Origin of the sequence: Eubacterium pyruvativorans (assembly GCF_900102225.1) — a bacterium.
Classification (GTDB): Bacteria; Bacillota; Clostridia; order Peptostreptococcales; family Anaerovoracaceae; genus Aminicella; species Aminicella pyruvativorans.
In genome coordinates this window covers 1-57,112 of record NZ_FNBF01000011.1, presented here as the reverse complement: position 1 = coordinate 57,112, position 57,112 = coordinate 1, and the positions used below count along the sequence as shown (strand labels likewise).

The 57,112-nt window shown below is 55.1% G+C and carries 52 protein-coding genes, 8 tRNA genes and 1 riboswitch; of the genes, 54 read left to right on the top strand and 6 right to left on the bottom strand.

The window, feature by feature from the left end:
* Window positions 1–5: 5 nt before the first annotated feature.
* The 4 genes from BLQ24_RS05510 (at window position 6) to BLQ24_RS05495 (ending at window position 1,855) form a co-directional block, all read left to right on the top strand.
* Window positions 6–90 (top strand) — tRNA-Leu (locus BLQ24_RS05510).
* Between the two features lie 237 nt (window positions 91–327).
* Window positions 328–546 (top strand): hypothetical protein, encoded by a 219-nt coding sequence (locus BLQ24_RS05505; protein WP_090163504.1) that lies wholly within the window; start codon window positions 328–330, stop codon window positions 544–546.
* Window positions 547–584: 38 nt separating this feature from the next.
* Complete coding sequence (locus BLQ24_RS05500; RefSeq protein ID WP_336433261.1) at window positions 585–935, top strand: arsenate reductase family protein; 351 nt, start codon at window positions 585–587, stop codon at window positions 933–935.
* Complete coding sequence (locus BLQ24_RS05495; protein ID WP_090163500.1) at window positions 914–1,855, top strand: GNAT family N-acetyltransferase; 942 nt, start codon at window positions 914–916, stop codon at window positions 1,853–1,855. Before BLQ24_RS05500 ends, BLQ24_RS05495 begins: the two co-directional genes overlap by 22 nt.
* A gap of 697 nt (window positions 1,856–2,552) precedes the next feature.
* On the opposite strand, the gene BLQ24_RS05485 is transcribed toward BLQ24_RS05495, so the two are convergent.
* Both BLQ24_RS05485 and BLQ24_RS05480 read right to left on the bottom strand, forming a co-directional pair.
* A tRNA-Pro gene (locus BLQ24_RS05485) sits at window positions 2,553–2,628 on the bottom strand.
* A 77-nt stretch (window positions 2,629–2,705) separates the two neighbouring features.
* Window positions 2,706–3,251: a nitroreductase family protein gene (locus BLQ24_RS05480; protein ID WP_090163496.1), complete on the bottom strand. Its 546-nt coding sequence runs from the start codon at window positions 3,249–3,251 to the stop codon at window positions 2,706–2,708.
* 313 nt (window positions 3,252–3,564) lie between these two features.
* On the opposite strand from BLQ24_RS05480, the gene BLQ24_RS05475 reads away from it, so the two are divergent.
* The 42 genes from BLQ24_RS05475 (at window position 3,565) to BLQ24_RS05290 (ending at window position 40,706) form a co-directional block, all read left to right on the top strand.
* On the top strand, window positions 3,565–4,038 hold the full coding sequence (locus BLQ24_RS05475; protein ID WP_143004258.1) for a hypothetical protein: 474 nt from the start codon (window positions 3,565–3,567) through the stop codon (window positions 4,036–4,038).
* Between the two features lie 35 nt (window positions 4,039–4,073).
* Window positions 4,074–4,784 (top strand): CYTH domain-containing protein, encoded by a 711-nt coding sequence (locus BLQ24_RS05470; protein WP_090163492.1) that lies wholly within the window; start codon window positions 4,074–4,076, stop codon window positions 4,782–4,784.
* A gap of 123 nt (window positions 4,785–4,907) precedes the next feature.
* Entirely contained in the window at window positions 4,908–6,257 is a 1,350-nt protein-coding gene (gene tig / locus BLQ24_RS05465) for a trigger factor (protein WP_090163490.1), read from the top strand.
* A gap of 92 nt (window positions 6,258–6,349) precedes the next feature.
* Window positions 6,350–6,955 (top strand): ATP-dependent Clp endopeptidase proteolytic subunit ClpP, encoded by a 606-nt coding sequence (clpP, locus tag BLQ24_RS05460; protein ID WP_090163488.1) that lies wholly within the window; start codon window positions 6,350–6,352, stop codon window positions 6,953–6,955.
* On the top strand, window positions 6,956–8,278 hold the full coding sequence (gene clpX, locus BLQ24_RS05455) for an ATP-dependent Clp protease ATP-binding subunit ClpX (protein WP_090163486.1): 1,323 nt from the start codon (window positions 6,956–6,958) through the stop codon (window positions 8,276–8,278).
* A gap of 92 nt (window positions 8,279–8,370) precedes the next feature.
* The gene (lon, locus tag BLQ24_RS05450; RefSeq protein ID WP_242869598.1) at window positions 8,371–10,800 is read left to right on the top strand and encodes an endopeptidase La; all 2,430 of its coding nucleotides are present in this window, start codon (window positions 8,371–8,373) and stop codon (window positions 10,798–10,800) included.
* 202 nt (window positions 10,801–11,002) lie between these two features.
* A complete protein-coding gene (yihA, locus tag BLQ24_RS05445; RefSeq protein WP_419185494.1) occupies window positions 11,003–11,653 on the top strand; it encodes a ribosome biogenesis GTP-binding protein YihA/YsxC in 651 nt (216 codons plus the stop codon).
* Window positions 11,654–11,767: 114 nt separating this feature from the next.
* Window positions 11,768–12,310, top strand: a complete 543-nt coding sequence (gene hpt / locus BLQ24_RS05440) for a hypoxanthine phosphoribosyltransferase (RefSeq protein ID WP_090163484.1) — start codon at window positions 11,768–11,770, stop codon at window positions 12,308–12,310.
* A gap of 31 nt (window positions 12,311–12,341) precedes the next feature.
* Complete coding sequence (locus tag BLQ24_RS05435) at window positions 12,342–13,007, top strand: hypothetical protein (protein ID WP_090163482.1); 666 nt, start codon at window positions 12,342–12,344, stop codon at window positions 13,005–13,007.
* A gap of 61 nt (window positions 13,008–13,068) precedes the next feature.
* Window positions 13,069–13,947 carry a PHP domain-containing protein gene (locus BLQ24_RS05430; protein ID WP_090163480.1) on the top strand — a complete coding sequence of 293 codons (879 nt, stop codon included), beginning with the start codon at window positions 13,069–13,071 and terminating at the stop codon, window positions 13,945–13,947.
* A 19-nt stretch (window positions 13,948–13,966) separates the two neighbouring features.
* Entirely contained in the window at window positions 13,967–15,652 is a 1,686-nt protein-coding gene (locus tag BLQ24_RS05425; RefSeq protein WP_090163477.1) for an MBL fold metallo-hydrolase RNA specificity domain-containing protein, read from the top strand.
* A complete protein-coding gene (locus BLQ24_RS05420) occupies window positions 15,649–16,005 on the top strand; it encodes a hypothetical protein (RefSeq protein ID WP_090163475.1) in 357 nt (118 codons plus the stop codon). Before BLQ24_RS05425 ends, BLQ24_RS05420 begins: the two co-directional genes overlap by 4 nt.
* A 181-nt stretch (window positions 16,006–16,186) precedes the next feature.
* A complete protein-coding gene (locus BLQ24_RS05415; protein ID WP_090163473.1) occupies window positions 16,187–16,594 on the top strand; it encodes a hypothetical protein in 408 nt (135 codons plus the stop codon).
* Window positions 16,595–16,780: 186 nt separating this feature from the next.
* On the top strand, window positions 16,781–17,332 hold the full coding sequence (locus BLQ24_RS05410) for a hypothetical protein (RefSeq protein WP_090163471.1): 552 nt from the start codon (window positions 16,781–16,783) through the stop codon (window positions 17,330–17,332).
* Between the two features lie 10 nt (window positions 17,333–17,342).
* Window positions 17,343–18,116, top strand: a complete 774-nt coding sequence (locus BLQ24_RS10100) for a CpaE/TadZ family protein (RefSeq protein WP_163427147.1) — start codon at window positions 17,343–17,345, stop codon at window positions 18,114–18,116.
* Window positions 18,083–19,516, top strand: a complete 1,434-nt coding sequence (locus tag BLQ24_RS05405; protein ID WP_163427148.1) for an ATPase, T2SS/T4P/T4SS family — start codon at window positions 18,083–18,085, stop codon at window positions 19,514–19,516. Before BLQ24_RS10100 ends, BLQ24_RS05405 begins: the two co-directional genes overlap by 34 nt.
* On the top strand, window positions 19,513–20,463 hold the full coding sequence (locus BLQ24_RS05400) for a hypothetical protein (protein WP_090163467.1): 951 nt from the start codon (window positions 19,513–19,515) through the stop codon (window positions 20,461–20,463). Before BLQ24_RS05405 ends, BLQ24_RS05400 begins: the two co-directional genes overlap by 4 nt.
* Before the next feature lie 15 nt (window positions 20,464–20,478).
* Entirely contained in the window at window positions 20,479–21,069 is a 591-nt protein-coding gene (locus BLQ24_RS05395; protein WP_090163465.1) for a hypothetical protein, read from the top strand.
* Between the two features lie 47 nt (window positions 21,070–21,116).
* Window positions 21,117–21,278: a hypothetical protein gene (locus BLQ24_RS10095; protein ID WP_163427149.1), complete on the top strand. Its 162-nt coding sequence runs from the start codon at window positions 21,117–21,119 to the stop codon at window positions 21,276–21,278.
* 27 nt (window positions 21,279–21,305) lie between these two features.
* The gene (locus BLQ24_RS10090; protein ID WP_163427150.1) at window positions 21,306–21,452 is read left to right on the top strand and encodes a hypothetical protein; all 147 of its coding nucleotides are present in this window, start codon (window positions 21,306–21,308) and stop codon (window positions 21,450–21,452) included.
* Window positions 21,449–21,997, top strand: a complete 549-nt coding sequence (locus BLQ24_RS05390) for a hypothetical protein (protein ID WP_090163463.1) — start codon at window positions 21,449–21,451, stop codon at window positions 21,995–21,997. The genes BLQ24_RS10090 and BLQ24_RS05390 overlap by 4 nt, the downstream gene beginning before the upstream one ends.
* The gene (locus BLQ24_RS05385; protein WP_163427151.1) at window positions 21,948–22,265 is read left to right on the top strand and encodes a hypothetical protein; all 318 of its coding nucleotides are present in this window, start codon (window positions 21,948–21,950) and stop codon (window positions 22,263–22,265) included. The genes BLQ24_RS05390 and BLQ24_RS05385 overlap by 50 nt, the downstream gene beginning before the upstream one ends.
* Window positions 22,266–22,356: 91 nt before the next feature.
* Window positions 22,357–23,115, top strand: coding sequence for a prolipoprotein diacylglyceryl transferase (lgt, locus tag BLQ24_RS05380; protein ID WP_090163459.1), 759 nt, complete (start codon window positions 22,357–22,359; stop codon window positions 23,113–23,115).
* Window positions 23,112–24,212: a redox-regulated ATPase YchF gene (gene ychF, locus BLQ24_RS05375; protein ID WP_090163456.1), complete on the top strand. Its 1,101-nt coding sequence runs from the start codon at window positions 23,112–23,114 to the stop codon at window positions 24,210–24,212. Before lgt ends, ychF begins: the two co-directional genes overlap by 4 nt.
* A gap of 89 nt (window positions 24,213–24,301) precedes the next feature.
* Window positions 24,302–25,096, top strand: coding sequence for a class B sortase (locus BLQ24_RS05370; RefSeq protein WP_090163454.1), 795 nt, complete (start codon window positions 24,302–24,304; stop codon window positions 25,094–25,096).
* Between the two features lie 3 nt (window positions 25,097–25,099).
* The gene (locus BLQ24_RS05365) at window positions 25,100–28,384 is read left to right on the top strand and encodes a DUF11 domain-containing protein (protein ID WP_090163452.1); all 3,285 of its coding nucleotides are present in this window, start codon (window positions 25,100–25,102) and stop codon (window positions 28,382–28,384) included.
* 363 nt (window positions 28,385–28,747) lie between these two features.
* Window positions 28,748–28,821 (top strand) — tRNA-Met (locus BLQ24_RS05360).
* 6 nt (window positions 28,822–28,827) lie between these two features.
* Window positions 28,828–28,903, top strand: a tRNA-Val gene (locus BLQ24_RS05355).
* 5 nt (window positions 28,904–28,908) lie between these two features.
* Window positions 28,909–28,985: transfer RNA gene (locus BLQ24_RS05350), tRNA-Asp, on the top strand.
* A gap of 58 nt (window positions 28,986–29,043) precedes the next feature.
* Window positions 29,044–29,116: transfer RNA gene (locus tag BLQ24_RS05345), tRNA-His, on the top strand.
* Window positions 29,117–29,140: 24 nt separating this feature from the next.
* Window positions 29,141–29,215, top strand: a tRNA-Gln gene (locus BLQ24_RS05340).
* Between the two features lie 40 nt (window positions 29,216–29,255).
* Window positions 29,256–29,330 (top strand) — tRNA-Cys (locus BLQ24_RS05335).
* Window positions 29,331–29,453: 123 nt separating this feature from the next.
* Window positions 29,454–29,867 carry a hypothetical protein gene (locus tag BLQ24_RS05330; RefSeq protein WP_143004256.1) on the top strand — a complete coding sequence of 138 codons (414 nt, stop codon included), beginning with the start codon at window positions 29,454–29,456 and terminating at the stop codon, window positions 29,865–29,867.
* 162 nt (window positions 29,868–30,029) lie between these two features.
* On the top strand, window positions 30,030–30,206 hold the full coding sequence (locus tag BLQ24_RS10085; RefSeq protein ID WP_163427153.1) for a P-loop NTPase family protein: 177 nt from the start codon (window positions 30,030–30,032) through the stop codon (window positions 30,204–30,206).
* Window positions 30,207–30,330: 124 nt separating this feature from the next.
* Window positions 30,331–31,176, top strand: coding sequence for a DNA-3-methyladenine glycosylase family protein (locus tag BLQ24_RS05325; protein ID WP_176755865.1), 846 nt, complete (start codon window positions 30,331–30,333; stop codon window positions 31,174–31,176).
* Window positions 31,177–31,203: 27 nt separating this feature from the next.
* Window positions 31,204–33,135 carry a DNA topoisomerase (ATP-hydrolyzing) subunit B gene (gyrB, locus tag BLQ24_RS05320; RefSeq protein WP_090163446.1) on the top strand — a complete coding sequence of 644 codons (1,932 nt, stop codon included), beginning with the start codon at window positions 31,204–31,206 and terminating at the stop codon, window positions 33,133–33,135.
* 79 nt (window positions 33,136–33,214) lie between these two features.
* Entirely contained in the window at window positions 33,215–35,746 is a 2,532-nt protein-coding gene (gene gyrA / locus BLQ24_RS05315; protein WP_090163506.1) for a DNA gyrase subunit A, read from the top strand.
* 17 nt (window positions 35,747–35,763) lie between these two features.
* Window positions 35,764–36,441 carry a sigma factor gene (locus tag BLQ24_RS05310; RefSeq protein ID WP_090163444.1) on the top strand — a complete coding sequence of 226 codons (678 nt, stop codon included), beginning with the start codon at window positions 35,764–35,766 and terminating at the stop codon, window positions 36,439–36,441.
* Window positions 36,438–37,451 carry a hypothetical protein gene (locus BLQ24_RS05305; RefSeq protein WP_090163442.1) on the top strand — a complete coding sequence of 338 codons (1,014 nt, stop codon included), beginning with the start codon at window positions 36,438–36,440 and terminating at the stop codon, window positions 37,449–37,451. Before BLQ24_RS05310 ends, BLQ24_RS05305 begins: the two co-directional genes overlap by 4 nt.
* A gap of 504 nt (window positions 37,452–37,955) precedes the next feature.
* The gene (locus tag BLQ24_RS05300) at window positions 37,956–39,389 is read left to right on the top strand and encodes an SLC13 family permease (protein WP_090163439.1); all 1,434 of its coding nucleotides are present in this window, start codon (window positions 37,956–37,958) and stop codon (window positions 39,387–39,389) included.
* A 105-nt stretch (window positions 39,390–39,494) separates the two neighbouring features.
* Window positions 39,495–40,103, top strand: a complete 609-nt coding sequence (locus BLQ24_RS05295) for an NUDIX hydrolase (RefSeq protein ID WP_090163436.1) — start codon at window positions 39,495–39,497, stop codon at window positions 40,101–40,103.
* A gap of 3 nt (window positions 40,104–40,106) precedes the next feature.
* Complete coding sequence (locus BLQ24_RS05290; protein WP_090163434.1) at window positions 40,107–40,706, top strand: hypothetical protein; 600 nt, start codon at window positions 40,107–40,109, stop codon at window positions 40,704–40,706.
* Window positions 40,707–40,786: 80 nt separating this feature from the next.
* On the opposite strand, the gene lysA is transcribed toward BLQ24_RS05290, so the two are convergent.
* The 3 genes from lysA to dapA form a co-directional block, all read right to left on the bottom strand.
* Window positions 40,787–42,088 (bottom strand): diaminopimelate decarboxylase, encoded by a 1,302-nt coding sequence (gene lysA / locus BLQ24_RS05285; RefSeq protein WP_090163432.1) that lies wholly within the window; start codon window positions 42,086–42,088, stop codon window positions 40,787–40,789.
* Between the two features lie 163 nt (window positions 42,089–42,251).
* Window positions 42,252–42,986 (bottom strand): 4-hydroxy-tetrahydrodipicolinate reductase, encoded by a 735-nt coding sequence (gene dapB / locus BLQ24_RS05280; RefSeq protein WP_173328072.1) that lies wholly within the window; start codon window positions 42,984–42,986, stop codon window positions 42,252–42,254.
* The gene (gene dapA, locus BLQ24_RS05275) at window positions 42,986–43,879 is read right to left on the bottom strand and encodes a 4-hydroxy-tetrahydrodipicolinate synthase (RefSeq protein WP_090163428.1); all 894 of its coding nucleotides are present in this window, start codon (window positions 43,877–43,879) and stop codon (window positions 42,986–42,988) included. The genes dapB and dapA overlap by 1 nt, the downstream gene beginning before the upstream one ends.
* Before the next feature lie 162 nt (window positions 43,880–44,041).
* A riboswitch (Lysine riboswitch) is annotated at window positions 44,042–44,233 on the bottom strand.
* A gap of 312 nt (window positions 44,234–44,545) precedes the next feature.
* Between dapA and pyk the strand changes: the two genes are divergently transcribed.
* The gene (gene pyk / locus BLQ24_RS05270; RefSeq protein WP_090163426.1) at window positions 44,546–45,964 is read left to right on the top strand and encodes a pyruvate kinase; all 1,419 of its coding nucleotides are present in this window, start codon (window positions 44,546–44,548) and stop codon (window positions 45,962–45,964) included.
* A 127-nt stretch (window positions 45,965–46,091) separates the two neighbouring features.
* On the opposite strand, the gene spoVG is transcribed toward pyk, so the two are convergent.
* Window positions 46,092–46,376 carry a septation regulator SpoVG gene (gene spoVG / locus BLQ24_RS05265; RefSeq protein WP_090163424.1) on the bottom strand — a complete coding sequence of 95 codons (285 nt, stop codon included), beginning with the start codon at window positions 46,374–46,376 and terminating at the stop codon, window positions 46,092–46,094.
* 440 nt (window positions 46,377–46,816) lie between these two features.
* Here spoVG and murC point away from each other — a divergent pair, with 440 nt between their 5' ends.
* The 7 genes from murC to BLQ24_RS05230 all read left to right on the top strand — a co-directional run bounded on the left by murC (window position 46,817) and on the right by BLQ24_RS05230 (window position 56,983).
* Window positions 46,817–48,196, top strand: coding sequence for a UDP-N-acetylmuramate--L-alanine ligase (gene murC / locus BLQ24_RS05260; RefSeq protein ID WP_090163422.1), 1,380 nt, complete (start codon window positions 46,817–46,819; stop codon window positions 48,194–48,196).
* A gap of 18 nt (window positions 48,197–48,214) precedes the next feature.
* Window positions 48,215–48,910, top strand: coding sequence for a DapH/DapD/GlmU-related protein (locus tag BLQ24_RS05255; RefSeq protein ID WP_090163420.1), 696 nt, complete (start codon window positions 48,215–48,217; stop codon window positions 48,908–48,910).
* A 20-nt stretch (window positions 48,911–48,930) separates the two neighbouring features.
* Window positions 48,931–49,881, top strand: a complete 951-nt coding sequence (locus tag BLQ24_RS05250) for a ribose-phosphate diphosphokinase (RefSeq protein WP_090163418.1) — start codon at window positions 48,931–48,933, stop codon at window positions 49,879–49,881.
* Between the two features lie 84 nt (window positions 49,882–49,965).
* Window positions 49,966–50,616: an aminoacyl-tRNA hydrolase gene (gene pth / locus BLQ24_RS05245; protein WP_090163415.1), complete on the top strand. Its 651-nt coding sequence runs from the start codon at window positions 49,966–49,968 to the stop codon at window positions 50,614–50,616.
* Entirely contained in the window at window positions 50,609–54,049 is a 3,441-nt protein-coding gene (gene mfd, locus BLQ24_RS05240; RefSeq protein ID WP_090163414.1) for a transcription-repair coupling factor, read from the top strand. Before pth ends, mfd begins: the two co-directional genes overlap by 8 nt.
* Window positions 54,049–55,338, top strand: a complete 1,290-nt coding sequence (locus tag BLQ24_RS05235) for an amidohydrolase family protein (protein ID WP_090163412.1) — start codon at window positions 54,049–54,051, stop codon at window positions 55,336–55,338. The genes mfd and BLQ24_RS05235 overlap by 1 nt, the downstream gene beginning before the upstream one ends.
* A 13-nt stretch (window positions 55,339–55,351) precedes the next feature.
* A complete protein-coding gene (locus tag BLQ24_RS05230; RefSeq protein WP_090163410.1) occupies window positions 55,352–56,983 on the top strand; it encodes a putative polysaccharide biosynthesis protein in 1,632 nt (543 codons plus the stop codon).
* The last annotated feature ends 129 nt before the right edge of the window (window positions 56,984–57,112 follow it).

Genomic DNA, 57,112 nt, shown 5'->3' with positions numbered 1-57,112 from the left:
GATATGCGGTTGTGGCGGAATTGGCAGACGCGCACGGTTCAGGTCCGTGTGATGCGAGTCATGAGGGTTCGAATCCCTCCAACCGCACCAAGGATGAGCCGGTAATTGACAGTTGTCGATTACCGGTTTTTTTCATTCGGAAACGATGGACATATCGACGCCGGGAGGATCATCAGTCTTACGATGTCGGCTATTGTAGGTCCATCGCAGCGATCGATCCTCCTCCGGTTGTGGAAGTTGTGTGAAGTAAGAGGAGTATATAGCGTTCGTTTTTCCAAACTGATATAATAACCGATAATACGATTATGAAGAAAGGAGCGGAAGAAAATGTTGAGTTTGCTATTACTCATCCTGTTTGTGGGAATTCTTTTTAAGATCACGGGATTCGTATTTCGCATTATTGGGGTGCTTCTGGGCTGTATATTCGGGATCTTTCTGTGGCTGCTTCTTGCGGGACTTGCGGCGACGGTATTCGGTCTGGGTCTGATTGCTGTTCCGGTTATATTGGCGGTCGGCGGTGCTGCGCTCGTCAATGCGGCATCTTGAGGATATATGATATTGAGAACGATGGGGAGAATCATATGATGAAGATATATTGTTACAGCAGGTGCACGACCTGCAGAAAGGCCCTGAAGTGGCTGGATGACCACAGCGTGAAATACGAGTTGATCGACATCAAAGAAAATCATCCGGACAAGGAAACCCTCCGGGAGTACTATGCCCGGAGCGGGATGCCGTTGAAACGTTTCTGGAACACGAGCGGCATCCCTTACCGTGAAATGGGACTGTCCAGGAAGCTGCCGGAGATGTCTGAAGAGGAGCAGCTGGCCCTCCTTGCCACCAACGGCATGCTGGTCAAGCGTCCGCTGCTGGTCGGGGATGACTTCGTGTTAACCGGATTTAAGGAAAACGAATGGACAGAGAAGCTGCTTTAGAGGAACGGGAAAGATCGGATCAGATGGATATTCATGAGAGAAAACCGGAGGAACGGGACGCATTTCTCGCACTGTGGCAGAAATGCTTCGGTGACGATCCGGATACGGTGCAGGAGTTTCTGGACAGTTTTCCGGGATGCCGGCAGTATGTGCTGGCGGAAGAGGGCCGCATTATGGCGGAGCTGACCCAGTTTCCGATGGGAGACTTCATTTCGCCGGGGGCGGACGGGGGCACTGTCCGGGGGCCGTCCTGCTGGTGCAGCTACGCCATCTGCACGGACCCGGCCGCCCGGGGCCGGGGATTCGGCACCATGATCACAGAACACGCAGGAAACCGGGCCCGGGCGGCCGGTGCGCTGTCCGTGCTCTGCCCGGCGGATGCGGGTCTGGTGGATTTCTACAAACCCATGGGATTCGCTCCGGATTTCCCTGCCTGTGAGGTGCAGCTGAACTTGACCCTCCCGGACGGGAAAAACGGCGCCGCAGATCCAAGGCCGTTCCGCCTTCGGAAGGCCGGGATCCGGCGCTACGCACTGCTCCGGGAGGAACTTCTGGAGCACACCCCGCATATTGATCTGACGGACAATGTCCTCCGATACGCAGATCTCTCCGGCCCGGCAGGGCAGGGTCTCTGGGAAATTGTGCGGGAAGATGGAGAAACCGCCGGAATCCTTGCCCTGGAAGAAACCGGAGACCCGGCCGCTCTGATGGCGGTGGAATTACTGGCCGGTCCGGGGGTGGATTCCGGCCAGCTGGCCCGCAGTGCAGGTGCTTCCTGCGGGGCACATTCCATTACCTTCCGGACACCGGTGCCGGAGCAGGGAAAACTTCCGACCGGTTCCGCCGGAAAATGCTATGTGCAGGGAATGACCTGGGGCGGCAGCGGATTCACCGGATGGTACGGCTTCCCCTTCGAGTAGTAGAGGGGCATGGCTGGGCGGATGGGGCATGATCGGGGCTGTTCGCCGGCCTGGTCGGGCAGATTGGGGCGTGATTGGGGCTGTATACTGTATAGAAAGTGTGCGGATTCATTCAAATGTGCCTGAATCGCACCTGAAACATCGAAGTGCAGGGTGCGATTTTGACAGAAAAACTTGATTAATCTATTCCGGATGATTCCGGGGGTGCGCTACCGAAAAAAAGTTGATTTCCGCACCTGCTCCGGCGGGCGGATTGGATACGTTCTGCGTGTGCTGGACAAAAAATACCCCGGCTGCCGGTCGATCAATCCGGAGAAAGCGGCAGATGGGTTGGGGAACGGGCGTGAATGCCTGAGAATGTATACGATATGTGAACCTTGAGTAAAATAATTCCAATGCAAAAAATGGGCGGCCAGACAGTATGGTGTGAAAATGAAAAATTTTCCGGATCCGCACCCCGCTGTATCGTGCCGTCTAAGTTTTTGGGCAGAATTGACCGGGATCGGGTGCGAAATCAGGAAAAAAGGGATTTTCGCACCTGCTGGGCCGGCCGCGCTATGTCGGCCGATCGCAATATACCGGGCCAACCGCGCCATGTCAGCCGACCGGACAGGCCGGTTGTTTTTTTGTCTAATGCGCCCCCGTTCTGCAGGAACGCACGAAAAAACCGGAGTCGGGAACTCCGGTTTGAAAAGTGTGGTCGGAGTACTGGGACTTGAACCCAGGGCCTCTGCGTCCCGAACGCAGCGCGCTACCAACTGCGCTATACCCCGTCGACTCATTTATTATAACATAATGAGTCGTTGACGCAAGGGATTTCTTTGTTTTTATTCACAAACAAAGAAACGGGCTATTCGATCACGGTCAGCAGGTCGTCCACGGACTTCCGAGGAGGCATTTCCGGAGCAATATCCGGGTAGCCGATGCCCACCAGGGCGGAGATCCGCTGTCCCTCCGGAAGATCGATGGCTTCCGCAACGAGATCCGCATCGAAAATTCCCATGATGACAGTGCCCAGCCCCAGTTCGTTGGCTGCCAGGCAGAGGGTCTGGGTTGCGATGCCCGCATCGAAGGATTCCCAGTGTTCTCCCTTGGAAGTGGAGAAGCTGCCGTCCCGCTCGAACCCGGAGCGTCCGTGTTTCGTGGCGACAGCGATCACCATCGGTGCGCCGTCGATGATCTTCTTGTTTCCCGGGAAGTTCATAACGCACTCGTTCGCCAGTTTGTCCATGACCTTCCGGTCTGTAACGGCATAGTAGCGGACAGTCTGTGTGTTCTTCCAGGAAGGGGAGAAGGAGGCAAGGCGGATCAGTTCCTGCAGCACTTCCGCCGGGATTTTCTGATCCGTGAATTTCCGGATGCTTCTGCGGGTTTCGATACAATTCTTCGTTTCCATGGGGCAATCTTCCTTTCTGCCGCAGGCGGGCCTGCGTGGCGCGGTTTTGTTACATTATATATACGGATATAATGTGTACGTTCACTTTCGCAGCGGAGGTGCCAGAAACAGCATACCGCTGCGCTTCTATTATAACACGGGAATTGCCGGATGTCGCAACTTCGGAAGCCGGGGCGGGAACTGCAAAATAATATTTTTGACATGCACCACCATAGCGGATATAATGAAACACGTGATTTCTGGGGGGAAAACCGCAGTTTTCACGGGTAACCGGCGTTTTTTTGCCGGAATTTACACAGAAACAGGGGATGAAATGGAGAAAACGATACGGTTCTTGCGAATCCTCCGGTGGTTCGTTCCGGTTCCCGGCGTGTTCCTGTGCTGGTGGACTCTTCCGGCGTTCGGAAGGGTTCCGGCAGTCCTCATGGGGATCATCGCCTCTGTCTGGCTGTGGATCATTCTGCGGGATGGCGTTTCCATGCTGATCGGACAGGGCATCGTGAGAGAGATCGGAAGAACGATTCGCCGTTACGGGAATGTGGACCATCTGATTGAGATTCGGAGAATCCGCAGCGGCGTCATCGCCCGGGTCTATCTGATCGGGCAGAGCGTCAGCATCGAGCCCGTGCGGCAGTCGCTGACGGAATGTCTGGATCACAGCGGGCTGCGGGAATATCTGTGGGTCATGCAGGTCACACAGATGAGAAGCCGGTCTGATCTGAAGAAGACCCGGATGCTGCTGAACCGGGAACTGCTGAATGCGCTCAGGGAGCGGGATACGAAGTGATGGTGTGAAAGCCGGATCATACGTGGGGAGCATATATGGAGATAGAATTGAAGTATCTCCTCCGGGATCCGGAGGAAATCGACAGGATCTTCGGTGATCCTGCCATACAGAGAATGAAGGATGAGACGGAAGTGCTTCCGATGCATGCGGTGTACTTCGATACGGAGGACCGGAAGCTGGCCCGGGAACGCATTGCGTTCCGGGTCCGGAAGGAAGGGGACCGGTACATTGCAACACTGAAGTGGAGTCAGGAACAGCGGGAAGCGGGCGAACTGTACCGTCGGGAGGAACTGAATGTTCCGGTATCCGATGAGGAGATGATCCGGGCGCCTAAGGTGTCGCTTTTTGACACCAGCCCCATGGAAGACCGGCTGAAGCAGCTGGTCGGGGATGCACCGCTGACACCGCTGATGGAGATGACCTTCGTCCGGCGGCAGACCCGGGTGGACACCGGAGATTCCATCAGCGAACTGTCCATCGACCGGGGGGACATTCTGGCCGGCGGGAAAACAGCCCCGATTCTGGAGCTGGAACTGGAACTGCTTTCCGGCAGCGAGGAGGACGTGATGAATCTGGGCAGCCGGCTGGCGGAGAAGTACGATCTGATTCCGGGGGTGAAGAGCAAGTTCGAGCGGGGCATGGATCTGTACGGCCCGGACCAGGACGGCCCGGATCGGGACGGAGCGAGCCCGGAGAACACGGAAGGACGGGCTTCGGAACCCGGCTATCTGGTATTTCATCGATGAGAATGGTTACCATTCATTTACTTCGGGTAAGAAAGAGTATATAATTATTAAGATATGCGGTCTCTTCCGCATGTTAATACTTATATAAATTGGGAAGTCAAATTTTAGGAGGATACATACGAAATGAATACAACGATTATTTCCAATGAGAACAATGAAGCGAAATTCACAATCGAGTATACAGCGGAAGAGTTTGACAAGGCTGTGAATGCGGCGTATCAGAAGAACAAGGGCCGTTTCCAGATCAACGGTTTCCGTAAGGGCAAGGCACCGCGGAAGATCATCGAGTCCCATTACGGTGAGGGAATCTTCTTCGAGGACGCCATCAATGATCTGTTCGGCCAGGGTTATCCGAAGGCAGTCGACGAGCTGGATCTGGAAGTCATCGATCAGCCGGAAGTGGACTTCAGCGAAGTCGGCCACGGCAAGCCGCTGACCATGACTATGACGGTGGCTCTGTACCCGACCGTAGAAGTGAAGGACTACAACGGTCTGGACATCGAGCAGGTTCAGTACACCATCACAGATGAGGACGTGGAGAAGGAAATCGAAAACCTGCAGAAGAGAAATGCCCGTACGGTTTCTGTTGAGAGACCGGTTCAGAACGGGGATACCGTTGTTCTGGATTATGCCGGATTCGTCGGCGAGGACCAGTTCGAAGGCGGCACGGCAGAGAACCAGGAACTGAAGATTGGTTCCGGCATGTTCATTCCGGGCTTCGAAGATCAGCTGGTCGGTGCTGAGAAGGATGCCAAGGTGGACGTGAACGTCACATTCCCGGAGAATTACCAGGCGAAGGAACTGGCAGGCAAGGATGCGACTTTCCACTGTACGATTCACGAAATCAAGGAAGAACAGCTGCCGGAGCTGAATGATGAGTTCGCTCAGGACGTCAGCGAGTTCGATACACTGGATGAACTGAAGGAAGACACGAAGAAGAACCTGCAGAGAAGTCTGGATGACCAGTCTGTGGAAGATGCGAAGACGAAGCTGATCGACGCACTGCGGGAGAAGAACGAGATCGAAGTGCCGCATGCGATGGTGGAAGATGAGCTGAACAACATGATGAATGAGTTCGATCAGCAGCTGCGTTACCAGGGTATGAGCCTGGATCTGTATCTGCAGTACACCGGCGGCAGCATGGATGACTTCCGCAGCCAGGCGAAGGAAGATGCGGAGAAGAGAGTGGCCTCCCGGATCATTATCCGTTCCATTGCAGACAAGGAAGGCATCGGCGTAACCGAGGACGAACTGAACGAAGAACTGCAGAAGGTGGCGGATCAGTACAAGATGAGTCTGGAAGATTTCCGGAAGGCAATCGGCAAGGATGCGGAGAGAATGTTCCGCACGGACATCCAGGTTCGGAAGACCATCGATCAGCTCTTCGAGAATGCCAACGTGACGAAGGTGGATCCGCCGGCACCGAAGGCAGAGGAAGAAACTGCTGACGAGGCAGAGAAGACAGAAGAATAAACGGAAACGATAGAAAGCAGAGCCCGGGATATCCACCGGGCTCCGGCACAATGCGGCAGACAGCGTGCCGCAGCAGTTGGGAGGAGATCGAAATGGCATTGATACCTTACGTGGTGGAGCAGTCAGACAGAGGAGAACGGTCTTACGACATTTACTCCAGACTGCTGAAGGACCGGATCATCATTCTCGGAGAAGCGATTGACGAGAATGTGGCGAGTCTGGTGACAGCGGAACTGCTGTTCCTGGAAGCGGAGGACCCGGAGAAGGATATCAGCATGTATATCAACAGCCCGGGCGGTTCTGTGACAGCGGGTATGGCCATCTATGACACGATGCAGTATATCCGTCCGGATGTGTCCACCATCTGCGTGGGCATGGCGGCGAGCATGGGTGCTTTCCTGCTCTCTTCCGGGGCAAAAGGCAAGCGGTTTGCGCTCCCGAATGCGGAGATCATGATTCATCAGCCGCTGATCAGCGGCGGCGGCATCTCCGGTCAGGCAACGGACGTGAAGATCCAGTCTGACTGGCTCATTCACACCAGAGAGAAGCTGAACCGCATCCTGGCAGAGAATACAGGGAAGGATCTGGAGACCATTGCCAGAGACACGGACCGGGATAACTTCATGGAAGCATCCGAGGCAAAGGACTATGGACTGATCGATCACGTTATCGAATTCAGAAAAGGGGAAGAACTGTAAATGAGTGGAAAAGATACATCGAATGAGCTCTATTGCTCATTCTGCGGAAAACCGCAGAGCCAGGTCAGAAGACTGGTGGCGGGTCCGGGGGTGTATATCTGCGACGAGTGCATTGAAATGTGCAGCGGCATCATCAAGGACGTGCAGCGGGAAGAACGGAAGAAATCCGTGGGAACCGCCAAGCCGGCATACAAGACGCAGAAGCCGCAGGACATCTTTAACAGATTGTCGGACTATGTCATCGGACAGGACCGGGCGAAGAAAGCGCTGGCCGTGGCTGTTTATAACCACTACAAGCGGATCAACGGACTGACGGAAGATGAACGGGACGGTGTGGAACTCCAGAAGAGCAACATCGTCATGATCGGACCGACGGGATCCGGAAAGACACTGCTGGCCAGAACTCTGGCGAAGACGCTGGATGTGCCGTTTGCCATCGCAGATGCCACGGCACTGACCGAAGCGGGATATGTGGGCGAGGATGTGGAGAACATTCTGCTCCGGCTGCTGCAGGCTGCGGACTACGATGTGGAGAAGGCCCAGCGGGGAATCGTCTACGTGGACGAAATTGACAAGATCAGCCGGAGAAGTGAGAATCCGTCCATCACCAGAGATGTCAGCGGCGAAGGCGTTCAGCAGGCACTGCTGAAGATTCTGGAGGGAACCGTTGCCAACGTTCCTCCGCAGGGGGGAAGGAAGCACCCGCACCAGGAATTCATCCAGATGGACACCACGAACATTCTGTTCATCTGCGGCGGCGCTTTCGACGGGCTGAACAAGGTCATTCAGTCCCGGCTCAGTGAGAAGGTTATTGGATTCAATTCCAAGGTCACCCTCTCCAGCGAGGAGAAGAAGAATATTCTGGCGAAGGTGGAACCGGAGGACCTGTTGAAATTCGGCCTGATTCCGGAGTTCATCGGACGTCTGCCGGTGATTGTCACACTGGATGAGCTGACAGAGGATGCGCTGATCAGTATCATGAAAAAACCGAAGAATGCGCTGATCAAGCAGTACCAGAAGCTGTTCGAACTGGACGGCGTGGATCTGGAACTGACGGATGACGCAGTGCAGGAAATTGCCCGGGAGGCACTGGCGCAGAAAACCGGCGCCCGGGGCCTGCGTTCGATCTTCGAGAAGAATATGACAGACATTATGTTCGACATACCGTCCCGGACGGATGTGGAGAAATGCGTCATCACGAAGGAGACGATTGCTGAACACAAGCCGCCTCAGCTGATCGAAGGAAATCAGCACGAGAAGTGGGTTGACGAGGTCAGATCCGGTCAGGAACAGGGGAAAGAGAAAGAGGCAGAAGTCTCTTAGGTACGGCGGGGCGGCATGAGTATGCCGCCCCGGTTTTGTATCTATACACAGGACAGAGGCGCAGCGGCGGCTGTGCCGGAAAGTGAAAGCATATGGAAGAAAAGAACAGAGACATGGAACAATGCGTGATGTTTCAGGAGCCGGCTGAAGACACAGATTCTGAAGCCAGAGAGGGGGGCACCGATTTCCGCACGAAAGCGACAGAAGTGAAAGAAATTCTTCCCTGCGTGCCGCTTCGGGGCGTGACGATCTTCCCGCACACTGTCGTCCATTTCGATATCGGAAGGGAGAAGTCCATCCGGGCTCTGGAACGGGCCATGGCTACAGATAAAATGTTATTCGTGTCTTCCCAAAAGGATGACCGGGTGGTGATTCCGACAGTGGAAGATATCTATTCGCTGGGCACTGTTGTACGGGTGAAGCAGACACTGAAAATTCAGGGCGATGCCGTCCGGGTGCTGGTGGAAGGAATCTGCCGGGCCACAATGGATGAATGTATCACGGAAGAGAATTATATTTCCTGTACCATCGACCGGATTCCGGAAACAGTGACGGAGGAAGATCTGTCTGCGGAAGACAAGGCGATGCTCCGGTATCTTGCGGAAAGTTTTACGGAATATGCCCGGGCCACTTCTCAGATCAGTGAAGATCTGGTGGCGAAGACACTGGATACGGATAATCCGGCCGACCTGGTGGACAGCATTGCCAATGAAATTTTTGTCAGCACCGGGAAGAAGCAGAAGGTACTGGAGGCGCTGGTGTTCAGCGACCGCATCCGTGTTCTGACGGAGCTGATCGCCGAGGAAAATGAAATCGCCAGTCTGGAGAAAACCGTGGCTCAGAAAGTCAAGGAAAACATCGATTCCGGCCAGCGGGATTACTATCTTCGGGAGAAGATCAAGGCGATCCAGTCGGAGCTGGGGATGGATGAAGATGCTGCGGCAGAGACGGCGGAGTGGCTGGAAAAACTGGACGCTCTGGGTCTGGAGGAGAAAACAGACAAGAAAATCCGCAAGGAGATCAGTAAATACGGAAAGATGGCCCCTTCATCTGCGGAAAGTGCCGTTGTGCGCAACTATGTGGAGACGATTCTGGATCTTCCGTGGCACACGTCTTCGGAGACGAATTCCGACATCCGGAGCGCCGAAAAGATCCTGGATGCGGATCACTACGGGATGCGGAAGGTGAAGGAGCGGATTCTGGAATATCTGGCGGTGACCCAGCTGACGAACGGCATCCGGGGACCGATCCTTTGTCTGGTCGGACCGCCGGGGGTAGGAAAGACTTCCATTGCCAAGTCCATTGCCAGAGCAACCGGGCGGGAATTCGTCCGTATGTCCCTGGGCGGTGTGCGGGATGAGGCGGAGATCCGGGGCCACCGCAGAACTTATATTGGTTCGATCCCGGGCCGTGTCATCACGGCGATCCGGGAAAGCGGTGTGAACAACCCGCTGTTTCTCTTCGATGAAGTGGACAAGATCGGGGCGGATTTCCGGGGTGATCCGGCTTCTGCACTGCTGGAAGTGCTGGATCCGGAACAGAACAGCACGTTCACCGACCACTTCCTGGAGATTCCATTCGACCTCTCCAAGGTGATGTTCATTACAACGGCCAATTCCATGGAAACGATTCCGGGACCGCTGCTGGACAGAATGGAAATCATCCAGGTGCCGGGATACACCGAAGAAGAAAAGGTGGAGATCGCGAAGCGGTATCTGATCCCGAAGGAAGTGAAGGAAAACGGACTGAAGGAAAGTGACATCCGCATCTCGGAGCCGGCGATCCACGACCTGGTGAACTACTACACCAGAGAATCCGGTGTCAGAAATCTGGAACGGGAGATCGCCGGGCTGTGCCGGAAAGTGGCACGGAAAGTGGTGGCCGAGGACCGGGCGAGGACCCATACGGTTTCCCCGCGCAATCTGGAGAAATATCTGGGGAAACACCGGTACTCCTATGATGTGGTGGAGGGCGTGAACAAGGTGGGAGAAACCACCGGTCTGGCCTGGACCCAGGTGGGCGGCGTGACTCTCGCAATCGAATGCGCTGTGCTGCCGGGTACGGGGAAGCTGGAGCTGACCGGACAGCTGGGAGATGTCATGCAGGAGTCTGCCAGAATCGCTCTGAGCTATATCCGGTCTATTGCAGAAGAATCCGGGGTGGACAAGGCCTTCTTCAAGGAGAATGATCTGCACATCCACATTCCGGAAGGGGCCGTGCCGAAGGACGGCCCTTCGGCGGGTGTGACCATGTGCACCACACTCTACTCGGCCATTACCAATACGCCGGTCCGCTGTGACGTGGCCATGACCGGTGAGGTGAATCTGAGGGGAGAGGTGATGCCGATCGGCGGCGTGCGGGAGAAGGTTCTGGCTGCTCACCGGGCGGGCATCCGCAAGGTGCTGCTGCCGGTGAAGAATGAGCCGGATCTGGATGAACTGCCGAAGTCGGTCCGGAAGGAAATGAACTTCGTACTGGTGAAAGATGTGAAACAGGCGCTGGAAGAAGCGTTGGTGAAATAGCATGGCTTTGAAGAAAAAGAAGAAAAAAGAAACGGCCGCCGAGAAGCAGGAGAAGGCTGCGAAGAAGGCCAGGAAGCGGAAAGAACTCCGGGCGAAGCGGTACCGGGAAGCGCAGGAGGCGCAGTCGAAGCAGGCGTTGCAGGAAGCCGGAAAGGCGGCAGGCCGGCCCGAAGCAGAATCCGGGAACGGAACGGAAGAACGAATGGAGTCCGGTGTATCGGACTCCAGCCGTTCAGCCGGTGAAGCGCCGGCTCCGGCGGACAAACTGGAGATCCAGAGTGCGGACATCGTGTGTCTCGCCGTCCGGCCGGACCAGTATCCGCCGTCGGACCTCCCGGAAATCGCCTTTGCCGGACGCTCCAATGTGGGGAAATCTTCCCTGCTGAATCTTCTGACCGGAAGGCGGCAGCTGGCCCGGGTCAGTTCCAGCCCCGGAAAGACCCGGACCATCAATTTCTATCTGGTGAATGACCGGTTCCGCATTGTGGACTTGCCGGGATACGGATATGCCAGCATTTCCCGGGAGATTACGGGAAGCTGGGGGAAGATGATGGAAGACTATTTCCGCAGCCGTCCGAACCTGAAAGCCGCTGTTCTTCTGGTGGATTCCCGTCACGAACCGACGCCTCAGGATATCCAGATGTACGAATATATGAAGTACTACGGATTCGGCGGGCTGGTGGTCATGACGAAGGCGGACAAACTGACGCGCCGGGAACTGGCCCGGCAGCAGGAGGAAATCCGGAAGGCCCTCAGCATGGATCCGGGAGATCGGATCATTCCGGTTTCTTCACTGAAGCGGACCGGAAAGGAAGAACTTCTGGAAACAATGCGGCAGGTGCTGGGTCTGTAGCACTTTTCGTCTGCCGATTTTCCGTTCCGCATGGAAAGAAAGTCCGGAACGTAGTAGAATGAAATTGTTGAACATCGGAAACAGAAACGGTCAGTGACCGGACAGGAGAGAGAAATGTCAGAAGAAGTATTAGGGAAGATTCTGTTCACACAGGAAGAAATCACGGAGAAAGCGAAGGAACTGGGTGCCAGAATTACAGAGGATTATGCGGGCGAGGAACTCATCGTGGTGGGAACGCTGAAGGGCGCCGTCATGTGGATGAGTGAGCTGATCAAGTATATCGATCTGGATGTGAAGATTGACTTCGTTTCTGCCAGCAGCTACGGTTCCGGAACGACAACTTCCGGTGTTGTGAAGGTGACCAAGGATCTTTCCATGGATATTTACCGGAAGAATGTACTGATTGTGGAAGACATCATCGACACCGGCACGACGCTGAGTTATCTGGTGAACAATTTCAAGGACAGAAATCCGAAGAGTGTGGAGATCTGTACGATGCTGGATAAGCCTTCCCGCCGGACGCACACGCTGAAGGGGAAGTACACGGGGTTCACCATCGATGACCTCTTCGTGGTGGGATACGGTCTGGATTATGACCAGAAATACCGGAATCTCCCGTATATCAGTTATCTGGATCCGAATCATCTTCCGGAATAGAATTCCGGGCCCGAAAGGTTCAGGTGGAGGAATGAAAACAACAGGCATCGTTTCGACCATATGTTTTGTGGTGACGGTATCACTGGCAATCCTGGGGCTGAGCACCCAGTTTGCCCTCCGGGCGCCGGTGACCTATTCGTTCCATTTCAATGACAGCCAGTCGATCCAGAAAACAGGGCATGATGTGGAAATCTCGGAAATGGCGGGGGCGATCGGGATCTATCTCTCCCGGCCCGGCGCCGGAAAGTTCCAGGTCTACGAGAAGAACGGAGAGTACAGGGATCCTGTCTTCAGCCGGAAGGATCAGGGTATAATGAAGAAGTTCCGCAGAGCACTGAATATGGAACTGGCGGCTGTGCTGTGCATCACGGCACTGGCGGCGCTGCTCTTCGCTTTTATGAGTCGGGAAGAACTAAGGGAGTGGCGTTTTCTTGCTTCCGTGGCGGCGATACCCTCTGCCGGGGTTATGATCGTGATCCGGGGGATCCTGGCAGGGTCCGGACCGGTGCAGTCCGCACTGTACCGGGTCTTCATCGGCATTCAGCCGGGGAAGAAGGACACGCTGTATCTGCTGATGGGGACCGGGTTTGCGAAGGCATACGAAATCTTCTCTGTAGGGGCGGCGATCGTCCTGCTGATGCTGTTCAGCTACGGGGTCTTCCGTTCCCGGCTGCAGAAGAAACGAATATTCTATTAGTGTGACACAGAACCCGGCGCTTTCGAAGCGGCGGGTTCTGTCTTAATACAGGAGAAACGACATGGCGAAGGAATCGAATACTATTGTGCCGGCGAAACCTCAGGACTGGTCGTTTCTGGATGACGAAGCCCGGAAACTGGTGGTGTGGCCGGACCGGAACATCGACATGCACGTCCATTCTATGTACTCGGACGGCCTCCGGCCGCCGGCGGAACTGGTTAAGCTGTATCATGAGAACGGATACGATCTGATTGCAGTGACGGATCATGACGGTGTGGACGGTGTGCCGGAAGCGCAGAAAGCCGGGGCGGCGCTGGGAATGACGGTTCTCACGGGGATCGAGTTCGGAACGCTGTTCCGTGGAAAAATCGAGTTTCATCTGCTGGGATATGACTTCGACCTGGAGGACCCTGGTCTCCGGAAGGAGCTGGAGGAGATCCGGGCATACCGGATTCGCCGGAATGAAAAACTGATGGCGTATTTCCGGGGAAAGGGATACGACATTTCTTTTGATGATATGATCCGGTACAGCGGTCAGGACTACATCGGGAAGCCGAATTTCGCCCGGGCGCTGATCCGGAAAGGATACTGCAAATCGGTGAAGGAGGCCTTTGACTCCGGAGAACTTCTTGGATCACCGGAAGCCATGGCACTGAAGAAGAAACCGGTGCCCACCGGGGATGCCATCAGATGGATCCGTAGTGCCGGCGGCATTCCGGTGCTGGCCCATCCGATGGAGACGGTGGGAATCGGCCCTGCGGGCTCCCGGGTGTTTTTCGAAAATCTGGATCGGATTCTCGGAGAGCTGGTGTCCGACGGCCTTCAGGGTGTGGAGTGCTTCCATCCGTCTGCCACAGAAGCTGAATCGCTCAGACTGACACGTCTGGCTGCCCGCTATCATCTCAGGATCACCAGAGGATCCGATTATCACGGATTTTAATCCGGGAGGAGGTATTGCTATGAAAATCAGATTTTGCGGCGCATCATCCGGTGTCACCGGATCCTGCCACCTGCTGATGACCGGAGAACATCAGATTTTGCTGGACTGCGGTCAGTTCCAGGGCGGAAAAGCCCAGGAAGCCATGAACTGGGACCCGTTCCCGTTCGAAGCCGCCGAAGTGGAGTGTGTGATTCTCAGCCACGCCCATATTGACCACTGCGGCCGGCTTCCGCTGCTGGTCAAGCGGGGCTTTAACGGTCCGATCTACTGTACGGAGGCCACGGCAGATCTGCTTGAAGTCATGCTCATGGACAGCGCCTACATCCATGAGAAAGAAGCAGAGTGGAAGAACCGCAAGAATCTGCGGGCGGGGAAACCGCCGGTGGAACCACTCTATGTGGAAGAAGATGCGAAGGAAACACTGAAACTGGTGAAACCGGTGCTTTATGATCAGCTGGTGGAACTGAATGACGATGTCCGGTTCTGCTTCAACGATGCCGGTCACATCCTGGGTTCCGCCATCACCGAGATCTGGGTCCGGGAAGAGGACCGGGAAACGAAGATCGTCTTCACCGGCGACCTGGGCATGACTGACCGGCCTATTCTCCGGGATCCGACGATCATCAAGAAGGCGGATGTCGTCATCATGGAATCCACATACGGAAGCCGGAATCATACAGAGAATGCGGCGGACATCCGGCGGCTGATTGAAATCATTTTGAATACCACCCGCCGGGGAGGCAATGTGGTAATTCCGTCCTTTGCCGTGGGCAGAACCCAGGAACTGATTTACCAGTTGAACCGCTTCTGCAGTGAGGACAGTGCATTTTCAAAGGAAATGCGGCGTATTCCGGTCTATGTGGACAGTCCCATGGCCACCACGGCGACAGAGGTGTTCCGGGCCAATGCCCAGTGCTTCGACGATGAGACCCGGGATTTCATTCTGAAGGGCGATGATCCTCTGGATTTCGAGGGCCTCCATTTCACCCGAAGCACCCAGGAATCCCAGCAGCTGAACTTCGATCCTTCCCCGAAGGTGATTCTGTCCGCCAGCGGCATGTGCGAGGCGGGCCGGATCCGCCACCACCTGAAACACAACTTGTGGAATGAAAAATCCAGCATCGTGTTCGTGGGATATCAGGCCCAGGGCACACTGGGCCGTTCCCTGGTGGAAGGCGTGAAGGACGTGACCCTTTTCGGGGAAGAAATTCATGTGAATGCTGAAATATACAACCTGCAGGGATTCTCCGGCCATGCGGACCAGAACGGCCTTTTTTCCTGGCTGGCGGCATTCCAGAAACGGCCTGCCCAGATCTTCCTGGTTCACGGAGAAGAGGAAGCGAAGGAGACCTTCGGAAAACTGATTCACGATAAGCTGGGATATGACCCGGTGATTGTGCGGGGTAATTCCGAATTCGAACTGACCTCTTCCTGTGCGGAGCTGCTGGAACAGGAGGCGGCAGAACAGGCCGGTGCGGCCCAGGAGGACATCCAGCGGGTGCGCAATCAGGTGGCGAAGATTCACGAAGAACTGGAGCACGTGATGTACAATGCGAATCTGGCGGTGGGAAGTCAGATCAGCGAGGAAAAGCTGAACCGGATCAATAACATGGTTCAGGAACTGGACCGGGCGGCGATTTCCCTGGGCGCTGCGGTGGGCTCCATGGACCGCCCGCGGGAGGTAAAGGAAGGAGAAAATGCATGAAATTAGGTACCACTGACCTGCTGCTCTATGTAGACCTGATGCTGGGCCTGCTGTATTATTACGTCACCCATAATCGGCCGGTCCGGGACAAAAAAGCACTGGACAAAGCGTTCATGTGGCTGAACGGAATCATGCTCCTGGTGGTCTTCCTGCTGGTAGCTCTGACCCGTCAGAAAGGAGATCTGGCAGCGGTGTACCGGTACTTTCCGTACATCTTCCTTGGCGTGGAAGCGGTGATTTATCTGCGGTATTTCTTCGTCCGGACCACCCAGAAGGATAACGGCGAACGGATCGGAGACCGGGATGAAGGTTCCGGTCTTCAGGTGAAAGGCGGAAGAAGGTACCGGCGCTGATTCCCTGATTTCCGGCTGTTTATTTCTGGATTCTTCCCGGAAGGGACAGGAAAGATTGCAATATTTGCCTGACTGTGACACAGTGTAGCTGCACTGACAGTCAGGCTTTTTTTGTGTGATTGAATTCCGGCGGCGCAATTCGTGCACCGCAGTGCGGAAGAGCCGGAGGAGAGGAGGAAGCATGAGAGAATGGCAGCAGACCCGATACCGGGATATCGTACTGCCGGATGCGGTTTTCTATGAAACGATCTGGGCAGTCCGGGATCTGGAGCGGATGGAGGAACAGGTGAAGGAACTGACCCGGGAGATCAACAGCGGCGGACTGCGGGCGAATCGCATGATGCGGGAGGGCGCCCGAAATTACGACCAGGTTCGGCCCACAGAGGAACTGGCCGTGCGGAAGGCGGCGCTGGAAAGCCGGATCCGGGGAATTCGGGATGCCCTGGAACAGGTGCCGGAGCCGTACCGGGCGGAGGTCATGGAAAACATCGTACACCGCACGAAACTGACGGATCATCCGGGGAAAGTCTGGCGGATCTGGAAACAGCGCTTTCTGTTTCAGGCGGCCAGGAATCTGTGCCTTCTGTGATGCAATCAATACGCAGAAAAAATCGAGAAAGGGGTTGAAAGGGGAGAACAAATCCGTTATTATGATAGTGTCGATGAATGGAAAATAATGGTAATCGGGTCGGGAGACCGGCCTGATTCCGGTAGAAGAGGAACGATGTCCCGGGGATGTCGCTCCTCTTTTCTGTTTCAAGAAGGAGGAGAAGAGATGGACAGGGGAAGACGATTATTCGGCGTACTGCTGATCGCACTCAGCGTCCTGCTGCTGATTTCCTGGGAACGGTGGGGACGCAGCCGGTTCGTCTACGATGATGTGCTGGTGCTCCGGGAAAACGTGCAGAAGGGAAGCGTCATCACGGAGCGGATGCTGACAACCATGCGCATGGAGCATGCCGGCAGGGAAGTGCTGGGACCTGCGGACCGGAAATGGCTGATCGGGAAAGCGTCCTCCCAGTTCGTTCACAGCCGTGCACCTCTGTACAGGCCTTACTTCGAAAAGAATGAATATATTACGGGAAGAACTCTGGACCGGTACACATTGAAGATCCCGGAGAACTGGGTGGAGAGCAGTCCGTTTTCCCTCCGGCGGGGGGACCGGGCGATATTCTGGTCCGGAGGAACCCGCATCACTTCCGCACCGGTGGCGGCTACAGATGAACAGGGGAAGACGTTCGAGGTGGTGGTGAGCCGGGAGCAGACCGCTCGGCTGGGCAGGCTTGCGGAGACAGGCGGGAAATTCGTCATTTCCTGCAGCAGATAAGGAGGGGGACATGGCGGAGATGATCACATTTCTGGGCGGGGACAGCCGGGTGGGCTGTTCGATGCTGGTTCATGCGGCAGCAGAGGCTCTGACGGCGCAGAAGAAGAAGGTTCTGGTGATCGGTGCGTCCGGGAAATTCGGCGATGATTTCTTCCAGAACCGGGAGAAGAAGTCCGTCGATGACCTGCGGGCGAATCTGATCAGCGGAAATCTGGAGGAGGAAGAACTCAGGGAAGTTCTGGTGAAGGAGAAGGACTACTGGATTCTTCCGGACGTGAGAGATCCCGTGGCTGCAGCGTATTATCCGGAGAACTGCTGGGATCCGCTCCGGCATCTGACCGGGGACTTCGATCACGTTTTGTTCGATGCGGGAAGTGATGTCCGGCTGGGAACGGTCATTTCCGCCCTGACCATGGCGGAAGAGCGCTACTTCGTTGTGACCCAGCAGGAGAAGACAGTGAACCGGTTTCGGTGTGCATCGGAGAAAGTGCTGAAGCCTCTGGGATTGACGGGAAAACTGGTTGTGAATCAGTATCAGAAAGCGGCTTCGCTGGCCTCTTCCGGGGAAATCAGCCGGTTCACGGGGTATGCGGTCGGAGGGGTAATTCCTTTCGTGAATTACGGATGGCAGGCAGAGCTGGAACACTGCACCCTCATGGGAAACGGCCGGTACGCCCGGGGCGTCCGGCAGCTGGCGGCACAGTTCGGCAGGGAGGAAGGCCGGACGGGACGCAGAAAGGAGAAGCGGGGATGGATCGGAAATTTGATCTCCAGGAATATATGAACCGGGAACTGCCGGAATCCCGGGGGACGGGCAGCACGGAGGAGGAGATCTTCCGGGGCGTGCTGGATATGGTGAGCCGGCAGTTTGATCTGGACTGGGAACGGACCGATGACCAGGCGAAGAACATGAAGCTGGAGAGGGAGAAACGGGCCATCATCGGGTATGACCGGGAGGTGAAGTATTACAAGGCCCGGATACAGGAGATTCTCCAGGAACGTCACATGATGAAATGCCGGTTTCCCCCCTGGTATCCCTCGCTCACGGAGGCGGTATTTGCGGAGCTGTACGGTCTGGCAGGTCTGGCTCCCTGGGCTTATGACATGCAGGAGAAGTACCGACGGTCATCTTCGGCGAAACTGATCGGGGACCGTCTGTATTGTCTGATTGACGGCCGTTCCCAGCTGCAGCCCCAGAGGATTCCGGAGAAACGGCGGATTCAGCTGAAGCGGTCTCTGCTTCTGGCGTCACCGGCGGAGCGGATGGAGTACGGGTTTCATGAACTTTATCTGGTGAACGGCATTCGAATCACCATTTACTCCGGGGATCGGACGAAAGAGGGGCAGGATGTTATGGTATTCCGGAAATATGTGATGCGGGATCTGTCCTTTGAAGCGATGGTCCGGCTGGGAACGATCCCGCCGGAGGCGCCGGCACTTTTCCGGGTGATGATCCGTCTGGGGTTCAATGTGATCTTCGGCGGTCAGGTCCGGTCCGGGAAGACGACCTTCCTGCAGACCTGGCAGAAATATGAGAACCGGGAGCTGGAAGGAATGGCGATCGCCACGGACCCGGAGACCCCCTGGCATGAGCTGATGCCGGAGGCGCCGCTGATGCAGCTGGTGGCGGACGGTCCCCGCCTGGAAGAAATCACGAAGTCGCTGCTCAGGGGAGACAATGATTATATTCTCCTGGAGGAAATGCGGGATGCGGCTGCTTTCCGGCTGGCTCTGGACATCACCTCCACCGGAACGATGCGGTCCAAGGCCACTATTCATGACAATGATGCGGTCAGCATTCCTTACCGCATGGCATCGAAGATCCGGGAGCGGTACGGCGGAGACCTGAATGCGCTGATCGCCAGTGTGTTTCAGAATTTTGACTATGTCATCGAGCTTTGTCAGGACCCGGTGAACCGCTCGAAGAAAATCATGAAAGGAATCGTGGAGCTGAGTTATGATCCGGAGCGGGATCAGGTGAGTGCGGTGCGGATCTGCCGTTACGACTTTTCCCGGGGAATCTGGCTCTGGCGGGGCGTGATCAGCCCCGATGTGGCCCGGAAGGTGGCCGGAGACGATGGACTTCCGGAAATGGAGCGGATTCTCCGGGAACTGGAAGAACAGTCGCCGGACCCGGCGCCGTCGGTACTGCATCCGGCGTATTATCACGGAGGTGCAGAATGATCGTGAACGGACTGATATACGGAATGTTTCTCGGCGGGGTGCTGCTGAGTCAGTATCCGCTTCTCATGAGTACGCTGCACGGGCTGCTGTTCCGGCTGCGCATCCGGGCGGATCTGATCCGGCGGCCCGAGACCGCCCGTTACCGGGCGTACGGTCCGTTTCTGTCCCATATCTGCAAGCTGACGGAGAGTACCGGCATGTCCGGGCTTTTCGGACGGCCGGAGGTGTTCGTTCGAATATCCGTCCTGCTGGGTGCGGGCATCGCCGGAGCGCTTAACTGGGTCACCGGTCCGGTTTTCGCCGTCATAACGGGGATATTTTCGGCCCTGCTTCCTTATATGGGACTCCGTCTGAAGCTGAATCAGAAACGAGTGGGCAGTTCTCGGGAAGGAGATACCATGCTCCGGGAACTGCTCAGCTGCTATAAGATTCATGACAGCAACATGAAGGAGGCCATCGAAGCGGCAGCGGCCGGTCTGGAGGGGGCACCCCATGCGAAGCGGCTGCTGTATGATCTGGCAGGCGGTTTGAACCGTTCGTATACGAGAGAAGATATCCGCCGGGAGCTGGATGTATTTCGTTATTCTCTGGACACCGCCTGGGGCGGAGCGCTGACCCAGATCATCTACTTTGCCATGGTCCGGGGCATCCGGGTGACGGATTCTCTGGAGGATCTCACCGTGTCTCTGATCCGCAGCCGGGAGGTGGTGGAACATGCGAAGCGGGAGAACAGTGAGTCGGTGCTGATGCTCCGGTATCTGGCGCCAATATGCTATCTGCTGTCCGTTTTCTGTGCCTGCCGGTTCTTCGGATTCACACCGGCCCGGTTCCTGCATTATCAGTTCGGCACGAAGCTGGGGCTGGAGTGGTTCATTATTCTGACCGGGGCGTTTGTACTGGGAACGGCGGTTTCAGCTGTCCTTTCCCGGGAGAAGATGGATATCTGACAGGAGGCGAAGGGGATGAGAAGAAGGAGAATACCGGTACTGTACATTCGCAGACTTCGGCGATACGGAAGGGTCAGGAAACGGATCGAAGACAGCAGGGAAGCGTTCCGGCAGAGGATCCGGCGCTGGAAACGGCGGGCGGCCGAACAGGAGATTTTCTCCAGCTGCGTCCTCTTGAAGAATCTGGCTATTGTGCGGAAGAATATTCCCATGTCCGGGGACTATATGCTGGAGCAGCTGATGGAAAACAGTTATCTGCTGAAGCCGGTTTATCACGAAATTCTGTTCCGGCTCCGGAGCGGAGCCGGAAGCGCCGCCTTCGATGCCATGACGGAGCAGATCGATACCCGGTCCGCCTCAGCTTTTGCGATGATTCTTGGAAAACTGGAGCAGATTAATCCGGCGGAATTGGTGACGGCCATGGAGTCCTTCGAAGAGACATTCCGGGGGGAACGGGTCACCCGGGCCATGCGCCGGACGAATGTGAAATCCCTGCTGACCACGGTCTGTGCTATGACTGCGATTTTTGCCATACTCATGAATTTTGTCGTTGTGGTGGTGTTCATGGACATGTTCGCCATGCTGGGACAGATCAGCGGGATGTGAGTCCTGCCGGAGGAGGCGGAATGACAGGGCCGGAAAGGAGGAGGAAAATGAAGAACCTGATTATCATTATCGGAACCATTCTGCTGGGGGTAATCATTGTGAATACCATGATCCTGGGGGATGAAGGAAGCCTGAAGAGCGCTGCGGAGGACATGGTGGCGGTGGGAAGCAGCGCCGTAGAGTCCATCGGCGGCGCTTTCGGGGAATGAAACAATTTCGAGTAAACGGGAGGCAACATGAAGGATATGATCATCACAGTGGGCATGATCCTGCTGGCCTGCATTCTGTTCGGCATGATTGCGGGGGATCATGACAGTCTGAGAATCGGGGCAAAACATGTTCTGGAGCAGGCGATCCGGCAATATGAAGGGATGACAGCATGAAGAATCTGATTACGGCGGTGCCCTGCATCGTGATTCTGCTGGCGATCCTGATGGAGTTCGTTCAGATGGAAGCCGTGTATTCGAAAGTGATCCGGGCGGAGGCTGCCATCGAAAATTTTCGGCAGGAAGTCCGGGCAGAGGGCTGCGTGACGGGAGAACGGGAAACCGCCCTGCGGCGGGAGTTGGTGAAAATCACCGGATGCCGGGAGAAAGAGGTGGAAATCGGCGGAACCAGGGAACGGACGGAGCGGCCGGGGCGGATCCGCTTCCGGGTGCTGTTTCCGGTGAAGCCTGCACTGGGAGCGGCCGGTTTCTGGGGGATTCCTTCGGACCGGAACCGCTTCCGGTACCGGGCGGACCGCTCCTGCATCAGTGAATATCTGCCGGAGAAGAAGGAAGAAAGAAAAGAGAAGGAAGGGAAAGACCGTGAGGAATCTCATCATGACCACAGCTATTCTGCTGTTCGGAATCACGCTTCTGACGATGGAGAGTCGGATGGAGGAAGTCCTCCTGCTCCGTCAGAGAATGGCCGCCGAGACCGATAACGCCGCCTGTGGGGCCCTGCTCGGGGGACCGGCGGCGGGGGAATCTCTGCTGCGGTCTGCATTTCCGGAAGAGATGGCTTCCGGCAGAATGAAAGCCCGGATTACCCGGGAGCCGGGGAAGGCGCCCCGGGCGGAGATTATTCTGACCCGAAAGGATCTTCGGATCGTATCAGAATACCGGATGGAAAGGAATATGCCCTGCCGGAGCCGGTTTTCTATCGGATCGTCCCGGGAAAAGGAGGAAGAGACATCGATTTCCGGTGAATAGCATTCAATAGCATTCGCAAAAAATCTTCGGCTGTGCTATCATATACGGGTTAACAGTTCTGTCCTGCAGGACAGGAGAAGAGGAGAAATATATGACAGCACCTGATCCCATTGCATTCACCATTATGGGTCTGCAGATACGGTGGTACGGAATTCTGATCGCCACGGGTTTCGTTCTGGCGATTCTGATCAGCTATTTCCGGGCGCCGAAACACGGCATTGAAAGTGAGCACATCCTGGATTTCGCCATCTGGATGATCCCGTTTTCCATCATCGGCGCCAGACTCTATTATGTGATTTTCAGCTGGGATATGTACCGGGATAATCCGGTTTCCGCACTGGACATCCGGGCGGGAGGGCTGGCCATTCACGGCGGATTGATTGCGGGTACCGTTGTGGGGGTAGTGGTCTGCCGGCACTATCACATTCATCTGCTGGAACTGGCGGATCTGGTGTTTCCGCAGGTGGCGCTGGCCCAGTCCATCGGACGATGGGGGAATTTCTTTAATTCGGAGGCCCACGGCGGCCCGACGAATCTTCCCTGGGGTATTATGGTGGACGGCGTGAAGGTGCATCCCACTTTCCTGTATGAATCGATCTGGTGCTTCGGACTGTTCTTCTTCCTGCTCTGGATGGACCGGAGAAGGTCGTTCCGTGGACAGATCGCCTGTCTGTACGGTATGCTGTATTCCTTCGAACGTTTTTTCGTGGAAGGGCTGCGTACGGACAGTCTGATGATCGGACCTTTCCGGCAGGCACAGGTGCTGAGCGTCTGCGCGTTCGCATTTTGTCTCGGACTGTATCTATATCTGAAAAAAAGAGAGAAACATAAGAAGGAGTCAGTATCATGAAGCTGGGTATCATCGGTCTCCCGAATGTCGGGAAGAGCACACTTTTCAACGCAATCACCAAGGCGGGGGCAGAGGCGGCGAACTATCCGTTCTGCACCATCGAGCCGAATGTCGGGGTCGTGACGGTGCCGGATCCGAGGATCAGGCGGCTTCATGAAATATATAATTCGAAGAGAACGATCTATACGACAATTGAGTTCTGTGACATCGCCGGTCTGGTGAAGGGCGCATCCCAGGGGGAAGGTCTGGGAAATAAATTCCTGGGTCATATCCGGGACGTGGCGGCGATCGTGCACGTGGTGAGATGTTTTGAAGATGAAAATATCGTCCACGTGTCCGGCAAGATCGATCCTCTGGCGGATATCGAGACCATCAACACGGAGCTGATTCTGGCGGACATCGAGGTGCTGGAGAAGCGCATCGGCAAGGTGGCCAAGGTGGCACGCAATGACAAGGAAGCGGCCAGAGAACTGGCCATTCTGGAGAAGGTGAACGCCTTCCTGGCGGAGGGAAAATCTGCCCGGGCCATGACGGACCTGGACGAGGAGGAGGCCGGCTTTGTGGAAGGTCTGAATCTGCTTTCCTACAAGCCGATTATCTATGTGGCGAATGTGAGTGAAGATGATGCGGCGGATGCCGAATCCAACGGCTATGTGCAGAAGGTGAAGGAGTTCGCCGCTTCGGAAGGTGCCCAGGCGGTGACGATCTGTGCGGAAATCGAACAGGAAATCTCCGAGCTGGACGATGACGAGAAAGCGGATTACCTGCAGGAACTGGGCATCGAGGAGTCCGGGCTGGACAAGCTGGTAAAGGCCTCCTACCGCCTGCTGAACCTCATTTCCTTCCTGACGGCGGGAGAGGACGAGTGCCGGGCCTGGACAATCACGGAAGGCACCAAGGCGCCGCAGGCGGCCGGAAAGATTCACACAGACTTCGAGCGCGGGTTTATCCGGGCGGAGACCATCGGATATGACACATTCATTGACCAGTGCGGCGGCAGCATGACCCGGGCGAAAGAATTGGGACTGCTGCGCTCCGAGGGAAAGGAATATGTGGTGAAGGACGGCGATATTATCACATTCCTGTTTAATGTATAGTAATCGGTCCGTGACCGGTTCCAACGGAGGAGAGATCTGTCTTCAGGTCTCTCTTTTTTCGTGGGAGAAACGGGAGGAGGGACAAAAAAATGACATGTAAACGGCCGCATTCCCCTGTGGGAGTGGTTCTGTTGATCATAGGGGTCGTCTGTCTGCTGCTGATCGGTGTGGAAGCCGGGGAGGTGCTTCGATACCGCAGCGCGTTACAGACTTCGGAGCGGACGTTCCGTCGGATGGAAAGCCGTGTTTCGGAGCCTTCCGCATCCGGAGGGGAGGGGAAGGCCTGCCGGCTCCCGGGGAAGAACGGCGGGCCGGGGCGGGACTATCGGGAACTGATTCGTTCCCGGAACGGAGCGGATCTGGCAGGCTGGATCCGGGTGCCGGGCACCGGGATCAGCTACCCTGTTATGTACGTGAAAGGAAATAATACGAAATATCTGCATCGTGATTTTTATGGGAAAGCATCTCCGGAAGGGGTTCCGTTTCTGGAAGGGCGGTCGGACCCATGCAAAACCGGGAATCTCATGATCTACGGGCACCACATGCGCAGCGGGGCTGTGTTCGGCAGGCTGGAGGAGTATTTTGGATCCCGGGCAGGCCGCAGGCGGCATCCGGCGCTCTGGTTCGACCGGATTCACCGGGATGGCAGCAGCACACGCGAATATTATCGCGTGTGCTGTTCCTTTTTTGCCGATACCAGGAAGCAGCCCTGCTATCTGGATTACAGCGGGATTTACACCCGGTCCGGCATGAAACGTTATCTGAGACTGGTGGGAGCGGGGAAAATGCCGGCGTCTTCCCGGACGCTGACATTATCCACCTGCGCTTATCATATACCGCGGCCCTACGGCCGTTTCGCTGTTGTTTTCGTTCGGAAGGAGTGATGTATGGAAAAATGGAGAAAACGGGATCGGACACCGGCCCTGTTTGTGGTTGTATTGATCTTAATCGCAATTGCTTCGGTCTGTACCGGGAAGGTCTATGCCGCAGAAGGATCCGGAAATGCCGCCCGGGGCGGTGCCCGGGCGGAGAATTACCGCAGTGCCCATGGACATTATTCCACATGGGAGCACATGAACAAGGCGTTCTGGGTGCCGAATGAATATGCTAATGGCATTCAGCAGACATCGAAGAAACTGGATGGAAGAACGCCCACGTACAGCGCCTTTGGCGAATCGTTCCAGGGAGACAAAATCCATGGGGCACTGGATCGGATTGCCGGGGATGCCAGGGACGGAAAACTGGACCAGCGGGTTCGCACGTCCTATGTATGGCGCAGTCCGGAGAAAATAGTCGGCTTCAACCTGGAGAAAATCCGGAAGGGAGAGGCCGGAGTCCGAATCGGCAATCTGAAAATTTACAACAACCGGGAGAAAAAATTCGATTACATCGATATGAAGATCACGATCATGAACTGGACGGAGCCGAATGTGGAGCGCAGCATGAAGTATGTGTTCATCAGCCGTCATGCGATGCCGCACACCTTCGTCTACGGCACCGGTGATCTGGATCTGAAATATGAATTCTTCCGGGCAGGCACGGATACGAAGTACCCCATTTCATCGAATCTGACGTTCGGAGATATTGATGCCGGTCAGACGGTCACCTTCCGGGGAGCGAAAGCACCGGCATATCTCTGCGTTGCTCATGACACGAATCTGGATTTCGCAGCATCGGAAGAAAGCGTAACCTTCGGTCAGGGAACGAGGAATTGGGAAGAGCATGATAACGATCCGAAGGATGCCTGCGGATTTTATTTCAAGGACGAATCCGCCTTCCGGCTTCGCTTCGGCACGAGCCGGGGCGGCAGCGGTTACTGGTCCTATTACTTCATCAATGCTTACGGCATGGCGGACCTGGAACCGAATGAGCCGTATAAGCGGGTCAGTGACAGCGATGAAGAAAATGTAACCGGCAATCGGCTGCTGCGGCCGGATGAGGTGTACACCATTGATGTCAGTCATCAGGTTGGTGCAGGCTATGCGCCGTCAACCTACTTCGATCAGTATGTTCTGTCCGATGAACTGGAGGATGTCCTGCAGCCGGTGGATGCAGTGGTTCTGCAGGACGGGGTGAATTCCAGCGGGTTTCGGATTGCCGTAGACGGTCAGAAGGTAACGGCGGCTGCTATGGATGGCGCACTGGACAATGCGGATTTCTATGATCACCTGTATACACTGCGTATCCGAGTGAAGATCAATACGGACAAGTACCCGACGCAGGAATCCCTGCGCACTCTGACCAGCCGTTACGGCGAGAAGAAACCGCTTCTCAGTGAGGATGGTCTGACCCTCAGGATGCTGGACCAGGGAGAACTGAAAGTCCATACCCGGACCGGCCATACGTATCGGAAAACCACCAATGAGACCGTCACGGAAGTGGGGCTGCCCGGTGCAGAAGATGGTCCGAAGAACCCGGGCATTCTGGTGACAAAATCGGCAGAGCCCTATGAATTTCAGGTTGGAGACCACATTCCGTATCGGGTGACCTTCACCCAGAAAAATCCGAAGGCGGAAGCCTACCGGGTATACGTGAAAGACACGGATTTCCCGAACGGGTTCCGGATTGACCCCGAGAGCCTTTCGGTCAGCGGCGCTTCCGGAAAATACGAAGTCGCTGTGACAGAGAACGGAAACGGATTCGAATACCGGGCAGATCATCTGAAGTACGGAGAGACCGTAACGCTGACCTTCACAGGCACAGCGGACAGAACGCTGAACGGCACAGTGATGAAGAATACCGTGACGGCGGGAGCGTGGGGTGTTCCGGAGAAAACTGCTTCGGAAACGGTATATATTAATTCCCCGAAGATGCATGTGACGAAGCAGGCATCCAAGACGACGGGGGATCCGTCCGGGAAGTATTCCACCGGTGATACCATCAGCTATACTGCAGAGATCACTCAGATCAACGGGGGATGCTTCATGCGGGATATCTGTGCGGCGGATACGATCGAAACGAAAGGTGTCTCACTGCAGAAAGGTTCTGTGGAGGCTGAGGATGAGAACGGCCGCTCCATGGAGAAAGGAAAGGATTATGAACTGAAGTACGATTACGACAAGGAAGGGGCTTTAAAGGGCTTTACGGTTCGATTCCTGGGAGAATACCGGAATATGGGCGGCCCGGACGGCACGATTCCTGCCACGGAGGATCCAAGGGGCCGGACGGCTGCCTACCGGACGAAGACGGACTACGAAAACCTGGCGCTGAAGAGGCGAATCACCCTGTCCTACAGTGTTGTTGTGGATGATGAGAACCTGGGAGGAGATGTGGTGAAGAATCGGATCACCGTGCCGGCGACCCTGAACACGAACGGAGATCTCATTCGTGATGACGACAAGATTCCGTCCGGAGGCGATTCAGATGAAAATACGGCAGGCATCAAGGGACCGGTGCTGAAAATCACCAAATCCAGTGACAAAGGGATTTACCATCCGGGAGATACTGCAATGTACACTCTGGAATTACGGCAGATCCGGGACAATGTCCTGGCGAAGAATGTGACTTTTACAGACCAGTTTGATTCGAAGGCCGGGGTCTATGATCTGTCCAAGGCCCGGGTGACCATGGAGGACCAGGATATCACAAGGGATTGTTCGTTCCGGAAGAATGAGGAGGGAAACGGATTCCGTCTGGAAACCCATCATGATCTGCCGTTTGGCGTGACGATGCGGGTGACCTATCCGGTGAAAATTCCGGAGAACGCAGGGAAAGGAGAAAAACTCCGGAATGTGATCATCGGTGCATCAGACAACGGGGAGCCGGTGAAAACGGATCACACCGTGACCGTGGACGTTCCGGACCCGGCGCCGGGGAAAGAAGATCCGAAGCCGAACGGGAATGATCCGGCGGGGAATCCGGATAAACCGGGGCAGAACCAGCCCGGAAAACAGGATAATCCGGCGCAGGATAATCCGCCGCAGAATCAGACTGTGAAACCGGACAACCCAGCACCGGATCAGGCAAAAAAACCGGACAAATCGAAGGAAGAAACCGTGGAAAAGACGAAGACGCAGAAATCCCGGGATGATGGGAAGGGACCGCTGGTTCAGACAGGAGACCGCTTCGATATGAGGCGGCATGTTCTGATAATCAGTGGTGCAGCAGTCGTGCTCATGCTGGTGTGCATTCTGGCGTTCCGGGAAAAGCGCAGAACGTCGAAACGGAGATAAGTAGTGATATGTAGTAATTTCTGATATTCGGGGCCGTGGGAGCCGGTACGGATCAGATCGACAGAGAACCGGTAAACGGGGGACGATACGCCTCGTTTACCGGTATCTCGAAAAAAAACGGTTTCATGGAAATTTTCTTCTTCCCATGAATCGGATCGTGTGATATAATAACTTTTGTTGCTCGTCAGAGCACCCGGGCGATTGCGCCGCACAGAGGAGTGCCTTTCCGAAGGTGCAGCAGGAAAGATCCTTTCCCGAATGTGCTTGCAGAAGAACATCAGAAAGTTCTTGACAGAAACGTGTCGCTTTGGTAATATAGTTCGCGTAGTCGGTTTTCACGAGAAGCTGTCTGCGAGAGAATATGGCGGTGTAGCTTAGTTGGCTAGAGCGTCCGGTTCATACCCGGAAGGTCGGTGGTTCGACTCCACTCGCCGCTATTTTCAGGGCGTTTAGCTCAGCTGGGAGAGCATCTGCCTTACAAGCAGGAGGTCATAGGTTCGAGCCCTATAACGCCCACCATATTTGGCCAAGTAGTTCAGTTGGTTAGAATGCCAGCCTGTCACGCTGGAGGTCACGAGTTCGAGCCTCGTCTTGGTCGCCAATTTTTTTCGACTTGCGTAAGTCAAACACATGTGTTATGATAATGCATGTGCCACATGGTGGGTGTCGTCAAGTGGTTAAGACACAGGATTGTGATTCCTGCATGCGTGGGTTCAAATCCCACTACCCACCCTTGAATTTCATAATATGCAGTATTGGGGTATCGCCAAGCGGTAAGGCAATGGATTCTGATTCCATCATGCGCAGGTTCGAATCCTGCTACCCCAGCCAATTTTTCAGGACATGATTGAACATCATGTCCTGCGCATATGGCGGCATAGCCAAGTGGTAAGGCAAAGGTCTGCAAAACCTCTATCCCCCGGTTCGAATCTGGGTGCCGCCTCCATAAGAATCCCGTAACCTGTCGGTTCCGGGATTCTTTTATGTCCGGAGTACTCGGAGTGACTGTCGGATGCGGAAGCCGCCGCGGCCGGGCGGTGCATCTGTTTCTTGCAGAGAGGAGGCCGGTATGAACCGGAAACTGTTGGCTCTCAGCCTGACGTCGATCATGATGTTCGGGGCTGGTACTTGCGTCGCAAATGCAGACTATTATCCGAAAGATCCGAATCTCAGATCCCGTTCCCTCAGTGCGGCATATGTCAGGGAGGTATATCCGTGGTGCAGGAAGGTGAAACGGGTCCGGTACGGAAAATCCGGAATGAAGGTGATTCGCAGCCGGGCAGGGAAACCGTATGTGGTGATTGCCAGTTTTACCAGTTATTCTAAGGGGAATGGGGGGTATTCGAAAAAACACGAATACACGGCGTATAATAAATATGTGAAGCCGGGAAAGAGAGTCGTCTCTTATTATGTGATGAATCCGAAAAATAATCTGGAGGATGACATTGTCGCAGTCATTGATAACGGCATGATCCGGGAGTAATCCGGGCCCGTCGGACGGGGAACCGGAGTGCAGGTGTGTGTCACATCGGTAATCATTAAGATGAATAAAGAATAATTAAGACGGCCTTATAGAAGATTAGGATTCTGTTCTCGTTTTTTCGTGTATTATTACTATACCGAGAGAAATGAGAGGAGGGATCGTATGGAGAAGGTCGTATATAATGCCTGGAATCATTCCGAGGCAGACATGATGGTGGAACTTCTGAAGGAAAACGGCATCGACGCTTTCGTGAAGCATCATGACTTCGGCAGCGATGTATTCGTGGAAGCGGTCCAGGAACGGAACGCTTCGAAGGTCCTCAGCAGATATACCGCTTAGTAACAGAATGCATGAAGAATCAGCACCGTCCGGCTTGGCCGGACGGTGCCTGTTTTTTTGACGATGCTCATGGGGTTGTGGTATGATATCATTTCGTATGAACACGGGTTTGCGGGAGGTGCTCATGAAACTGGAATGGAAGGATGATCTGGATCTGGACATGATCGCAGAGAGCGGACAGTGTTTTCGGTGGCAGAAGACCGGGCAGGAGGGAGAATACCGTATTCCGTTCCGGCGGGAGCTTTTATATATTCGCCACATCGACGATACGCATTTCGATTTATCCTGTACGGAAAGACAGTTCGAACGCACATGGCGTTCATATTTTGACCTTGGAAGGTGTTACCGGGACATCCGCAGTATGGTCTGCGAAGAAGAGGATCCGGTTCTGTACCGTGCCCAGCAGCTGGGGGCGGGAATCCGTGTATTGGGGCAGGATCCCTGGGAGATGCTGATTACGTTCATTATTTCACAGCGGAAGAATATCCCCGCCATCCGACTGGCGGTGGAGAAGCTGGCCAGGGCAGCAGGAGACCCTCTGGAAGGCCGGAACGGGGAAATTGTGTGGAGTTTCCCGACGGCGGAGCAGATTGCCGGAATGTCTGAACAGGCATTGGCGGAGGTGAAGCTGGGGTACCGGGAAAAATATGTGCGGAAAGCGGCGGAAGACGCTGCCGCCGGAAGAATCTGTCTGGAAGAAATGGAACAGATGGATCTGGAATCCTGCGGGAAAGCGCTGCGGGAAATATACGGAGTCGGCCGGAAAGTGGCGGATTGTGTGGCGCTGTTCGGACTGCATCAACTGGATGCATTCCCCCGGGATGTCTGGATTAACCGCGGACTGGCGGAGGATTACGGCGGAGAGGAGAACTTTCCGTATGACAGATATCATCCGTATAACGGAATCATGCAGCAGTATCTTTTTGAATATTTCCGGAACCGGCCGCGGGAGACCGGTTCGTTTCATTGATCGATTTCTTGGAAAGTGGGAGTGAAAATGCCGAAGAACGAGAAGAATGTTTCAGCAGGGGCGAAGTATGGTGCTTCGCAGATTCAGGTCCTGAAGGGGCTGGAACCGGTCCGGGTCCGGCCGGGTATGTATATTGGATCGACAGGAACCCAGGGACTGCATCATCTGGTTTATGAAATCGTCGATAATAGTGTGGACGAAGCGCTGGCCGGATTCTGTCACAATATCGAAGTGACCATTGAGGAAGATAATTCGATTACGGTACAGGACGACGGCCGGGGCATGCCGGTGGACGAGCATCCGAAGGAACATATTCCGGCGGTGGAAGTGATTCATACAATTCTGCATGCCGGCGGCAAGTTCGGCGGCGGAGGATACAAGGTTTCCGGCGGTTTGCACGGCGTAGGTGCCTCGGTAGTAAATGCCCTTTCCACCCATATGATTGTGGAGGTCGCCCGGGACGGAAAGCTCTACCGGATCGAGTTTCAGAGAGGCAAGACGACCAAAAAACTGGAAGTTGTGGGCAAGGCGCGGCGGACCGGATCCAGAACCCGGTTCTGGCCGGACCCCGAGATTTTCGAGACGACAGAGTATCATTATGAAACGCTGTACAAGCATCTGAAGGAAACGGCATTTTTGACGAAGGATCTTCATATTACGCTGGAGGACCGTCGAAGTGGAAAGGAGCGGAAAGACGAATTTCGCTACGAAGGCGGAATCCGGGAATTTGTGGCGGAAACGAATGCGGCCCGGAAGAAGATCCATGAGGATATCATCTATATGGAGGCCCGGGAAGAAGACAAGGAAGCGGAAGTTGCACTGCAGTACACCGACGGTTACTCGGAATCCATTCACTCCTATGCGAATAATATCAATACCACTGAGGGCGGAATGCATCTGACCGGGTTCAAGGCAGCGCTCACCCGGGTGTGCAATGATTTCGGGCATCGGATGAAGGTGCTGAAGGACAGTGAATCTCTGTCCGGCGACGATGTCCGGGAAGGCATTACGGCGGTCATTTCGGTGAAAGTCGCAAATGCAGAGTTCGAAGGGCAGACAAAGGCGAAGCTGGGAAATCCGGAAATGAGGGGCTTCGTGGATTCCATGGTGTCTGAAAACCTTTCGATTTATTTTGAAGAGCATCCGAAACAGGCTCAGGCGATTCTGGAGAAAGCCTCCCGGGCGCTGAAGGCCCGCTCTGCAGCCCGGAAGGCCCGGGATCTGACCCGGCGGAAATCGGCGCTGGATGTGGTATCGGCTCTGCCGGGGAAACTGGCGGACTGTTCGGAGAAGGATCCCTCCCGGTCGGAAATCTTCCTGGTGGAGGGGGACTCTGCGGGAGGATCGGCCAAACAGGGACGGGACCGGAAGAGACAGGCCGTGCTGCCGCTCCGCGGCAAGATTCTGAATGTGGAGAAGGCGGGACAGAATCGGATGCTGAACTCCGAAGAGATCAAGAACATGATCACCGCATTTGGCTGCGGAATCGGGAAGGAGTTCAATGCGGACAATCTCCGGTATCACAAGATCATCATTATGACGGATGCGGATGTGGACGGTGCCCACATCAGGACACTGCTTCTGACCTTCTTCTTCCGGTATATGCCGGAACTCATTGAAGACGGATATGTCTATGCTGCCCAGCCGCCGCTGTTCCGGGACAAGCAGGGAAAGAACATTTATTACACTTACTCGGATGCGGAGCAGGAGGCGGTGCTGGCGAAACTGTCGAAGAAGAAAACCAAGGTGGAAATCCAGCGGTACAAGGGATTGGGAGAAATGGACTTCACCCAGCTCTGGGAGACGACCATGGATTATCAGAATCGTACGCTGATCCGAATTGAGATGGATGATGCGGAGAAGGCAGACCGGGTTTTTTCCATGCTGATGGGAGATAAGGTTCCGCCGAGACGCGCTTTTATTGAAGAAAACGCAAAGAAAGCGACATTGGATCTATAGAGAATCAGGATAAGGGAAAATGGCAAGGAAAACGAAAGAACAGAAAGTCGAATATCATTATGAAACCGAAGACCGGAAGATGAAAGTACACGGTCTGACGGACGAGATGGAGAAAAGTTATCTGGATTACTCCATGAGTGTCATCGTCGGCAGGGCGCTGCCGGATGTCCGGGACGGTATGAAACCGGTGCACCGGCGTATCCTCTATGGTATGCAGCAGCTGGGCATTACGCCGGACAAGCCGCACAAGAAATCTGCCAGAATCGTCGGTGAAGTCATGGGTAAGTATCATCCCCACGGAGATTCGTCCATCTATGATGCGATGGTCCGGATGGCCCAGGATTTTTCCATGCGCTACCCGCTGGTGGACGGTCACGGAAACTTCGGTTCGATTGATGGAGACGGTGCTGCGGCCCAGCGGTATACCGAGGCGAGAATGTCTCCGTTTTCCATGGAGATGGTTCGGGATATTGAAAAGGATACCGTGGATTTCATGCCGAATTTCGACGGTGAGGAAATGGAGCCGACCGTTCTGCCGTCCCGGTATCCGAATCTGCTGGTGAATGGTTCCAGCGGGATTGCCGTCGGTATGGCGACGAATATCCCACCCCACAATCTGGGCGATGCCATTGACGCAGCGGTTTATATGATCGAACACCCGGACTGCACTGTAGATGACCTGATCCCGGTCATCAAGGGACCGGATTTCCCTACAGGTGCACAGATTCTGGGAAAGTCCGGGATCCGGGAATTCTACCGCACCGGCACCGGACGGATCCGGATGCGGGCGAAATGCAGCATTGAGCCCTTCCGCCGGGGGAGAGAGCAGATCATCATCACGGAGATTCCGTACGGCGTGAACAAGGCGAAGATGATCGAGAAAATGGCGGAACTGGTCAAGTCCCGGAAGATCCAGGGTATTACGGAAATCCGGGATGAATCTTCCCGGGAGGGAATCCGGATTGTCATTGAACTCCGGAAGGATGCTAATGCGCAGATCATCCTGAATAATCTGTACAAGTACAGTTCGCTGCAGGAAAATTTCGGTGCGATCATGCTGGCGCTGGTGGACGGCAAACCGAAGACACTGAATCTGCGGGAAGTGCTGGAAGAGTACATTCGATTTCAGAAAGAGGTGGTCACCCGGAGGACGGAATTCGACCTGAAAAAGGCACGGGAACGGGCTCATATTCTGGAAGGTCTGCTCATTGCGCTGGACAATATCGATGAAGTGATCCGGGTGATCCGCAGTGCCTATGATGATGCCCGGGAACAGCTGATGAAGCGCTTCGGTCTGGACCGGGTCCAGGCCCAGGCCATTCTGGATATGCGGCTCGCCCGTCTTCAGGGTCTGGAACGGGAAAAACTCCAGAATGAGTTCGATGAACTGAAGAAACGAATCGCCCGGTATGAAGGGATTCTTGCCAGCGAACGGAAATTGATGCAGGTGATCCGGAAGGAACTGCTGGAAATCCGGAAGAATTGGAGCGACCCGCGGAGAACCGAGATTGTGAAGGATCCGGGAGAACTGGATGAGGATGATCTGATCGTCGAAGAGGATGCCTTTGTCTCTGTTACCGCCCGGGGATATGCAAAACGGGTTCCGGACGTATCCAAGGCGGTGAAACCAATGGAGGATGATTATGTCAAGCATCTCTACCACACCACGACGAAGCAGACGCTGCTGGTATTCACCGATGTAGGGAAGATGTACCGGGTGCCGGTTCTGGATCTGCAGGAATCCACCCGCAGCGTGAAGGGCACGGCTCTGGCGGAGAGCTGCGGATTCCTGACCAGGGAGAATTTCGTGTCTGCCATTGCGGTGGGAGACTTCGACAAAGGATCCGTGTTTGTCATCACCGACGGGGGCGCTGTCAAGCGGATACAGATCAGTGATCTTGATACATCCCGCAGAAATGGTATATCCTATACAAAGTTAAAAGAAAATGAAAAAGTGGTGGACGTGGTCGTGGACAATGGTGAAGATCTGATCCTGGCAACGAAGCGGGGGAAAGGAATCCGGTTCTCCGGAGACGGAATCCGGGCCATGGGCCGGGCGGCGTCCGGCGTCCGGGGAATTCGTCTGGATGACGGAGACCTTGTGACAGCAGTCACGCGCTATGAGCGGGGAAGCGAGATTGTCGCCGCTTCTTCCGGCGGTTTCATCAAGCGGTTCCGTGCCAGCCAGATTCCGCAGCAGGCCAGAGGGGGCAAGGGGGTCTTCCTCTGGGAGAAAAAGAGTTTGAAGATGACCGGTCCTCTGACGGGGATTGTTTCCCGGGATGCAGAGGGCGAAGTCGTCTTCCTGCTGGAGGAAAAGTGTGTCGTAATGAAGGTGGAAGAGGTGCCGGAGGCGACACGGGCAGCGGCGGGTATCCGCTGTGAATTCGGTGAGTCTGTAATTTCCTGCGGGAAGCAGGCGGCACTTCGTTCCACGGAGGATATGCCGGATCCGACAGGACCGGATACGCCTGATACCCCGGACACTTCTGGGCCGGATGCATTGGAAGGAAACACCCCGGACACTTCGGGACCGGATCCGGAGGTGAACGATGGGTCGGAGAAGGACCTTTCGGCGGGAGGACAAGTGGATTTGTTTTCTCAGTTCTGATCGAATAACGGAGTGATATGGAAGACATCAGACAGAAAATCGAGAAAGCGAAGCGGGACGAGGACTGTTTTGCGGAACTGGTGCGGGAGTACGAGAAGCATATTCTCTATGCTGCCTACCGGACCGTGGGACATTACGTCTCGAAGAGCGATGATGAATGGTCTGTCGCAATGATGGCTTTCTATGAGGCAGTCCGTTCCTATGATGCGGAGAAAGGCAGTTTTGTGAAATTCTCGGAGATGGTGATCCGGCGCCGGGTAATCGACCAGCTGCAGCATCATGGGAAGTATCGTCCCGAAGTGACTGCGGACATTGAAGAGGAGTTTTCCAATGAGCCTGCTCCGGAGCCTTCCGGGACGGATAATCCGGTGCGGGACGAAATCGAAGCTTTTTCGGATCTTCTGGAGGAATACGGACTGGTCTTCCGGGATCTTGCGAAATCCTCCCCCAAATCCAGGAAAACGAAGCATTCCTGTGCGCTGGCGGTGCAGGCCCTTCTGGAACATCCGGAACTGACCCGTCAGATGCGCTCCCGCCGTACGCTGCCCATGAAGCAGATCGAAGAAATTTCCGGCGTACCCCGAAAAATTCTGGATCGTCATCGAAAGTATATAATAGCAGCAGCGGAGATCCTGCTGGGCGATTATCCGCATTTGCAGGAATACGTACGATATATCAGGGGGGTGAGAATATGAGGGCGATTGTTCTGTCGTCGGATGACGGCGGCAGTGTGATCCTCGGGTCGGACGGCATCGTGTATGAAGTTGCCGCCGTATATGAAGTCGGGGATACGGTTCACTACACGCCGCGGCGAAGCTATCATATTCTCCGGCGTGCGGCTGCACTGGCCGCCTCATTAGTGATATTGGTATCGGGCATATTCGGCTACTCTTACCAGAATCTGATGGTGTATGCCACCGTTCATGTGGATCAGCTGCCGGGCGTGGAATACCGTCTGAATCGAAGGAACCGGGTTGTGGATATCGTCGGAACCACAGAAATGGCGAAGCACACAGCCAGAATCCTGCGGGAGGGAGGCGCTGTGCAGGTGACACTCACCAAATCCCTGGAGCGTTCTTCGAAACTGACTCATGTCAGAGAACTTTCTGTGGTTGTGAAATGTGACGACTCGAAGGGACTGAAAATCGTTGAGGACGAAACCCGCATGGTTGCGGCAGTGGTCAGTGTGAATCATCAGAATACCGGAAATGCAGTTCCGCAGCCTGCACTGGAGCAGCCGAAGAATGGAGAGCAGGAAACTGCCTCTGAAAATGCTTCCGGAAAGACGGAAAACGGGAAGATGGACAGCGGGACATCGGCGGTTTACGGCAGCAGCGGGAATAAGCAGTCCGTTGCTGCGGATGCAGTCCAGGCGTCCTCCGGCGCTTCGGGCAGTACTGCGGCGGTGGACGGCGCCGGAACAGGATACGCGAATGCTTCTGCGGCGGCCAGGTATCCTTCCTCCGGGTACGGGACAGATACTGCCGGCCGGAAATCCATCAGCCAGAAACCTGAGAAGGTTTCTCTTTCCGATGTAATCAGTCCCGATGCGCAGGTGACACTGATGGATGAGAAGACCGACGGGGAGGAAGCTTCCTCTGCCCGGGAACAGCGATCGGCATCGGAGAATGGAGCGAAGATTTCGGAGCAGAACGGGGAGGAGGAAAGTACGGAGAATACCGGAAACACTTTTTTTGAAAAATAATTTCGGTATGACCCCGAAATTATGGCGAAGTATTCCGAAATCTAATAGTGGTATTGGGAGAGATATTCGTTGGGGGACGAATTGAAAAGCGGTTGTCCCGGGTTTCCGGGCGGCTTTGTGACAGAGAGCGGATTCGGGTGAAATTGTTAGGTGGCCTCCGTCTGCTCACTTTGTTCAAAAGGGGTTAGATGAATAGAGAAGTTCTGCAGCGCAGCCTGCGCTGCAGAATCTTGGACAAGGCATCGCATCTCTCGTTCTAAGCAGCGTTGCTACGCTGTGTGAACACTGCGCATCGGATGTTAGGGCTCGGATGTGCAGTGTTTTTTTATGCCTGCACAGACGGGGTTCCTGACGCCTGTTTCCTGATCCATTCCCGAAATATTTTTGTGAATCGAAATTAACCTTTGCAAATTTAATGCGGGATTGTATACTTTAAAGCGTGCGCTATGAAAATGTCGCACATGCAACAAGTTATTTTTGTTTGAAAGAGAATTGTAAATCAGTATGAAAGAAAAGAGATCGAACAACACCAGAATAATAAACCTTGCAGTCGGGCCGTTGCTTTTCCTGCTTTGCACGACCCTGCTTCCTCACCAGTATTTCAGTACTGTTGCTGCCAGAGGCGCCATCGGGACAATTGCCTGGATGGCATACTGGTGGATTACCGGACCTGTGGACTTCGCTGTGACCGGATTCCTGCCGGTAGCGGTGAATGCGGTGATCCAGATGGCCGATATGGGTCTTGTGATTGCCAATTACGCAGATGAAATCATTCTTCTGCTGCTGGGTGCCTCTATCATCACCGCATCCTGGGAACTCTCCGGATTGGACAAGCGGATTGCGTCTTTCTTTCTGGTCATGATCGGAAATGAACTGCGGAGTCAGGTTGTTTTCTGGTTCCTGCTGACCACCGTGCTGTCTGCCGTTCTGCCGAATGCAGTGGTCTGTGCGGCGATCACGCCGATCGCTGTTTCCATGCTTCGCTATCTCGGCATGGAGGATATTGGAGAGAGCCGGACGGGTTCCATGATTCTGATGACGATCGCCTACGGCGCCGGCGTGGGAGGAATGGCATCACCGCTGGGAGGTGCCATGAACCTGGTGACTGTGCAGTATCTGGAGGAGGTAACCGGAAAGGAGTACATCTACTGGCACTGGGTCATCCGTTTCCTGCCGATTATGGCTGTGGTGATTATCTCTAACCTGATTTATCTGGTATGCCGCTGCAAAAAAGGCGAGAATCTGGGCGGCAGCCGGGAATATTTTGTCCGGCAGTATCACTCCATGGGAAAGATGAGCGGCGATGAAAAGTGGGGACTGGGGCTGTTTCTTGCCGCCACAGTTCTTTCCTTCACCCGCCAGCTGTATCAGGATTACCTGCCGGGACTGAAGCCGGCTTATGTCTTCATCATCTGCGCAATTATCGCTTTTGTAATTGTGAAACGGGACGGGTCCCGGCTGATCACCTGGAAGAGTGCGGAGGTGAAGATTATCTGGGATCTGCTTTATATCTACGCCGGCGGTCTGGCTGCGGGCACACTGATTAATGAGAGCGGAGCAGGAAAGGCGATCGGAGAGGCAATGGCGGCGCTGCACCTGGACGGCGGTTTCCCGACCATCTTCGTCATTGTCGCTGTTACGCTGCTCATGTCCGACATGACAAGCAACACAGCCACTGCGGCGGTTGCCATGCCGATTGTCATCAGCATGGTGCAGGGGATCGGCCTGAATCCGGTACCGTACATCTATGTAGCTACCATCGGTGTGAATCTGTCCTACATGCTGCCGACCTCGATCCGTGCGATCCCGGTGGGATACGGAATGAAGCCGCGGTTCATGCTTCGTCACGGTGTATGGCTGACTGTTATCTCCATTGTATCCCTGTCCGTTACGGCGTGGCTGCTGGTAACATACTGGCCGGCATTCAGCACGATTTAACAGAGAAAATAGAAAGAAATGTGCCGGGGCATTGCAGGATGCTCCGGTTTTTTGTATGCTGTAACAGAAAGCGTGAAGACACCGTAGAATGGGGAATGGGGCGACATGGATGAGAGAGAAAAACTGGCCTGGGAGCCGGTGAAGACAGAGCATATCGTACAGGACCGGTGGATTGATTTTCGGAAAACCGAGTTCCGGATGCCGGACGGGTCCCTGCTGGGGCCGTTCTATAATTACAGCCGCCGTAGTTACGTAGTAATCATCGCTTCGGATGAAGGGGGGCGGTTTCTCTGTGTCCGGCAGTACCGCCAGGGAATCGGCCGGGTTACCACGGAGTTTCCGGCAGGGGGCATTGAGCCGGGCGGCGGATCCGGTCAGGATGTGGCTCCGGATTTCATCACGCAGCCGGATGAAGGGGCCGATGAAGAAGAGGCACTGGAAGCGGCAGTACGGGAGTTGAGAGAGGAGACCGGATATGTTTCGGACTGTTGGTCCCATGTGATCACGGCTCCTTCGGACGCAACGATTTCCGACAACTACGCCCATATTTTCCGGGCAAAAAACTGCCGGAAGGCGGGCGGACAGGAGCTGGATGATTCGGAGTATCTGCATGTGGAGCTGAAGTCCCCGGAACAGATTGACGGTCTGATCCGGGAAGGCGGATTTCAGCAGATCGTGCATATGCTGGGATGGATGCTGGTGAAAGGGGAGTAGAACATGGTAAGACCGGAATTAGAGAGACATGCGGAAGAACTTTTTTTCTCCCAGAGAAACGGGGAACCCTGGGAGCATCTCCCTTACTGGGATGCGATGATCGATTACCGGGCCTGCGGTCTTGTGTCCATGACCCACTGCATTGACGTGCTCACGGGAAAGGATCTGACGCCGGCGGATGTGTATCACATGAGGGCGGAGTACGGCGTGGATCAGAGCCGGGTTGCCTCGAAGGACGGAACCGGGATCTGCGGCGGTGATGCCCAGTTTCAGTTCAATGAAATGAACCGTAAACTGTTCGGCGTGGAGTCCCGGCCTTTGGAGCGGACCGTGGCAGCCCTCCGGGAGGCGCTGATGCAGGAGGACACAGTAATCTGGGCGTCTTCCCGCAATACGGATTTTTATTCCATGGACGGGTCGGTCCGGACTTCCCGCAACGGTCATGTGATGTGTTTCTGGAAGTATGAAAACGGTGTTTTTTTTGCCAAAGACCCGGGACTCACGAAGGAGCAGGGAAACAATGTTCCGTATGACGAAGAACGGATGGAGAAATGGCTGGGAGGATGGACATACCAGCAGTTCATCATCGGATTGGCGAAGTAACAGAATCAGAAACAGACAAGTGCGGAATCGCTTCACCCGGGCGATTCCGCACTTGTTCTGTCTGCTCGATTTAGTTTCTGTTACAGCTCCCGCTCGATCAGGTCCTGGAAGGTTTCTCTTCTCACCACCAGCCGTGCAGCGCCGTCCTTCACCATGACGATGGCCGGACGCGGGATCCGGTTATAGTTGGAGGCCATGGAGTAGTTGTAGGCGCCGGTGGTCAGCACGGCAACGATGTCGCCGCGGTTTGCTTTCGGCAGCAGGATATCTTCTGCCAGCCGGTCACCGGTTTCGCAGCATCTTCCGGCAACCGTGCAGCGGAAGTCCGCCGTATCGTTCATGCGGTTGGCCAGAACGATGGTGTATGCGGACTGATACAGTGCGTAACGCGGGTTGTCTGTCATTCCGCCGTCCACCATGACGTAGTTCCGGTATCCCTCGATTTCTTTCACTCCGCCGGTAGTGTACAGGGTGACGCCCGCATCCGCCACAATACTGCGGCCAGGCTCCATCAGAACCTGCGGCAGCGGGTAGTTGCGCTCTTCACAGTGACTCTTCAGGTGTTCGGAAATCTGACGGATGTTTTCGGCGATATCCACTTCCGGATCGCTCTCGGTGTAGCGCACACCGAAGCCGCCGCCGATATTGAAGATGCCGGCGGTGTAGCCGTGCTTCCGGCGCATGTCATCGGCGAATCCCAGCAGGATGTCGATCTGGTCGCAGAACGGGTCACTTTCAAAAATCTGGGAGCCGATGTGGGTGTGGTAGCCGCAGAGCTCCAGGTTCTCACAGGCCAGAGCCTGTACAACGGATTCTTCCGCCTGGCCTGTTTCGATGGCCCGGCCGAACTGGGAGTCAATCTTTCCGGTATTGATCGCATCCAGCGTGTGCGGGTCCAGTCCCACGGTCACACGAAGCAGAATCTTCTGTTTCACGCCCATTTCTCCGGCAGTTTCGTTCAGGATGCGAAGTTCATTCAGATTATCCACGATGAAGTAGCCGATGTGCTGCTCCAGACCATAGCGAATGTCCTGATCGGTCTTGTTGTTTCCGTGGAAGTAAATCTTCTCTGCCGGGAATCCGGCGGCCAGCGCTGTGTAGATCTCTCCCGGGGAGACAACATCGGCAGAAAGCCCTTCTTCCTCCACGATCGGGTAGATTCCCTTGAAGCAGAGTGCCTTTCCGGCAAACAGCGGAACAGAACCGTTTCCAAAGTACCGGGTCATCGCTTCTGTGTAGATCCGGCATTTTTTGCGAATGATGTTCTCGTCCAGGACATACAGGGGGGTGCCGTATTCTTCTGCCAGGCTGACCGCATCGACGCCGCCGATGGTCAGGTGTCCCGCTTCATTGATGTTCAGATTGTCGTACAGTAAATTCATTTTTCTTCTCCTCTGCCGGGGGCGTGCAGGGACCGGAATCCCGCAGTTTCCCGGTTTGCGGCAGAAACGGATGACAGAAGCATACAACCTGAGTCATCCGTTCCGCAGCATATAGATTGTGTCGTTTTGATGATGCCTGTTAAAGTGGCAGGCAGGATCCGCCTCAGCCGATCATGTCCTGCATATTATAGAGCCCGGCCGGTTTTCCGGCGAGAAATTTCGCAGCTTCCAGTGCGCCGTCTGCGAACAGAGCCCGGTCGAAGGCGGAGTGGCGGAGGGTGATCATCTGTGTGCCGGTGTTCAGGAATACTTCATGTTCACCGACCACATTGCCCATCCGCAGTGCACTGATGCCGATTTCCTGTGGCTGCCGCGCATGGTGACCGCTTCTTCCTTCCACGTATTCCGCATCGCTTCGTACTTCCTTCACAGCATCCGCCAGCATGAGGGCGGTGCCGCTCGGGGCATCCAGCTTCCGGTTGTGGTGTGCTTCCAGGATTTCCACATCGGCATCCGGGAAGACCTTCGCAGCTTCCTTCACCAGTTTCTGCAGCAGTGCGATACCCACAGACATGTTGGCCGACCGGAATACCGGAATCGTTTTTGACGCTTCCGCAATCAGCGCCAGCTCCTCCTCGGTCTGTCCTGTGGTGGCAATGACCGCCGGGATCTTGCGGAAAGTGCAATATTCCATGATATCCCGGGTTGCCGCATGGTTAGAGAAATCAATCAGCACATCTGCCGGGCCCTGATAGTCGGAAAGACTGGACAGGATGTCCTCCTCTGCGTGATGGGCCACTGCAGCGGCCAGTTCGAAATCGTCTGTGTGGCTGATCCGGTCCAGCAGGATCTGACCGATGTGCCCGGATGCGCCGTGAATCATTACTTTCAGTGCCATTATGCCTCTACCCCCAGTTCGTCCATTGCAGCGGCCAGCTTTTCGTAGGTATCCGGCTGCATCGGATACATCGGCGAACGGAGAACGTTGTCGCAGAGTCCGAGCCGTGCACATGCCGCCTTCACCGGAATCGGGTTCACTTCACAGAACAGTCCGCGGATCAGCGGAAGAACCTTCTTCTGCAGTGCGCAGGCGCCTTCGATGTCACCGGAGAACCACTTGTCCGTGATCGCCACGCTCATCTCCGGGATGACATTCGCCATGGTGGAGATACAGCCGATGCCGCCCATGGACAGAATCGGAACGATCTGATCGTCGTTGCCGGAATAGATATCCAGATTGTCCCCGGCTTTCGCAGCCAGTTCCACGATCTTTCCAATATCACCGTTCGCTTCCTTCGTGGCAGCGATATTCGGATGCTTGGACAGTGCCGCATAGGTGTCCGGTGCCACATTCACGCCGGTGCGGGAAGGTACATTATAAATGATGATCGGCTTCGTACTGGCATCCGCATATTCTGTGTACATGCGGATCAGGCCGTCCTGGGTAGCCTTGTTATAGTACGGGGTGACCACCAGGCAGGCATCGACGCCGGCGTCACAGGCATACTTGGTGAGCTGAATACCGTATGCAGTGTCGTTGCTGCCGGTGCCGGCGATGACCGGAACTCTTCCGGCAACCCGGTCTACGGCGAAGGAAATGACATCCTTGTGTTCCCGGTCCGTGAGGGTAGGTCCCTCACCGGTTGTGGCTGCGATGACCAGGGCATTGATGCCGGCATCGAGCTGCCGGTCGATCAGTCTGCCGTACTGTTCGAAGTTGACGGCACTGCCGTCCGGCGTGAACGGAGTAATCATAGCTGTGGCGATTCCTCTGAAAACAGTGTTCTTCATCGATATTACCTCCTGAGGCCTGATAAAAATGATCATACTTCCATTGAGACGATACGAATGAAAAAAGCAGCGGCTTCGCGGCCGCTGCTCCTCGATAATGATCCAGTTCCCCTGCATTCCGGCGCAAGACAAAGCCCCCGCAGGCGGTGGTAATCGGTTCATATCCAGGATAGCGCTCCGCAGTCATCTCTCTCTACGAAATGAAGTGCGACAGTCGGACGACTCTTAGTCCGTCCGCCCAGACAAGGCAGCCACACGGTTCTGCCCGTCTTCGGCGTCCATGCCTTCCGCGCTGCCTGTTCCGTATCACATCGGCAGCGTTACTCATCATAAGACGCATCCTCTATCTCAATTTGATTGTTTATGCACACATCATAGAGTATTTTGCTCCGGGAGTCAAGGCTGAAGTGCGAACTTTTGGAGAAACATAACAGAATTCCACGGTTGATTTTGTTGATTTCGGCAAAAAAATCCCGAGCGAACCGGTCCTGTGCCGGGAAAACGGCCGGAATGGCCGGCCGGAAAAAAGTGGGCGGGCGGCCGGCCGTTTTTTGCGATATAATACTCGTGTTGCATTCCGCCTTGCGGGTATGTTAAATTCAATGGAAAGCGCCGGAAGGGAGCAGCTTCCGGTGATCAGGAATAGAGAAAGCAGCAGGTGAATCTATGCGGAAGACGAAAATTATATGTACCATCGGGCCGGCATCGGACAGTGAAGAAGTCATGCGGGAACTGTTCCGGGCGGGGATGAATACCGGCCGGTTCAACTTCTCTCACGGAGATTATGCGCAGCATGAGCGGAATATCGCCCGGTTCCGGAAGGTGCGGGACGAACTGGGTGTCCCTGCTGCGGTGCTGCTGGATACCAAGGGCCCGGAGATCCGGGTGAAGGATTTCAAGGACGGGAAGGTGATGCTCCGGGACGGCCAGCCGTTCACCCTGACCACCCGGGAAGTTATGGGGGACGAAAACCGGGTCAGCGTCACATTCGACGGATTTGCCAAGGATCTTTCTCCCCACAACCGCGTGCTGATCGACGACGGAAAGATCAGTCTGGATGTACGGGAAGTGACGGACACGGATGTGATCTGTGAAGTGATCCACGGGGGTGCGGTCAGCAATCACAAAGGCATTAACGTACCGAATGTGAGTATCAGTCTTCCATTTATGTCAGAGAAGGACAAGGCGGATCTGCTTTTCGGCATTGAAAATGGTGTGGATTATGTTGCTGCTTCCTTCACCCGCACGGCAGAGGATGTGCGGGAGATGAGACATTTTCTGGATATTAACGGCGGAAAGGATATTCGCATTCTGTCAAAAATTGAAAGTACGCAGGGTGTGGAGAACTTCGAGGAAATATTGAAGGAATCGGACGGTATCATGATCGCCCGGGGAGACATGGGGGTGGAACTTTCTTATGAACAGCTTCCGGGCATTCAGAAGCGGTTCATCAAGCGGTGCGAACAGTCCGGGAAGCTGGTCATCACAGCGACCCAGATGCTGGAATCCATGATTGAGAATCCCCGGCCCACCAGAGCGGAAACCACGGACGTGGCGAATGCGGTATTTGACGGGACCTCTGCCGTCATGCTGTCCGGTGAGACGGCGGCGGGGAAATATCCGGTGGAGGCGGTGCGGGCGATGGCAAGGATCGCCGCCCAGGCGGACCGGGATCTGATCCAGATGAAATCCAGAACGCCCCAGTGGCATGAGATGGATGTGAAAGATACCACCAATGCGGTGGCGCACGCAGCCTGCACCCTGGCAGATGATACCCAGGCCCAGGCGATCGTCGCTGTCACCATGTCCGGATTCACTGCCAGAAGAACGGCGAAATTCCGTCCGGATGTGCAGATCATCGGTGCGACGCCGAATCAGAAGGCGTATCATCAGATGGCGCTGGAGTGGGGCATCGAGCCGCTTCTGTCCCTGCAGAAGGACCGGCTGCTGGAGCTGATCCGTCACGTGGCGGAGGTCGCCATTGATCGGGGAATCATTCACGAGGGTGCCATGCTGGTGGTCACGGCGGGCATCCCGCTGGGAAAGAGCGGCGACACGAATATGATCCGGATCATTCAGGCCTGACCCGGGAGGGCAGCTTCCTCCGCTGCGGGCGGGCTGTTCCCCGGATCGGAGAATGAAAAAAGAGCTGCAGAAGGGCAGGCCGCATGGCCCCGTCCTTTTGCAGCTCTTTTCAATCGGTTATCTTCCGCTACTGATCCGAACCGCTGGTTTCCGATTCGGCGAGCACGGTATCATACTCCGCAAAAATCGCTTCTTTCATCCGGTTTCTGACTTCAGACGTGAGCGGATGTGCAATATCCCGGAAATCTCCGTCACCCATTTTCCGGCTCGGCATTGCGATGAACATGCCGTTCTGCCCTGAAATAATCTTAATGTCATGCACGACGAACTCATCATCAAACGTGACGGAGGCAACCGCCTTCATCTTGCTGTCAGAGTTGATCTTGTGGATTCTGACATCTGTAATTTTCATTTCACCACCCCATTCGCATGATTCTTCTTACAGACTGATATTTCAACATACTCTACTCAATAAGGTATTATATCCACGATTTCGGGACCATGCAATACGATTATTTGGACAACTCTGCCGCTTCGTCATCACGATTTTTTCAATTAGAAATCTACCCAGTTGTGGAATATGTAGAGATTGCAACCTTTTGACGGGAAAAGAAGAGTAATTTTTGGGTCAAGTTCTGCCAGGAAATAAAAATCATGTACTTTGAAAAGTGCAATTAGAATGTGCTTGGAATATCCGGATCCGGTGAAATAATCGGGAATTATTTATTTTTGTATCATGGTTAGAACCACATCTCATGTTGAATGTATGCTATAATGTTGGGACGTGTGGAACGCTGACCATTTGGGCGGCGGCGCACGGAGAAACAGTATGAAACCGGAGGTTGTATCACAATGATCGATTTAACCAAACACAGGAATATTCATTGTATCGGTATCGGCGGTATCGGTCTCTCTGCCATTGCGGAGATCCTGCTGTCCAGAGGATACAATGTGACCGGTTCTGATATGAAGGAATCCATGATCACAGACCATCTTGCAACCCTGGGTGCGAAGATCTACATCGGACACAGGGCGGAGAATGTTGAAGGCGCAGATCTTCTGGTCTACTCGGCAGCTATCGCAGAGGAGAATCCGGAGATTGTCCGGGCGAAGGAACTGGGCATTCCGATGGCATCCCGGGCACAGCTGCTGGGAACGCTGATGTGTGAATATCCGAAGAGTATTGCCGTCAGCGGCACCCATGGGAAGACCACCACCACGTCCATGCTCTCGCTGATTCTGAATAACGCCGGGAAGGACCCGACCATTCTGGTAGGCGGAGAACTGGCAGAAATCGGCGGCAATGTGCAGGTGGGTCATGGCGACACCTTCATCACGGAGGCCTGCGAGTACCGGGACAGTTTCCTGCAGCTGCATCCGAACATTGAAATTATCATGAATATTGATTCGGATCACCTGGATTATTTCAAGGACATCGACGCAATTGTGAAGTCTTTCGACCGGTTTGCCGGTTATGTGCCGGAAACCGGGAAGATCATTGCCTACGATGCGAATCCTTTTGTCAGCGAGGTGGTGAAGGGCCGGAAGAATGTCATTCTGTTCGGCTATAACAGTAATTCCGACTACTCGGTGTCCGGCGTCCGGTTCGTGGAGGGAATCCCCCGTTTCCATGTGATACATGACGGACAGGATCTGGGGGAAGTGATCCTCCGTATTCCGGGAGAACATAATATCCTGAATGCGACGGCCGCTTTCGCCTGTGCCTATGAGATGGGCATCGGTCCGGATGTCATTATCGCTACTCTGGAGAAGTACACCGGCATCCAGAGACGGTTCGATGTGAAAGGTTATTTCGGCCGGGGTGCCCGGCTGATCGACGACTATGCGCATCATCCGACGGAGATCAGAGCGACGCTGAACGCTGCGGACAAGCTGCCGCACCATGATATCTGGTGCATTTTCCAGCCTCATACCTATACGCGGACACTGGCTCTTTTCGATCAGTTCGCCGATGCATTCGGGCTGACTGATCATCTGATCCTGACGGATATCTACGCTGCCAGAGAGAAGGACATCTATAACATCGATTCGAAGAAGCTGGCGGATGCCATTCACGGGGAACATCCGGATATGAATGTCCGCTATATGAAGGATTTCGACAGTATCGCCGCTTACGTGAAGGAACATGCGGAGAAGGGGGATCTGGTGATCACCATGGGCGCAGGAGACGTGTATAAGGTCGGTGATCTTCTGATGCAGGATGAGAAGTAGAAGGGAAATCGGACTTTTATGACATATGAAGAATATCAGAAGCAGGAACAGGCGCGTCTGGCTGTGGCCATCCGTCATCTGGAGAACGGTGTGTTGTTTCAGGACATTCATACCGTGTATATCGATGAGAGTGTCACGATACAGCCGGGGGCACGGATCGGCTCCTGTGTGACGCTGGAAGGCGAGACGGAAATTGGTGCCGGCGCTGTAATCGGCCAGAATTCCCGCCTTCGGGATGCGAAGATCGGCGAAAACGTGGACATACAGAGCTCGGTGATTCTGGAAAGTTCTGTGGGTGCGGGAACGAAAGTGGGCCCGTTCGCATATATCAGACCGGGTTCGAAGATCGGCGAGAACTGCAAGATCGGCGATTTCGTAGAAGTGAAGAATTCCACATTCGGTGACGGATCCAAGTCCGCCCACCTGACTTACATCGGGGATTCCGATGTGGGAAGAGATGTCAATCTCGGATGTGGTATTGTGTTCGTCAACTATGACGGAACGAATAAATATCGCACAACTGTGGGAGACGGCGCTTTTATCGGATGCAACACGAACCTGGTTTCACCGGTTCATGTGGGAGACGGCGCCTATATCGCCGCAGGCAGCACCGTGACCGAAGATGTGCCGGAAGACGCCCTGGGGATCGCCAGGGCACGGCAGACCAATATCGAGGGTTGGGCTGCAAAAAAGGGACTTTACAGGAAGAAGTAGCATCATCAGGAGGTAATGAAATGAAGAACTGCTCTTACTCAGATTTTAAGATTTTCGCGGGAAATTCCCATCCGGCGCTGGCGGAGGCTATCGCCCAGCAGTTGGGAAAGCCGCTGGGGAAGGCGACGGTAACGAAATTCAGTGACGGTGAAATCTCCGTAAGCATCTGGGAAACCGTCAGAGGCCGGGACGTGTATATCATTCAGTCCACGAATGATCCGGTCAATGACAACCTGATGGAACTCCTGATCATGATTGATGCGATGAAGCGTGCTTCCGCAGGCAGAATCAATGCTGTCATTCCGTACTACGGCTATGCCCGTCAGGACCGGAAGGCGAAGGCGAGAGATCCAATCTCGGCGAAACTGGTCGCAAACCTCCTGCAGGCGGCCGGTGCCGATCGTGTGCTGACAATGGATCTCCATGCAAACCAGATTCAGGGTTATTTCGACATCCCGGTGGATCACCTGGTCGGTCAGCCGATTGTGGCGAAGTATTTCAAGGATAAGAACATGGAAAATGTCTGCGTCGTTTCTCCGGATCACGGCAGTGTGACGAGAGCGAGAACCCTGGCGGAATATTTCAACTGCCCGATCGCCATTGTGGACAAGCGCCGTCCGGAGCCGAACAAATCCGAGATCATGAATATCATCGGCGATATCAAGGACAAGAACTGTATCATCATCGATGATATGATCGACACGGCGGGAACCATCACCAATGCGGCGAATGCAATCAAGGAAATGGGTGCGAAAGCGGTTTATGCCGGTGCGACCCATGCGGTTCTGTCCGGTCCGGCGATTCAGCGGATCCAGGACTCCGCCATCGAGGAACTGGTTCTGCTGAACACCATCGCACTGCCGGAAGAGAAGAAACTGGACAAGATCACAACTCTGTCCGTTGCGCCGCTCTTCGCAGAAGCGATTTCCCGTGTGTTCACGAACGGCGAAGTCTCCAAGATCTTCGAATAATCGAAATACTGCAGAGTACCTGCCCCGGCTGCCTGGCAGCTGGGGCCGTATTTACTTTTAAATAGCGAGAAGGAGTTGGGATCCATGTACATTGTTGTGGGCCTGGGAAATCCCGGGAAGAAATACGAGAATACCCGCCATAATCTGGGCTTCATAGCCATCGATCAGCTGGCGGAAGCGCTGGGGGTCCGGGTGGACCGGCTGAAATTCAAATCTCTGATCGGTGAAGGCCGGATCGGCACCGAGAAAGTGATCCTGGTGAAGCCCCAGACCTATATGAATCTGAGCGGTGACGCCGTTCGGGAAATCATGGACTTCTATAAGCTGGATCCGGAGCGGCTGATTGTGATCTACGATGATTTCGACATCCCGGAAGGCCATCTCCGTATCCGGAAATCCGGCAGTGCCGGCACCCATAACGGCATGCGCTCTGTTGTTTATCAGCTGAAGTCCGACCGTTTTCCCAGGATTCGCATCGGCACCGGCGGCAGTCAGAAGAAGGAGGATCTGATCCGGTTCGTTGTGGGAGGATTCACGAAGGAAGAGGTACCGGTGCTGGAGGATGCTGTTACGAAAGCCGTGCAGGCGGCGGAATGCATCATTCGGGAGGACGTGGAGTCCGCCATGACGAAGTACAACACGAAGAAGCAGAAGAAACCGCGGAAGAAGGCGGACCGGCCGCCGAAGCCGGACACTTCGGATACGGCAGGGAAGGAAGAAGAAACGCATGAGTAAACATGGGATTACCGGCATTTCCGGTGTGGCCGAGAGCCGTTCCGCACTGATGATTTCAGAGGTTATCGCCAATGAAGGGGGCCAGGCGCTGATTATTACGGCAACGGAGAAACGGGCCAGGAGCCTGGCCGATGATCTTTCCTTCTTCACGGGCCGGGATGTGCGGGTGATGCCGAATGAAGACCAGATGTTTCTGGATTATGAAGCCAGGAATCACGACCTGCTGGTCCGGCGTCTGGCGGCACTGAAAGCTCTGCGCAGTGATCCGGAATGCATCGTGGTGGCGCCGGCCTCTGCGGCAGTGAAGAAGGTCATGCCCCATCGTCTGTTCGAGTCGAAGGAAATATCGATTCGGTACGGAGAAGACCGGGATCCGGAAAAACTGAAGGAACAGCTGGTGGAACTGGGATACGAGCGTCGGGCCATGGTAGAGGGACCCGGAGAGTTCAGTCTGCGCGGCGGTATTCTGGACATATATCCGCCGGACTCCGAGAATCCGTTCCGTGTGGAATTCTTTGACACGGAAGTGGACTCCATCCGTTCCTTCGACATCGATACCCAGCGGTCGCAGGATAAGCGCAGCGAGATCATCATTTCCCCGGCCCAGCAGATGATTGCCGACGAAGGGATCTTTCGGGAAGCATCCCAGAGTGTTCGCAGAAGCTACACCCGCCAGGCCGAAAAACTGGAGAAGCAGGGGCCTCAGTATGAAGCGGCGGCAGAGAATCTGAAAAAACGCCGGGATATGCTGACGGATTACATTGACCACGCTGCCAATGTGCAGCTGCTGGAGAATTATCTTCATTACTTCTATAAGGACACAGAGTATCTCTGGGATTACATGAAGGAGGGACTGCTGTTCATCGACGATCCGGACCGGATCTACGAATTTCTGGATGCCCGGGAGAAGGAGCAGAAAGAAGACTTCGAGATCATGCTGGAGCAGGGCCGGATTATTCCGAAGGACAGCGCTCTCCTCACAGGCCGGGAAGACCTGGTGAAAGCGTATTCCCATGAACCGGTCTGGATCATCACACCGTTCCCGAAGCAGGTGAAGGGGGTACCCCGGTATACGGCGGTGCACGACTTCAACAGCCGGCAGATGGTCAGCTTCGGCGGAAAAATGGACATGCTGGAGGAGGAACTCCGGGGCTACGGGAAACGTCATTACCATGTGACCATCGTATGCAGCACGAAAGAACGGCTGGCGAACCTCCGGGAATTCCTGGACCGGATCGGCATGGCCGGGAAAGTGACGCTCCGGGAGGGTTCACTCAGTGCGGGGATGGATTTCCCGGAACAAAAAATAGCCTTTATCAGCGATCGGGACATTTTCGGTGTGCAGAAACAGAAACGCCGGAGACACAAAAAACGCAGTCAGGGCGAACAGCTGGACAGCTTCACTGATCTGAACGTCGGGGATTATGTCGTCCACGAGAACCACGGCATCGGAAAGTTCCTGGGAATCGAACAGCTGGATGTTCAGGGGGAGAAGAAGGATTACCTGAAGCTTCAGTATGCGGGCAGTGATCTGCTCTACGTGCCGGTGGAACAGTTCGATATCGTCCAGAAGTACATCGGTTCCGAGGGGAAAACCCCGAAGATGAACAAGCTGGCCGGTTCCGAATGGAAGACGGCGAAGGCGAAGGCCCGGGCCGCCATTGCGGAGATGGCCGATGAACTCATTGATCTGTATGCCCAGCGTCAGATGGCGAAGGGGTATGCCTTCGGTCCGGATACCGTCTGGCAGAAAGAATTCGAGGACAGTTTCCCCTATGTGGAAACCGATGATCAGCTTCGCTGCATTGAAGAAATCAAGGCGGATATGGAACAGCCCCGGCCCATGGACCGGCTCCTGTGCGGCGACGTGGGATTCGGGAAAACAGAAGTGGCGGCCCGGGCCGTGTTCAAGTGCCTGCAGGAAGGAAAGCAGGCGGCGGTTCTGGTGCCTACCACGCTGCTGGCGAACCAGCATTATTACACCTTCACGAGCCGTTTCGAGAACTTTCCGATGAAGGTGGAGATGCTCTCCCGGTTCCGCTCGGCGGCGGAGCAGAAACAGATCCTGAAGGATCTGGAAGAGGGGAAGATTGATCTGATCGTGGGCACCCATCGCCTTTTGTCCTCCGATGTGAAATTCAAGGATCTGGGACTTCTGGTGGTAGACGAGGAGCAGCGCTTCGGGGTGGCTCACAAGGAAAAGATCAAAAAGCTGAAGAGCAATGTGGATGTGCTGACGCTGACGGCTACGCCGATCCCCCGGACATTGAACATGTCGCTCACCGGGATCCGGGATATGAGCGTCATTGAGGAGCCGCCGGAAGACCGCTACCCGGTGCAGACTTACGTTATGGAGCAGGATGACGGTGTGATCCGGGAGGCTATTATCCGGGAAACGGACCGGGGCGGTCAGGTATTCGTGGTCTATAACCGGGTGCAGGGAATTCACAAGATCGCAGAGCGGATTCAGAATCTGGTGCCGGATGCCCGGGTTGTGGTGGGGCACGGGCGTATGAGTGAGCAGACACTGGAGGATGTGATGCTGCGTTTTGACCGGCATGAGTATGATGTGCTGGTGGCCACCACCATCATCGAATCCGGCATCGACGTGCCGAATGCGAATACGCTGATCGTGCTGGATGCGGACCGGTACGGACTTTCCCAGCTTTATCAGATCCGCGGCAGAGTGGGACGTTCCACCCGCATGGCTTATGCGTACCTCATGTATCAGCGGGAGAAGGTGCTGACGGAAGTGGCGGAGAAGCGCCTTCGGGCCATCCGGGAATTCACGGAGTTCGGCTCCGGATTCAAGGTGGCCATGCGGGATCTGCAGATCCGGGGCGCCGGCAACCTGCTGGGCAGCGAGCAAAGCGGTCACATGATGAATATCGGTTATGAGCTGTACTGTAAGCTGGTGAACGAGGCGGTGCAGAAGCGCCAGGGCAAGCAGGTGAATGAGGCGCCGGAAGAGTGTTCGGTGGAACTGGCGGCGTCGGCCAATATTCCAGGGTGGTATATCGAGGATGAGGCCATGAAGATCGAAGTATACAAGAAAATTGCCCGGGTGCGCACGCCGGAGGACGAGGACGCTATGTTTGATGAACTGGTGGATCGCTTCGGAGATGTGCCGCAGGAAACCATGAACCTGGTGAAGATCGCCCGGATACGGGGGCTGGCGGAAGATCTCTCGGTGAAGAGGATTTATGAGCAGGATCGGAACGTGATTTTTGCATTTGAAGAAAAAAATCCGCTGACTGCCTTCGGTATCGTCCGGGTCAATGAAGAATTTCAGGGCAGAGCCTTCGTGCACGGAGGGGTGAAACCCTTCATCCGGATCCCGTCCCGGAAGAAATCCAAGCTGGAGGACTCTATCCGCCTGCTGACGATTGTGAAGGAAGAAGTGACGGCGGAACAGGAAAGGAAGGAACAGTAATGTTATTCAGTGGAATCACCATTCTGGACGAAAATTTTGAAATACAGAATGACATGTATGTGGGTGTGGAAGGAAAGAAAATCGACTATGTGGGGAAATCCATGCCCCGGAAGAATTACGGGGAAGTGATTTCCGGCGCCGGCCGTCTGCTGATGCCCGGCTTCTACAACGCCCACGCTCATTCTCCCATGGCGCTGATGCGGGGTTATGGAGAAGGTCTGAAACTGCAGGAATGGCTGAATGACCGGATCTTCCCGTTTGAGGCGAAGCTGGACGGCAATGCGGTGTACTGGGGCACCATGCTCTGCATGGCGGAGTCGCTCCGGTTCGGCATCGTGTCCACCTCCGACATGTATTATTTCGTGGAGGATATGGCCCGGGCGGTAGCGGACAGCGGGGCAAAAAATAACATTTCCCGTTCGCTCACCAATTTTGACGGCACGCCGTTCGACCGGATGGAATCAGCCCGGGAACTGAAGGCCGCAGTCCGGGACTGGAACGGCGCAGCGGAGGGCCGGATCATCATGGAATCCTCCCTTCATGCGGAATATACTTCGGATGAAGCGACGGCCCGGTCTCTGGCCGAATGGACGAAGGAGGCCGGCGTCAGGATGCATGTACATGTCTCGGAAACGAAGACGGAGCACGAGGAATGCAAGCAGCGCCACAACGGCATGACACCGGTGCAGTATCTGAACAGCTGCGGGATTTTCGACGTGCCTTCCATCGCTGCCCACTGTGTCTGGATCGAAGGAGAAGACTATGACATTCTCCGGGAGAAGGGCGTCACGGTGGCCACGAATCCGTGCAGCAACCTGAAGCTGGCCAGCGGCATCTGTGACACCGCCTCCGTCCTTGCCCGCGGGATCAATCTCGCCGTGGGGACCGACAGCGTCACCAGCAACAATTCCCTGAACTTTATTGAAGAAATGAAGACCCTGGCCATGGTGGCGAAGGTACGGGCCAATGATCCGACGGTCATGATGCCCCGGGATGTGCTCCGGGCCGGAACCCGGGGCGGTGCGCTGGCCCAGGGCAGAACGGACTGCGGCCTGCTGAAAGAGGGCTTCCGGGCGGACCTGATCATGCTGCGCACCGATACTGTCAATATGTACCCGGTCCATGACCTGCTGACCAACATCGTTTTCTCTGCAGACGGCGGAGATATCGCCATGACCATGGTGGACGGGAAAATTCTTTACAGAGATGGGGAGTATGCTACAATAGACGTCGACAAAACCATCTTTGAGACAGAGAAGGCCAAGGCGAATATTCTGGCCCGGCTCTGATAGAGGAGTATTTATGGGAGAACCGAAGAGCAAAGAAAATAAATTTATCAAAGGGGCCGCAATCCTGGCGGTCTCGGGTCTGGTCATCAAGGTGCTGGGGGCGCTGCTGCAGATCCCGCTGAACAACTGGATCGGCCCCCAGGGCATGTCCTACTACGGTGTGGCGTATTCGATTTACTCTGCACTGTTGGTGCTGTCCACGGCGGGCATCCCCATTGCGATTTCCCGCATGGTATCCGAACATATTGCGGTGAAGGAATACCGGTATGCACACCACGTCTTCCGGACGGCAGAAATCATCATGCTGATCATCGGCTCCCTGTCGTTTGCGATCTGTTTCTTCGGAGCGGACATGATTGCCCACGCCATCCGGAGTCCGGAAGCGGCTTCTGCGCTTCGGGCGATCGCTCCGGCGTTGTTTTTTGTCCCTCTGTTCTCTTCTTACCGGGGGTACTTCAACGGCAGACAAAACATGACGCCCACAGCGCTCAGTGAAATTGCGGAGCAGATGGTGCGGGTCGTGGTCGGCATTGCCCTGGCCTACATGTTCTACCGCACCGATCCGGTGAAGGCCTCTGCCGGCGCCACTTTCGGCGCTTCCGCCGGATCCATTGCCGGACTTCTGGTGATTGTGGGGATCTACCTGCTGAACCGGAAGACCTTCATGAAGAAAATCGAACGGGGGAACCCGGATACGGACTCCATGGGGCGGATCGCAAAGGATATCTTCATTATTGCGGTGCCGATCATCATCGGCAGTGAGATCATGCCCATCATGAATCTGATCGATACAACGATGATCATGCGGGTCCTTCAGAATGAAGGATGGACCCGGGTTCAGTCGGAGTATCTGTACGGCCTTCTGACGGCCTTCTGCAGTTCCATCATCTCCTTCCCGTACATCATCACCCAGGCGGTGACGGTGAGCCTGGTGCCGGCGCTGTCCGGCCGGTTCAAGGTGAAGGATCAGCAGGGAATTCAGGATACAATCAGTCAGGGATACCGGACCACCATGGTCATTGCGTTCCCGTGTGCTGTAGGGATCATCGCCATTGCGGAACCGATCCTGAAACTGCTGTATTTCGCCCAGCCGAAGGCCTGCCACGATGCGGCGCCGATTCTGTCCGTCATGGCGGTCAGCATCGTCTTCCTGTCCATCATGCAGACTTCCACCAGCATCCTGCAGTCCGTGGGAAAACAGATGCTGCCGGTCCGGAATCTGGCCATCGGATGTATCGGGAAAATGTTCGCTACCTACTTCCTGGTGGCGGTGCCGGCACTGAACGTGAAGGGCGCCTGCCTGGGCACCATCGTGGCCTACATCATCGCCATGGCACTGAACGCCCGGGATGTGAAAAAGTACACCCACGCAAAGGTGAATATGGATCTGACCTACCTTCGTCCGGGACTGGTGTCCCTGGTCATGGGCGTCTGTGTTCACTACATTTACCGGTTTGTGACCGGCCCGCTGTCCGGGCACAGCCCGATGGCGGTCAACGCCCTGGGATGCCTGATCTCGATTCTGGCGGGCGTGGTGATCTATGCAGTTCTGATCTTCGCCGTAAAAGCCATCACGGTGGACGAGCTGGAAACCTTCCCGATGGGACACCGGCTGGCGGCGATTGCCCGGAAGTTCGTGCGGTAGCGTGCGCTCGGGAAAGAGGAAACGCTCGGGAAAGAGCCGGCGCTCGGAAAAGAGTAAGCGCTCGTAATGGAGCCGGCGGTCGTGGAAAAGCCGGCGGTCGGAAATGAGTAAGCGCTCGTAATGGAGCCG

What these genes read in the sequence shown, in the direction of transcription:
- ychF (WP_090163456.1), top strand. Translation starts at nt 23,112, where the DNA reads ATGAAGCTGGGTATCATCGGTCTCCCGAATGTCGGGAAGAGCACACTT.
- lgt (WP_090163459.1), top strand. Translation starts at nt 22,357, where the DNA reads ATGACAGCACCTGATCCCATTGCATTCACCATTATGGGTCTGCAGATA.
- mfd (WP_090163414.1), top strand. Translation starts at nt 50,609, where the DNA reads ATGAGTAAACATGGGATTACCGGCATTTCCGGTGTGGCCGAGAGCCGT.
- BLQ24_RS05420 (WP_090163475.1), top strand. Translation starts at nt 15,649, where the DNA reads ATGAAATTAGGTACCACTGACCTGCTGCTCTATGTAGACCTGATGCTG.
- BLQ24_RS05300 (WP_090163439.1), top strand. Translation starts at nt 37,956, where the DNA reads ATGAAAGAAAAGAGATCGAACAACACCAGAATAATAAACCTTGCAGTC.
- BLQ24_RS05430 (WP_090163480.1), top strand. Translation starts at nt 13,069, where the DNA reads ATGGCGAAGGAATCGAATACTATTGTGCCGGCGAAACCTCAGGACTGG.
- BLQ24_RS05475 (WP_143004258.1), top strand. Translation starts at nt 3,565, where the DNA reads ATGGAGAAAACGATACGGTTCTTGCGAATCCTCCGGTGGTTCGTTCCG.
- BLQ24_RS05305 (WP_090163442.1), top strand. Translation starts at nt 36,438, where the DNA reads ATGAGGGCGATTGTTCTGTCGTCGGATGACGGCGGCAGTGTGATCCTC.
- pyk (WP_090163426.1), top strand. Translation starts at nt 44,546, where the DNA reads ATGCGGAAGACGAAAATTATATGTACCATCGGGCCGGCATCGGACAGT.
- tig (WP_090163490.1), top strand. Translation starts at nt 4,908, where the DNA reads ATGAATACAACGATTATTTCCAATGAGAACAATGAAGCGAAATTCACA.
- BLQ24_RS05500 (WP_336433261.1), top strand. Translation starts at nt 585, where the DNA reads ATGAAGATATATTGTTACAGCAGGTGCACGACCTGCAGAAAGGCCCTG.
- spoVG (WP_090163424.1), bottom strand. Translation starts at nt 46,376, where the DNA reads ATGAAAATTACAGATGTCAGAATCCACAAGATCAACTCTGACAGCAAG.
- gyrB (WP_090163446.1), top strand. Translation starts at nt 31,204, where the DNA reads ATGCCGAAGAACGAGAAGAATGTTTCAGCAGGGGCGAAGTATGGTGCT.
- BLQ24_RS05410 (WP_090163471.1), top strand. Translation starts at nt 16,781, where the DNA reads ATGGACAGGGGAAGACGATTATTCGGCGTACTGCTGATCGCACTCAGC.
- clpP (WP_090163488.1), top strand. Translation starts at nt 6,350, where the DNA reads ATGGCATTGATACCTTACGTGGTGGAGCAGTCAGACAGAGGAGAACGG.
- BLQ24_RS05330 (WP_143004256.1), top strand. Translation starts at nt 29,454, where the DNA reads ATGAACCGGAAACTGTTGGCTCTCAGCCTGACGTCGATCATGATGTTC.
- BLQ24_RS05390 (WP_090163463.1), top strand. Translation starts at nt 21,449, where the DNA reads ATGAAGAATCTGATTACGGCGGTGCCCTGCATCGTGATTCTGCTGGCG.
- BLQ24_RS05505 (WP_090163504.1), top strand. Translation starts at nt 328, where the DNA reads ATGTTGAGTTTGCTATTACTCATCCTGTTTGTGGGAATTCTTTTTAAG.
- BLQ24_RS05255 (WP_090163420.1), top strand. Translation starts at nt 48,215, where the DNA reads ATGACATATGAAGAATATCAGAAGCAGGAACAGGCGCGTCTGGCTGTG.
- clpX (WP_090163486.1), top strand. Translation starts at nt 6,956, where the DNA reads ATGAGTGGAAAAGATACATCGAATGAGCTCTATTGCTCATTCTGCGGA.
- BLQ24_RS05435 (WP_090163482.1), top strand. Translation starts at nt 12,342, where the DNA reads ATGAAAACAACAGGCATCGTTTCGACCATATGTTTTGTGGTGACGGTA.
- BLQ24_RS10095 (WP_163427149.1), top strand. Translation starts at nt 21,117, where the DNA reads ATGAAGAACCTGATTATCATTATCGGAACCATTCTGCTGGGGGTAATC.
- murC (WP_090163422.1), top strand. Translation starts at nt 46,817, where the DNA reads ATGATCGATTTAACCAAACACAGGAATATTCATTGTATCGGTATCGGC.
- BLQ24_RS05480 (WP_090163496.1), bottom strand. Translation starts at nt 3,251, where the DNA reads ATGGAAACGAAGAATTGTATCGAAACCCGCAGAAGCATCCGGAAATTC.
- BLQ24_RS05385 (WP_163427151.1), top strand. Translation starts at nt 21,948, where the DNA reads ATGGAGGAAGTCCTCCTGCTCCGTCAGAGAATGGCCGCCGAGACCGAT.
- BLQ24_RS05425 (WP_090163477.1), top strand. Translation starts at nt 13,967, where the DNA reads ATGAAAATCAGATTTTGCGGCGCATCATCCGGTGTCACCGGATCCTGC.
- BLQ24_RS05405 (WP_163427148.1), top strand. Translation starts at nt 18,083, where the DNA reads ATGGATCGGAAATTTGATCTCCAGGAATATATGAACCGGGAACTGCCG.
- BLQ24_RS05365 (WP_090163452.1), top strand. Translation starts at nt 25,100, where the DNA reads ATGGAAAAATGGAGAAAACGGGATCGGACACCGGCCCTGTTTGTGGTT.
- dapB (WP_173328072.1), bottom strand. Translation starts at nt 42,986, where the DNA reads ATGGCACTGAAAGTAATGATTCACGGCGCATCCGGGCACATCGGTCAG.
- hpt (WP_090163484.1), top strand. Translation starts at nt 11,768, where the DNA reads ATGTCAGAAGAAGTATTAGGGAAGATTCTGTTCACACAGGAAGAAATC.
- yihA (WP_419185494.1), top strand. Translation starts at nt 11,003, where the DNA reads ATGGAGTCCGGTGTATCGGACTCCAGCCGTTCAGCCGGTGAAGCGCCG.
- BLQ24_RS05290 (WP_090163434.1), top strand. Translation starts at nt 40,107, where the DNA reads ATGGTAAGACCGGAATTAGAGAGACATGCGGAAGAACTTTTTTTCTCC.
- BLQ24_RS05370 (WP_090163454.1), top strand. Translation starts at nt 24,302, where the DNA reads ATGACATGTAAACGGCCGCATTCCCCTGTGGGAGTGGTTCTGTTGATC.
- BLQ24_RS10085 (WP_163427153.1), top strand. Translation starts at nt 30,030, where the DNA reads ATGGAGAAGGTCGTATATAATGCCTGGAATCATTCCGAGGCAGACATG.
- BLQ24_RS05295 (WP_090163436.1), top strand. Translation starts at nt 39,495, where the DNA reads ATGGATGAGAGAGAAAAACTGGCCTGGGAGCCGGTGAAGACAGAGCAT.
- BLQ24_RS05395 (WP_090163465.1), top strand. Translation starts at nt 20,479, where the DNA reads ATGAGAAGAAGGAGAATACCGGTACTGTACATTCGCAGACTTCGGCGA.
- lon (WP_242869598.1), top strand. Translation starts at nt 8,371, where the DNA reads ATGGAAGAAAAGAACAGAGACATGGAACAATGCGTGATGTTTCAGGAG.
- BLQ24_RS05470 (WP_090163492.1), top strand. Translation starts at nt 4,074, where the DNA reads ATGGAGATAGAATTGAAGTATCTCCTCCGGGATCCGGAGGAAATCGAC.
- BLQ24_RS10100 (WP_163427147.1), top strand. Translation starts at nt 17,343, where the DNA reads ATGGCGGAGATGATCACATTTCTGGGCGGGGACAGCCGGGTGGGCTGT.
- BLQ24_RS05230 (WP_090163410.1), top strand. Translation starts at nt 55,352, where the DNA reads ATGGGAGAACCGAAGAGCAAAGAAAATAAATTTATCAAAGGGGCCGCA.
- BLQ24_RS05250 (WP_090163418.1), top strand. Translation starts at nt 48,931, where the DNA reads ATGAAGAACTGCTCTTACTCAGATTTTAAGATTTTCGCGGGAAATTCC.
- BLQ24_RS05235 (WP_090163412.1), top strand. Translation starts at nt 54,049, where the DNA reads ATGTTATTCAGTGGAATCACCATTCTGGACGAAAATTTTGAAATACAG.
- dapA (WP_090163428.1), bottom strand. Translation starts at nt 43,879, where the DNA reads ATGAAGAACACTGTTTTCAGAGGAATCGCCACAGCTATGATTACTCCG.
- BLQ24_RS05415 (WP_090163473.1), top strand. Translation starts at nt 16,187, where the DNA reads ATGAGAGAATGGCAGCAGACCCGATACCGGGATATCGTACTGCCGGAT.
- BLQ24_RS10090 (WP_163427150.1), top strand. Translation starts at nt 21,306, where the DNA reads ATGAAGGATATGATCATCACAGTGGGCATGATCCTGCTGGCCTGCATT.
- pth (WP_090163415.1), top strand. Translation starts at nt 49,966, where the DNA reads ATGTACATTGTTGTGGGCCTGGGAAATCCCGGGAAGAAATACGAGAAT.
- BLQ24_RS05400 (WP_090163467.1), top strand. Translation starts at nt 19,513, where the DNA reads ATGATCGTGAACGGACTGATATACGGAATGTTTCTCGGCGGGGTGCTG.
- BLQ24_RS05325 (WP_176755865.1), top strand. Translation starts at nt 30,331, where the DNA reads ATGAAACTGGAATGGAAGGATGATCTGGATCTGGACATGATCGCAGAG.
- BLQ24_RS05495 (WP_090163500.1), top strand. Translation starts at nt 914, where the DNA reads ATGGACAGAGAAGCTGCTTTAGAGGAACGGGAAAGATCGGATCAGATG.
- gyrA (WP_090163506.1), top strand. Translation starts at nt 33,215, where the DNA reads ATGAAAGTACACGGTCTGACGGACGAGATGGAGAAAAGTTATCTGGAT.
- BLQ24_RS05310 (WP_090163444.1), top strand. Translation starts at nt 35,764, where the DNA reads ATGGAAGACATCAGACAGAAAATCGAGAAAGCGAAGCGGGACGAGGAC.
- lysA (WP_090163432.1), bottom strand. Translation starts at nt 42,088, where the DNA reads ATGAATTTACTGTACGACAATCTGAACATCAATGAAGCGGGACACCTG.